The sequence below is a fragment of the Nodosilinea sp. FACHB-131 genome, from assembly GCF_014695395.1.
Classification (GTDB): domain Bacteria; phylum Cyanobacteriota; class Cyanobacteriia; order Phormidesmidales; family Phormidesmidaceae; genus Nodosilinea.
The window spans coordinates 1-43,985 of record NZ_JACJOF010000020.1; the positions used below are offsets into that span (position 1 = coordinate 1).

39 protein-coding genes and 3 pseudogenes are annotated in these 43,985 nt (G+C 58.1%); 27 read left to right on the forward strand and 15 right to left on the reverse strand.

What is annotated here, in order from left to right; all coding sequences use genetic code 11:
- Nucleotides 1-221 precede the first annotated feature (221 nt).
- The 3 genes and pseudogenes from H6F75_RS12460 to H6F75_RS28785 form a co-directional block, all read right to left on the reverse strand.
- Nucleotides 222-851 carry a hypothetical protein gene (locus tag H6F75_RS12460; protein ID WP_190752693.1) on the reverse strand — a complete coding sequence of 210 codons (630 nt, stop codon included), beginning with the start codon at nt 849-851 and terminating at the stop codon, nt 222-224.
- A 27-nt stretch (nt 852-878) separates the two neighbouring features.
- Nucleotides 879-1,588 (reverse strand): annotated as a pseudogene (locus H6F75_RS12465) (IS1 family transposase).
- A 51-nt stretch (nt 1,589-1,639) separates the two neighbouring features.
- Nucleotides 1,640-2,280, reverse strand: a pseudogene (locus H6F75_RS28785) (serine/threonine-protein kinase); the annotation flags it as partial.
- A gap of 546 nt (nt 2,281-2,826) precedes the next feature.
- Between H6F75_RS28785 and H6F75_RS12480 the strand changes: the two are divergent.
- The 3 genes from H6F75_RS12480 (at nt 2,827) to rpmB (ending at nt 5,912) form a co-directional block, all read left to right on the forward strand.
- Entirely contained in the window at nt 2,827-3,417 is a 591-nt protein-coding gene (locus tag H6F75_RS12480) for a LemA family protein (RefSeq protein WP_190752698.1), read from the forward strand.
- Nucleotides 3,418-3,419: 2 nt separating this feature from the next.
- The gene (locus H6F75_RS12485; protein ID WP_190752699.1) at nt 3,420-5,360 is read left to right on the forward strand and encodes a M48 family metallopeptidase; all 1,941 of its coding nucleotides are present in this window, start codon (nt 3,420-3,422) and stop codon (nt 5,358-5,360) included.
- A gap of 315 nt (nt 5,361-5,675) precedes the next feature.
- Nucleotides 5,676-5,912 (forward strand): 50S ribosomal protein L28, encoded by a 237-nt coding sequence (gene rpmB, locus H6F75_RS12490; RefSeq protein WP_190752701.1) that lies wholly within the window; start codon nt 5,676-5,678, stop codon nt 5,910-5,912.
- Nucleotides 5,913-5,928: 16 nt separating this feature from the next.
- Here the strand turns inward: rpmB and H6F75_RS12495 are convergent, their stop codons facing one another.
- Nucleotides 5,929-6,780: a PEP-CTERM sorting domain-containing protein gene (locus H6F75_RS12495; RefSeq protein ID WP_190752704.1), complete on the reverse strand. Its 852-nt coding sequence runs from the start codon at nt 6,778-6,780 to the stop codon at nt 5,929-5,931.
- Between the two features lie 516 nt (nt 6,781-7,296).
- Between H6F75_RS12495 and H6F75_RS28115 the strand changes: the two are divergent.
- A pseudogene (locus H6F75_RS28115) lies at nt 7,297-7,392 on the forward strand (cation-efflux pump); the annotation flags it as partial.
- A 231-nt stretch (nt 7,393-7,623) separates the two neighbouring features.
- Nucleotides 7,624-8,478, forward strand: a complete 855-nt coding sequence (gene map / locus H6F75_RS12500) for a type I methionyl aminopeptidase (RefSeq protein ID WP_190752706.1) — start codon at nt 7,624-7,626, stop codon at nt 8,476-8,478.
- Here map and H6F75_RS12505 read toward each other — a convergent pair.
- The 4 genes from H6F75_RS12505 to H6F75_RS12520 form a co-directional block, all read right to left on the reverse strand.
- Nucleotides 8,475-9,458, reverse strand: a complete 984-nt coding sequence (locus H6F75_RS12505) for an energy transducer TonB (RefSeq protein ID WP_190752708.1) — start codon at nt 9,456-9,458, stop codon at nt 8,475-8,477. The genes map and H6F75_RS12505 overlap by 4 nt on opposite strands.
- Before the next feature lie 108 nt (nt 9,459-9,566).
- Nucleotides 9,567-10,433, reverse strand: coding sequence for a hypothetical protein (locus H6F75_RS12510; RefSeq protein ID WP_190752709.1), 867 nt, complete (start codon nt 10,431-10,433; stop codon nt 9,567-9,569).
- Between the two features lie 170 nt (nt 10,434-10,603).
- Entirely contained in the window at nt 10,604-11,521 is a 918-nt protein-coding gene (locus tag H6F75_RS12515; RefSeq protein WP_190752712.1) for a PstS family phosphate ABC transporter substrate-binding protein, read from the reverse strand.
- Nucleotides 11,522-11,877: 356 nt separating this feature from the next.
- On the reverse strand, nt 11,878-12,273 hold the full coding sequence (locus H6F75_RS12520; protein WP_190752714.1) for a tetratricopeptide repeat protein: 396 nt from the start codon (nt 12,271-12,273) through the stop codon (nt 11,878-11,880).
- Nucleotides 12,274-12,408: 135 nt separating this feature from the next.
- Here H6F75_RS12520 and H6F75_RS12525 point away from each other — a divergent pair, with 135 nt between their 5' ends.
- From H6F75_RS12525 to H6F75_RS12555, 7 genes are all read left to right on the forward strand, one after another.
- Complete coding sequence (locus H6F75_RS12525) at nt 12,409-13,050, forward strand: L-threonylcarbamoyladenylate synthase (protein ID WP_190752716.1); 642 nt, start codon at nt 12,409-12,411, stop codon at nt 13,048-13,050.
- Between the two features lie 85 nt (nt 13,051-13,135).
- Nucleotides 13,136-13,855 carry a HAMP domain-containing histidine kinase gene (locus tag H6F75_RS12530; protein ID WP_190752718.1) on the forward strand — a complete coding sequence of 240 codons (720 nt, stop codon included), beginning with the start codon at nt 13,136-13,138 and terminating at the stop codon, nt 13,853-13,855.
- Between the two features lie 186 nt (nt 13,856-14,041).
- On the forward strand, nt 14,042-14,230 hold the full coding sequence (locus H6F75_RS12535; RefSeq protein ID WP_190752720.1) for a hypothetical protein: 189 nt from the start codon (nt 14,042-14,044) through the stop codon (nt 14,228-14,230).
- 33 nt (nt 14,231-14,263) lie between these two features.
- Nucleotides 14,264-14,449 carry a chlorophyll a/b-binding protein gene (locus H6F75_RS12540; protein WP_190752722.1) on the forward strand — a complete coding sequence of 62 codons (186 nt, stop codon included), beginning with the start codon at nt 14,264-14,266 and terminating at the stop codon, nt 14,447-14,449.
- 82 nt (nt 14,450-14,531) lie between these two features.
- Complete coding sequence (locus tag H6F75_RS12545) at nt 14,532-15,140, forward strand: DUF3318 domain-containing protein (RefSeq protein ID WP_347710645.1); 609 nt, start codon at nt 14,532-14,534, stop codon at nt 15,138-15,140.
- An 18-nt stretch (nt 15,141-15,158) separates the two neighbouring features.
- Complete coding sequence (locus H6F75_RS12550; protein WP_242019949.1) at nt 15,159-16,007, forward strand: urease accessory protein UreD; 849 nt, start codon at nt 15,159-15,161, stop codon at nt 16,005-16,007.
- A 278-nt stretch (nt 16,008-16,285) separates the two neighbouring features.
- On the forward strand, nt 16,286-16,930 hold the full coding sequence (locus H6F75_RS12555; protein ID WP_190752728.1) for a helix-turn-helix domain-containing protein: 645 nt from the start codon (nt 16,286-16,288) through the stop codon (nt 16,928-16,930).
- Nucleotides 16,931-16,942: 12 nt separating this feature from the next.
- On the opposite strand, the gene arsS is transcribed toward H6F75_RS12555, so the two are convergent.
- Both arsS and H6F75_RS12565 read right to left on the reverse strand, forming a co-directional pair.
- Complete coding sequence (gene arsS, locus H6F75_RS12560; protein WP_190752730.1) at nt 16,943-17,947, reverse strand: arsenosugar biosynthesis radical SAM (seleno)protein ArsS; 1,005 nt, start codon at nt 17,945-17,947, stop codon at nt 16,943-16,945.
- A gap of 284 nt (nt 17,948-18,231) precedes the next feature.
- Nucleotides 18,232-20,142 (reverse strand): diguanylate cyclase, encoded by a 1,911-nt coding sequence (locus H6F75_RS12565; protein ID WP_190752732.1) that lies wholly within the window; start codon nt 20,140-20,142, stop codon nt 18,232-18,234.
- Nucleotides 20,143-20,594: 452 nt separating this feature from the next.
- Between H6F75_RS12565 and H6F75_RS12570 the strand changes: the two genes are divergently transcribed.
- The 3 genes from H6F75_RS12570 to H6F75_RS12580 all read left to right on the forward strand — a co-directional run bounded on the left by H6F75_RS12570 (nt 20,595) and on the right by H6F75_RS12580 (nt 25,151).
- Nucleotides 20,595-23,171: an endonuclease MutS2 gene (locus H6F75_RS12570; RefSeq protein WP_190752734.1), complete on the forward strand. Its 2,577-nt coding sequence runs from the start codon at nt 20,595-20,597 to the stop codon at nt 23,169-23,171.
- Nucleotides 23,172-23,632: 461 nt separating this feature from the next.
- Complete coding sequence (locus H6F75_RS12575; RefSeq protein ID WP_190752763.1) at nt 23,633-24,328, forward strand: SIMPL domain-containing protein; 696 nt, start codon at nt 23,633-23,635, stop codon at nt 24,326-24,328.
- A 160-nt stretch (nt 24,329-24,488) separates the two neighbouring features.
- Nucleotides 24,489-25,151, forward strand: coding sequence for an MOSC domain-containing protein (locus H6F75_RS12580; RefSeq protein WP_190752736.1), 663 nt, complete (start codon nt 24,489-24,491; stop codon nt 25,149-25,151).
- Here H6F75_RS12580 and H6F75_RS12585 read toward each other — a convergent pair.
- From H6F75_RS12585 to H6F75_RS12595, 3 genes are all read right to left on the reverse strand, one after another.
- The gene (locus H6F75_RS12585) at nt 25,129-25,389 is read right to left on the reverse strand and encodes a hypothetical protein (RefSeq protein ID WP_190752738.1); all 261 of its coding nucleotides are present in this window, start codon (nt 25,387-25,389) and stop codon (nt 25,129-25,131) included. The genes H6F75_RS12580 and H6F75_RS12585 overlap by 23 nt on opposite strands.
- Complete coding sequence (locus tag H6F75_RS12590; RefSeq protein WP_190752740.1) at nt 25,389-25,616, reverse strand: hypothetical protein; 228 nt, start codon at nt 25,614-25,616, stop codon at nt 25,389-25,391. The genes H6F75_RS12585 and H6F75_RS12590 overlap by 1 nt, the downstream gene beginning before the upstream one ends.
- A gap of 301 nt (nt 25,617-25,917) precedes the next feature.
- Nucleotides 25,918-27,099, reverse strand: coding sequence for a helix-turn-helix domain-containing protein (locus H6F75_RS12595; RefSeq protein WP_347710646.1), 1,182 nt, complete (start codon nt 27,097-27,099; stop codon nt 25,918-25,920).
- Nucleotides 27,100-27,649: 550 nt separating this feature from the next.
- Here H6F75_RS12595 and H6F75_RS12600 point away from each other — a divergent pair.
- From H6F75_RS12600 to waaF, 8 genes are all read left to right on the forward strand, one after another.
- Nucleotides 27,650-28,717, forward strand: coding sequence for a glycosyltransferase family 9 protein (locus H6F75_RS12600; protein ID WP_190752741.1), 1,068 nt, complete (start codon nt 27,650-27,652; stop codon nt 28,715-28,717).
- Nucleotides 28,707-29,123 carry a hypothetical protein gene (locus H6F75_RS12605; protein WP_190752771.1) on the forward strand — a complete coding sequence of 139 codons (417 nt, stop codon included), beginning with the start codon at nt 28,707-28,709 and terminating at the stop codon, nt 29,121-29,123. Before H6F75_RS12600 ends, H6F75_RS12605 begins: the two co-directional genes overlap by 11 nt.
- Nucleotides 29,124-29,149: 26 nt before the next feature.
- Nucleotides 29,150-30,136 (forward strand): glycosyltransferase, encoded by a 987-nt coding sequence (locus H6F75_RS12610; protein ID WP_190752743.1) that lies wholly within the window; start codon nt 29,150-29,152, stop codon nt 30,134-30,136.
- Nucleotides 30,137-30,275: 139 nt separating this feature from the next.
- Entirely contained in the window at nt 30,276-32,222 is a 1,947-nt protein-coding gene (locus H6F75_RS12615; protein WP_190752745.1) for a glycosyltransferase, read from the forward strand.
- A 50-nt stretch (nt 32,223-32,272) separates the two neighbouring features.
- Nucleotides 32,273-33,028 carry an SDR family oxidoreductase gene (locus H6F75_RS12620; protein WP_190752747.1) on the forward strand — a complete coding sequence of 252 codons (756 nt, stop codon included), beginning with the start codon at nt 32,273-32,275 and terminating at the stop codon, nt 33,026-33,028.
- A gap of 175 nt (nt 33,029-33,203) precedes the next feature.
- On the forward strand, nt 33,204-33,788 hold the full coding sequence (locus H6F75_RS12625) for an HAD family hydrolase (protein WP_190752749.1): 585 nt from the start codon (nt 33,204-33,206) through the stop codon (nt 33,786-33,788).
- A complete protein-coding gene (rfaE2, locus tag H6F75_RS12630; RefSeq protein ID WP_190752751.1) occupies nt 33,751-35,253 on the forward strand; it encodes a D-glycero-beta-D-manno-heptose 1-phosphate adenylyltransferase in 1,503 nt (500 codons plus the stop codon). The genes H6F75_RS12625 and rfaE2 overlap by 38 nt, the downstream gene beginning before the upstream one ends.
- Nucleotides 35,253-36,371 (forward strand): lipopolysaccharide heptosyltransferase II, encoded by a 1,119-nt coding sequence (gene waaF, locus H6F75_RS12635; RefSeq protein WP_190752753.1) that lies wholly within the window; start codon nt 35,253-35,255, stop codon nt 36,369-36,371. The genes rfaE2 and waaF overlap by 1 nt, the downstream gene beginning before the upstream one ends.
- Here the strand turns inward: waaF and H6F75_RS12640 are convergent.
- Nucleotides 36,359-36,733: a sensory rhodopsin transducer gene (locus tag H6F75_RS12640; RefSeq protein WP_190752755.1), complete on the reverse strand. Its 375-nt coding sequence runs from the start codon at nt 36,731-36,733 to the stop codon at nt 36,359-36,361. The genes waaF and H6F75_RS12640 overlap by 13 nt on opposite strands.
- Nucleotides 36,734-36,985: 252 nt before the next feature.
- Here H6F75_RS12640 and H6F75_RS12645 point away from each other — a divergent pair, with 252 nt between their 5' ends.
- Together H6F75_RS12645 and H6F75_RS12650 are read left to right on the forward strand one after the other, a co-directional pair.
- Nucleotides 36,986-37,864, forward strand: coding sequence for an SDR family oxidoreductase (locus tag H6F75_RS12645; protein ID WP_190752757.1), 879 nt, complete (start codon nt 36,986-36,988; stop codon nt 37,862-37,864).
- A 168-nt stretch (nt 37,865-38,032) separates the two neighbouring features.
- Nucleotides 38,033-38,839 (forward strand): glycosyltransferase family A protein, encoded by an 807-nt coding sequence (locus H6F75_RS12650; protein WP_190752759.1) that lies wholly within the window; start codon nt 38,033-38,035, stop codon nt 38,837-38,839.
- 107 nt (nt 38,840-38,946) lie between these two features.
- On the opposite strand, the gene H6F75_RS12655 is transcribed toward H6F75_RS12650, so the two are convergent.
- Nucleotides 38,947-39,969 carry a spore photoproduct lyase family protein gene (locus H6F75_RS12655; protein WP_190752767.1) on the reverse strand — a complete coding sequence of 341 codons (1,023 nt, stop codon included), beginning with the start codon at nt 39,967-39,969 and terminating at the stop codon, nt 38,947-38,949.
- A 362-nt stretch (nt 39,970-40,331) separates the two neighbouring features.
- On the opposite strand from H6F75_RS12655, the gene H6F75_RS27765 reads away from it, so the two are divergent.
- The gene (locus tag H6F75_RS27765; protein ID WP_199303915.1) at nt 40,332-42,632 is read left to right on the forward strand and encodes a glycosyltransferase family 9 protein; all 2,301 of its coding nucleotides are present in this window, start codon (nt 40,332-40,334) and stop codon (nt 42,630-42,632) included.
- 10 nt (nt 42,633-42,642) lie between these two features.
- Nucleotides 42,643-43,863: a glycosyltransferase family 4 protein gene (locus H6F75_RS12670; RefSeq protein ID WP_190752761.1), complete on the forward strand. Its 1,221-nt coding sequence runs from the start codon at nt 42,643-42,645 to the stop codon at nt 43,861-43,863.
- Nucleotides 43,864-43,985 lie beyond the last annotated feature (122 nt).

Consider the following 43,985-nt stretch of genomic DNA (forward strand, 5'->3'; position numbering starts at 1 on the left):
GGTTGGTTAAAAAGCCGAATTCGAAAGCTCCTTCCCCATGACGATGGCTTGCGCGCTGCCATGGAGTCAATCCTTAAGCAAGCCGTGTCCTAACCTAACCGGCTTTAGCTATAGATGGGAATTTCAAGCTGAGCCGATAGCGGGTCAAGGTCTCCGCGCCAACAGAAATGCCCATTAGTCTTTCTTGAAAAATTACAGTCGACTCCCCACCTTTTAGCAGGTTAAGAATAACAATAACTACCCTCGTTTTTTTTGGAGTGTAATCCTAGCATTAGTATTGGAGAAATCACTTGAAAAGCACTTACCCAGTGCTTCGCCTTGACCTGGAACTCGAAGTCTAGGCTGTAGCGTAAAAAAAAAGTCACCCTAGAACCTACTAGTAAACCCAAAACCAGAAACAACAATGTAATCCAAAACTTGTTGAGAGGTATTGCAAAAAACGGCATTGAAACTAGCTCTAGGTAAGCTAATAACATCACTAAAGCTAGTGCTAGATAAGTCCATAACGCCATGTCACTATCTATATATTGAATTTGCTTTAATGGTACTTTTAGTTGAAGAGTAGTTTGAGTTTTTTTCAGGAAAATAGAGGAGGAGTCGGGACGTGTTGTTGTCCCTAAGTAGTTCTCTTGTATGGTCAATGTTGCTTTTGGCTCTGGGCGAGGATTGAGAAAGCGTAGCCTTGCGTCCTGTGCTGTTGCCGGTCTTCTAGTTAGGCTTGGGTCTGTTAACCATTCGATCCAACTGGTGAAAGATCCGCTGAGAGAGGTCAAGTGCTTAAATTCGACGTGCAAATCGTTTTGAGGTAGATCGGCAGGATGTTGACCTGTCGCCAAATAAATCAAGGTCATACCGACGCCATACAAGTCGGGGTAGTACTAGAGAGGTAATGATGCGTTGTAGTGGTGAATAAAATTCCATAGCAGGCCAATGTGATTGCGGAGGCTTTTGGAGAAGGCCAGACTGCGTCTGACAAAGCGTGACACCCGCTGCCTGAGGGTATTGTTAAACCGCTCAATGTAACTCGTCTTGCCGCTCGACTTACTGACCACTCGATGTCGTTGGTGGGGTAGCACCTGCTGGTACGCCTCCCAGGCGTCGGTATAGATGACCGCACACTGTCGATAAATCTTGGGCAAGGACTCCCAGAGTCGTTGTGCACTCTGGGCAGAGCGGTCACCGACATGAGCCCCGATAATCTCACGGGTATCGGCATCAAGCGCTAACCAAACCCAGTGTTTGTTGCCCTTGTGGTTCACAAACGACCAGAGTTCATCGCATTGCACCGTCAACGGCCCCTTTTTTTGGGCCGAACCGTGGCTTGGGTCGGCGTTTGGGCTGCTTTGCAGGTGACATAGTCTTGCAGCCATTGCTCGGAAACTTGAGCTGCCCGAGCGATTCCAGCCATTGAGAGGCGCTCTAACAAGAGCCGGTCGATCAGTTCCCGCGTCGGGGTGTCGATGACCTTGTTAGTCGGGTTTTCGACGAATTAACGGCCACAGCCGCGGCACAGGTACCGTTGCTTGCCCGTATGAATATGGCCGTTTTTGACCGTTCGTTCAGAGGTGCAATTAGGGCAGGGAGGCATAGGCATCGTTGCGTAGCTTCACTATCACCCTAACAAATCCATCATTACCTCTAGAGTTCTACCCAAGTCGGATGCGGGTAACGAGCGTCCACCAAATTGTTCGGGTGGCATATAACCATAGGTGCCAACCACAGTTACCGTGCCACCATGAGCGGCTGTTTGCACTGAGCCAAAATCAATCAGATAAACCTCACCAGGGCTATTGCCGCTGCGGTTTTTGAGCAACACATTGCTCGGTTTAATGTCGCGATGAATGACAGGCGGTTGAAGTCGATAAAGATACTCTAAAATATCTAATAAGGCTTTGGCAATTGCCATTAATTCTGCTTCGCTAAATCTGTATCCATCCTGTGTAATTGTTGAAGTGAGCGAGCCTCGATATAGCTTTGCACCAGCGCAAAACCCTTACCAAACTCAATTTCTACCTCAAAAAAATCGAGGTATTGGGGTATTGCTGGATGATCAAGAGCCTTGAGGGCTTCTGCCTCGCGCTCGAATAACTTTAAATCCTCCCAAGTAAAATCTGGGCTAAACAGTAAGAGTTTAATGACAACAGGCAATTGGTTTTGCAAATCGAGCGCCAAAAACGTTTGCCGTCCGGGTTTGCGACCTAGCAGTGCTTGAATTTGATAGCGATCATGCAAGATTTGGTTTACAAGCGGGCTGTCAGCACTACCATCGAAATCGGCCATTGGTAAACCTTTTTGAGCTGAACGCTACGGATGCCTTTGGCATCTTTGCCTCAAAGGTACCCAACTTTATAGGGGCTCACCCCCAAGGCCAGCAATCAATGTGCACGGTTATCGGAAATGCTGTCAGCTACTACAACTTCGCCATTCTGTCGCGTCTACTTATTAAATACGAGGTCAGTGAGAAGGCGGAAACCCTATCCATCATCACGCAGACTCACCAGCGGCTTAGCGATACATCCATTTGAATGGTCAATACACCCCATCGCCGGGCAGGTGATCGACCTGGATCGAGCGTGGCAGGGCTGGACTTGGGCCGACGGAAATTTTTGGGTTTTGTGCTTACACCCCCTAAAAGAGTTACCCCTGTGCATAGGATGGGCACGTAGGCTTTGCTGTGAGGGTGTGTTCTTGATCCGAAAATCCCCTTCACCTTGTGGCTTGAAACTTTCAACCCATTTCTCTTCGACTCAATTTTTCTTAACCCTGCGACGCGTCTTTAGAGCTTGGGCAAGCTAACGGTACGATACCGTTTTTGAGGATTTGCCCGTGGGGGTACTGATACTGCTGGTGGCCGTACTGCTGATTGCAGCGGTCTTTTTTGTCAATCTCTACAACCGGTTGGTCACCGGGCGCAATCGCTACCAAAATGCCTACGCCCAGATCGATGTGCAGCTGCGTCGCCGCTACGACCTGATTCCTAACCTGGTAGAGAGCGTCAAGGGCTATATGGCCCACGAAAAAGAAACTCTGACGGCAGTAATCAACGCGCGCAACAGTGCCATGAGTGCCAGCCGTCAGGCGGCTCAGGCTCCCGGCGATCCGCAGGCGATGACGCAGCTGGCTGCCGCCGAGGGCATGCTCGACAGCACCCTGGGTCGATTTTTTGCGCTATCGGAAGCCTACCCTGACCTCAAGGCCAACCAAAACATGGCCCAGCTAATTGAAGAACTGCGCTCCACCGAAAACCGTATTGCTTTTGCTCGCCAAGCGTTTAATGACGCTGTCACCCTCTATAACACCCAGCGGGAGATGTTCCCCGGCAACCTGATCGCGGGCAGCTTTAATTTCAACTCGGCTCAGCTGCTTGAGGAAAGCGCCCCCGAGGTCAAAGCAGTCCCCCGCGTATCCTTTAGCTAGCCATGAATTTCTTTGAGCATCAAGACCAGGCTCGCCGCAACACTACCAAGCTACTGCTGCTGTTTGGGCTGTCGATCGCGGTGATGATCGCGGCATTCTATGGGGTGGCGATCGCAATTCTATTTACCCAGAGCGCTCCAAAGCTAGGCGGGCAGGGAGTGCTCTGGCGGCCGGGAGTCCTATTTTGGGTGACCAGCGGTACCTTGGCCTTTATGGTGGTGGGCAGCTCGACCAAAATGGCTCAGCTTAGCCAGGGGGGCCACAGCCTAGCCAAAGGGCTGGGCGGTCGAGAGCTGAACCCCCTCACCGACGACCCCGATGAGCAGCGGTTGATCAACGTGGTCAGCGAGATGGCCCTAGCCTCAGGAACCCCCATCCCCGCCATGTATCTGCTGGATGACGAGCCGGGCATCAACGCCTTTGCAGCGGGCCATACCGCTGACAAAGCCGTGATTGGCGTGACCCGTGGCTGTCTCGAGCAGCTTAACCGCGACGAGCTGCAAGGGGTAATTGGCCATGAGTTCAGCCACATTCTCAACGGCGACATGGGCCTCAACCTCAAGCTGATTGGGGTAATTCACGGTCTGCTGCTGATCTACATTGCCGGGCGGATGGTGCTGCGCTTGAGCTGCTACTCTGACGGATCGTCGCGCCGATCGAAGGACGACAAGGGGGCTGGGGCAGTTTTGGCAGCGGCTCTGGCCATGGTAGTAATTGGCTACTTGGGGGTGCTATGCGGACGGCTGATCAAAAGCGCCGTGTCGCGGGAGCGAGAGTTTTTAGCCGATGCCTCGGCGGTGCAATTTACTCGCAACCCCGAGGGCCTGACCGGAGCGCTGCGTAAAATTGGTCAGATCTCGGCGGGGTCAACAATGGTTTCTCCCATGGCCGAAACGGCCAGCCATCTATTGTTTGGTGAGGCCAACGGCTACCTGTCATTTTTTGGGGATTGGTTTGCCACCCATCCGCCCGTGGGCGAGCGACTACGACGCCTGGGCCAGGTACCGATCCCTCAAGGATCGTCCTCCACAATGGCTAAGGCATCGACCTTAAATTCTCCAGAAGAATCGCTGGTGATGGGGCTGCATGGGGGCACAAGCACCGCCGTGCAAAAGGAAACTGCTGCGATCGCCTCCCCCGACCCAAGCCAGTTTGTAACCGCCATTGGCACCACCGATGCCCGGCGACTGGAGCAGGTGCGATCGCTGCTCAACCAGCTGCCCGCTGAGATTAAGTTGGCCCTACAAGACCCTACTGCGGCTGCCGAGGTAGTTTATGCTCTGCTGGTGCGAACCAAGCCCGCCCTACAAACCCAGCAAATCGAGTACCTGTCCAACACCTATGGCCCAGATTGTAGAAAGCGAGTAGGACAGATTTACAATCAGGTTCGCGCCCTCAAGCCAGGGCAAGATCTGCTGTTGTTAGAGGCGCTAGTTCCCGCCCTCCAGCAGCTCGACCCCGATGCGGGGCGAAAGTTTATCCAAACGGCTCAGGCCTTGAGCCAGCCAGGGGGGCGCCTGCTACCCTCGAACTATCCACTGCAGCTAATTCTGCGCAAACGGCTGTCGAGTAATTCAGGTCAACCTTCAACCATCAGTGACATAAACGATCTCTGGAGCGACGCCCTTGTGGTGCTAGCCCTGCTGGCGCGGGTTGGCCACCCTCGCCCAGAGGATGCTCTCTACGCCTTCAAGCTTGGCCTTTCGCAACTGCCAGGGGCCAAAATGCAAACCTCCCCCAACCAGCTGCCTCCCGTCAACAGCGCTGACATCAACACCAGCCTCAGTCGCTTAGAGCAGGCCGCTCCTAAACTTAAACAGACCATTGTCGACGCCTGTGCCCACACGGTGCTGGCCGACAACGATGTTACCTCCGCCGAAATGGGGCTGTTGCGGGCGGTAGTGATCACCCTTGACTGCCCAGCCCCACCTTTTCTTACCTAGTAATTGACTAGGCTATTGGTGACAGGCTTGAACAGCTAGGGTTCAGGGTCTACGGTATAGGGTTCAAGGCCGGTTGTGAATCTGAAACCTTGAATCCTGACCTCTCTCTAATCCGTCATCACTGGCTTAGCAGTCTGCTAAGCCAGTGATGACGGGTTGCAGGGTTGGCACTCTGTTGATCCACTGCGCTCAAAAACCTATCCGGTCGGCGGTTTCGGCAAAATTCGCTGCATTTTGCAGGTTGATTGCCCTAAGATCTCTGCTACAATTCGAAGTTGCGCTATTGTGCCGTTTGATTACCGTTGGAGAATATTCATGGCTCGTCATTGTCAACTCACCGGGAAGAAGGCCAACAACGCCTTTTCGATCTCTCACTCTCACCGTCGCACCAAGCGCCTGCAAGAGGCCAACCTGCAAGAAAAGCGCGTGTGGTGGCCCCAGGGCAAGCGCTGGGTCAAGCTGCGCCTGTCGACTAAAGCAATCAAAACCCTGCAAACCAAGGGGCTTGAAGCCATGGCTAAGGAAGCAGGTCTCAACCTGAACAAGTGCTAGTTTGGCTTCTAGCCAGCTAATTTCGGCGGCGCAGTAGCGCCAGCCCCGCCGCTACAATACCGATCGCAAAGGCCGTTCCTGGCTCAGGGACGGCCTTTGACGTTGTCTGGCGCTGCACTTCCATTACAAACTTAAACACCACTGACTCGCCAGGAGCCAGAGAGCGGTCAAACTGAACGGCGGCAGTGGTATCGGCATCGACCAAGGGGCCGGGAGTATTTTGCAACCCTGTAGCCGGGACGTTGTAAAGCTGAGCCAGTAGTGGACCGTAGGGACTAATTTGCACCGCTGTCGGTGTTTGGTCGACGGTGAGAGTAGCCCGGGCACCGCTGGGGTCAGTCTGGGTAAGGGTGTTGTTTGCGAAGAAGGCGGTGTTGGTGGTGAATGCGCCGTCAAACTGAAGATCGTAGTCGATGTACTTAAACAGACTGACATCGAGCCAGTCGCTGCCCATGTTGGTCAGGGTTACGGTTTCGTGACGAGCGGCGCGGTAGCTGCCGGGGGCACCTCCCAACAGCACAGAGTCGAGGGAAAAGGCCAGGTTGGCCCCAAAGAAACTGGCGCTGAGGCGATCGGGGCTAGGTTGGCTAAAAGCGGTAGGCCGGAAATTTTCGAGCCGCAGCTCCCGGGGGGCAGCGAGATTGCTGAGGTTGAGAAAGTATAGATCTGTAAACAGCGTCTCGACGCCGTCCACAAGCCAAGACTGATCTTCGCTAAAGCGCAGCAGATCGGTTTGGTAGGTTGAGTTGCCCTGGGTGAGTTTTAATAGCCCAGGAGGTAAAGGGTCTGCGGCTGCAGCCAAACTATGGCTGGCCAGCGCCAGGGCTAAACCCAGGGACGGAATGGTAACGGCAGACCAATGTTTCATGAACCGCAAAAATGGGGCAATCGGAGCCAGAGAATTGACTTTAGTTAGCAGAAACGAAAAAGCCGCTGGTGCAATCGCACCATCAGCCCATTCCCACCCAGGTTAGCCGGGCAACCCCGTTGCTGGAACCAGTTCTCTAAGGGGATTTACGGAATCCTTAAGCGAACTTTACGGACTTCGTGGAACCGCCGCTGCTCTCAAAGAACCGAATACCCACTTGCTAGGTCAGAACCGGTCCCGACGCCGGCAAAAGCACCGCCGACCAACCCTAGAGCAGTAGCGTAGACCAAGGAACGCTCTGTCGTGTTCCTTGCTGTGTTTTGTATTCCGCCTGCTCAGCGGGTTAGCTATGAGCGATCGCCCTCTTCCCCATGTAGTTGATGTCCGCCAGGCGGTACAGCGGGTGCTGCTGCTCATCCTGGCTTAAATCTGGCTGTGGTAGCCCTCAAGGCCACAATGGCTGCATGACCGGGTTGCTGAGCCTGTGGCCGATGCCCTACACAGCGTTAACAATGGCTAGGGCTCGCCGCTAACCGGTTGGCCAATCCCCAGCCCGATCGCAACCATCCCTACGGCCACCAGAGGTTTGAAGCTATTAGTGCCTTGGGCTTGCCTGTTTTGAAATTTTCAAGAGTGCCGCCCACAGCGCGACCGAGGCGGTTGAAGCTCGGCTGGAGGAGCTGTATTGCCCAATCCGCACCACTGTTCACTTAGAACCGAGACGTATACCGAGGAGGCGATTACCTATTGAGGTCAGTGGGCAGTTGGGGTCGCCAAAAGCGCTAACTTCACCATTACACTGAGTAAGGGGCTAAAGCCTTTAAAATCCGTCACTCATCACCTATGAATTTTTTGGCGAATCTGATTCCCGGTCGAGCTGATCAGGCTACCCTGCCCAAGCGCAGCCGTCGGGTGCGGGGGGTAGAGCTGAAGACCGAGGCCGAGTTAGAGACAATGCGCGGGGCTGCCCGCATTGTGGCCACGGTGCTCAAAGAAATTGAGGCCTTGGTGCAGCCGGGAATGACCACCGCCGATTTAGACGCCCATGCCGAAAAGCGGATTCGTGAGCTGGGCGCAACGCCCAGTTTTAAGGGTTACCACGGCTTTCCGGCCTCGATCTGTGCCTGTGTGAATGACCAGGTGGTGCACGGCATTCCCCACAAGCGTCAGGTGATTCGCAGGGGCGACCTGCTTAAGGTCGATACGGGGGCTTACTACAACGGCTTCCATGGCGATTCCTGTATCACCATTGCGGTGGGCGAGGTATCGACCCAAGCCCAGCAGCTGATGACGGCAGCGGAAGCGGCTCTCTATGCCGGCATTGCCCAAGTGAAGCCGGGGAACACGCTGCTAGACATCGCGGGAGCGATCGAAGACTGTGTCACCAGCTCTGGCTTTACGGTGGTTGAAGATTTTACCGGCCACGGGGTGGGGCGCAACCTGCACGAGGCTCCGTCTGTGTTTAACTTTCGCACTCGCCAGCTGCCCAATATGAAACTGCTGCCGGGGATGACGCTGGCGATCGAGCCGATTTTGAATGCTGGGTCTAAGCAAACCCGCACCTTAAAGGATCAGTGGACGGTAGTGACGGTGGATCGATCGCTGTCGGCCCAGTTTGAGCACACGGTGCTGGTGAGCGAGACCGGCTACGAGATTTTGACCGATCGCAGCTCTATCCCTGTGGCTCTGGCCTCCTAGGGGGCTGAATTGGGGTCTAGGCAGGGGCGATCGCCATAGTCAACGCTGGTGTCGATGGTAAGCACGTAGGCTTTGATGCCCTCGGTCGGAGCAAAGCGGTGTTGCCGAACTTCTTCCAGGGCCTTGCGATCGAGGATGCCGTAGCCCGAGCTGCGCAATAAAGCGGGCTCGCTCTGCCAAGACCCATCGGGCTTCACCAAGGCTCCAACATTAATTTCGCCCGGTGAGTCTGCCAGGCACACTCGCTGGGGATATACCGTGGCAAACTCGGAACTATCTATTTCTGGGGATAGCTCGGCCAGACCGGTTTCCTGTCGCAGGGTGCTAACCCACCGACTCTGGTTGGCGTTAAAGGTGTCGTTGGTGACAGCAGCGGCATTAAAGCTAAACCGGTTTTGAATAGACTCTGCCGCCCGGTCAACTTTGGCCTGGGGCAGGTTGAGGGCGGTCACGTAGGCCAACAGTTGCGGACCTAGCTCGGCGTCAAACAGGGGTTGCGTGGATGACGGAGCGGAAGGGGATGGGGGCGTAGGGGTGACAACACCCGCAGCCGGTGGATTGGCAGGTGCGGGTGGGGGTTGAGTCGGCTGGGTCCTGGTGGGTGAGGCCGCTTGGGAGCGAGGTTGCGACGGTGGGGTGCTCGCTCTAGACGGAGCCTGGGGCCGGGTCGATCGAACAGCAGGAGCATTCGCTCGAGCTACAGGTGCCGCTGGGGCCGTTGAAGGGCGCTGCAGCGGCGTGGAGGGGGAGGCGGTTGCCCCTGCGATCGCGCCTACGTCTGGCTGGCCTGCGGGGGGCACGCGGGTGATGGCCACGCTGTCTTGTTCCGGGTCCGGGGGAGGCACTGGGACATCATCGGTGGTGCCCGTTGGCAGCAGCAGCAACAGCCCGTGCAGGCCTAGGGAGGCCAACAGCATGGGTGCCAACAGCTTCTGCCACAGGGGCCGAGAACGCTCAGGGGGAGCAAAACGAGTCGTCATACCAAATCTACGAGGGGAACAGTGCCAGCGGCTTACGCTACCTATACTAGCTACCTACTATTCAGCCATAGAACTGGTCCATGACGGTCCAGTTCTCTAACCGGGTTGCTAGATCGAGCGAGGGTCATCCGCCCAAATAATTACTAGCCCCGAGGCTTGCTGCCCAGGGGCTCCCACGCCAATGCCTACCAGGGAGATAAACAGGTAGGGCTGCCCCTCCTGAAATACCTGAAACAACGGGTGGTTGCAGTAGCCATCCGCCACGCTATTTACCGCATACTGCGGTGCTGGAAAGGTGCGAGGAATATCTTGCTCTTCGATAAGTTGAACGTTGCGGGTCAGGTAGCGCAGCGACACGACGCTGGGTTGATTGCTGTAGGTGTCGGCATTGATCTGCGTAAAGAAGCAGGCCTGTTCCTGGGGCGACCAGGTCGCAATGCCCTGGGGGATCAGGTAGGCGATTGCCGGAAATGAGGTCTCCGTAGAGTCAAAATCGCTATCCTCTGAGCCCCGGCTCAGGCGAGTAAAAATTTCGGCCACCGCCTCGTTGGCGACCACGGTTGCAGCCGGTGTCGGCTCAGCTACCGCAGGCTCTGGTGGGGCGGGGCTATTGGCCGGGACCGGGTCGGCGAGAGTAGGAGTGGGGGCGGGGGACGGCGTTATTGGCTGGGTAGATGGGGAGGCGGGGGCTAAGGGGGGCGGGGCAGATGTTGCCGGAGCTACGGCGACCTCGGGCTCGGGGCTGCTGAGGGTGCCAATGCTAAGCAGATCAACAAACTCGTCTTCGGCGATCGCATCTTCAGCCTCAGGATCCGGTTGCGGCGAGGGAGCGGGGGCCAACAGCAATAGCCCGTGGAGCACCAGCGATAGGCCGAGCAGCGGCGCTAGCAGCAGCTTGGCTCGATGCCGCCGTGGCGTTGGTGGTCTTGGCGGCGATACTGGCCGAGGCGATGTTACAGATTCCCCAAGGGTCATAGGTGCTAAGGATAGTGGCAGCGTTAAAACGCTGATACAGAGTGAGCTAGCTTCAGTAGATAGTCGCAGCCAGCCCCTGGGACTGAGCGGTCTTCCCGAGGGCCGGCTGATCTGGGAGTTAGGCTTTGCTAAGAGGGCAATCGCGCTAAGTTGAGCGCAACCTACAGACCCTACAGCTCAGACAAAATGCTGGCGTAGCGTTCCTCAGACAGCGGCACGTAGCCTACTTCAGGCACAAGTTCAGGCCCGTTTTCGAGCATGAACTCGACAAAAGCACGCACCTCAGGACGATCCTCTAAGCTGCTCTTTTTGACGTAGACGAAGATAGGCCGAGACAGCGGAGCATAAGTACCGTTCTCAACATTTTCGGGGGTAGGCTCAACGCCGTTGACAGCAACAGCTTTGAGGGTGTCTTGGTTTTCGAGGTAGTAGGCCAAACCAAAGTAGCCGATGGCATTGGGGTCGCGGCTGACACCGATCACCAGAATGTTGTCATCTTCACTGGCGGTGTAGTCGGCGCGGCTAGAGCCCGCCTCACCCACAATCGTTTCAGTGAAGTAGTCGAAGGTGCCTGAGTCGGTGCCAGGGCCAAACAGCTCAATGGGCTCATCAGGCCAGCTGGGGTCGATCTGATTCCAGTTGGTGATGGTGCCCTGGGCCTCGGGACTCCACAGCGTTTGCAGCTGCTCTACGGTCATTTCGTCGGCCCAGTCGTTCTCGGGATTGATGACCACCGTCAGTGCGTCGGTGGCAATGGGCACTTCAATGTATTCAATGCCAGCGGCGGCGCAGGCTTCAACCTCGGAGGCTTTGATGGGGCGAGAGGCCCCCGTAATATCGAGTTCGCCCGCGCAAAACTTGCTAAAACCGCCGCCCGTTCCCGACACCCCTACAGTTACTTGAGTGCCGCGGTTGGCGGCCATAAATTCTTCGGCCATGGCCTCAGATATGGGGTAGACGGTGCTGGACCCATCGATCTGAATAATGGAATTTTGAGAAACCGCACTGGGGACGCCAATTCCTAGCGCTACTGCGGTGGTTACCGCCCCAGCCAGAACATAGCGATTAAATTTCTGTCTGCTCGTCATACAACACTCTCTGTAGCGTCCTAAACATGGTCAAATCCGCCATGGTAAACGCTACAGGCTCAACCCTAAGAAAGCTTGATGGTAACAATAAGCTTGAGGGAACAGTGAATTAAAAACGCTTTAAGAAACTCACAAACCTGTTGTTTAAGGAATAGCCTAAGCACCTTAACCAGGAGATGAAATTTATTTTCTCTAGGGCTATCCTCGGTGCCAATGTCGGCGCCAGAAAACTTGTAGGTGGGGAATAAGAGAGTGAGGAAGTTGGCAAGTAAAACGCTATCTCGACCAGCCCTCAAAGGTTAGCTGGAAGAGTCATTCAGCACAAAACCCTCGGTTGGATGACGTTCTTGACCGAGCTAGACCGTGGCAATTAGCTGCTTTTTGACCCAAATGTCTTCTCTTGAGTGGATGTAGACAGGGTCGGCGTGGAGGGCGATCGCCCGGTTGTAGGACTCCACCGCATTGCCGTAGGCACCCATTTCAGCTAGCAGCTTGCCCCGGTTAAACCAGGCCTGGTGATACTGAGAATTGAGAGCTACGGCTTTGTCATAGGCAGCTAGGGCCTCGGCCTGGCGATGGAGGCCGCAGAGGGCGTTGGCGCGATTGTTCCAACCGGTGCAGTAGGTGCTGTCTAGGGCTAACGCCTGATCAAAGATTGCTAAGGCCTGGGCAAATTGGCTCTGTTCGCAGAGAGTGCAGCCTTGGGCGTTGAGGGCGGCGGCGCTGTGGTCGTGGGTGTGAATGGGGTTCATGGGCGATTTTTTGGGGCGACAGTCTTCACAGTCTTCATTGTGGGGTTGGCGAGGGTGGAGCGATCAGGGGGGGTGTCACCCGCAGGGGGTACGGGTTTACAGTCGTTAGAGAAGATTTGGTTTATAGTGCAGCCTATGCCACAGGTAGCGTTACAAGAACTGGTTGCAGCGGTGCAAAGGGGGGAGCTAATCAGCTTTCCCACCGATACGGTGCCAGCGCTGGCGGCGCGACCCGAGGCGGGCGATCGCATTTACACCGCCAAAGAGCGCAGCCCCGACAAGCCGCTGATTCTCATGGGAGCCAGCCTTGACGAGCTGCGCCCCTACATCAATGGCACTGAGGATGAGCTAGCCCAGTGGAGCGCGATCGCGGCTCAGTACTGGCCCGGCGCGCTGACCCTAGTGCTGCCCGCCAGCGATCGCTTGCCTCCAACCATGAACCCTCAGCAGACGGGCACCGTGGGGCTGAGAATTCCTAACCATCCCCTGGCGCGGCACCTGCTGGGCCACACCGGGCCTCTAGCCACCACTAGCGCCAACCGTTCGGGAGAGCCGCCTCTAGAGACCATGATGGCGATCGAGGCTAGCTTTCCCCAAGTCTTTACCTTGGACCAGGCAACCCAGGCTGAGATCTACGCCCTTCTCCAAGTTGAGGTTCCCCCCTATGATCAGACCCAGGGCTCAGGACTGCCCTCGACGGTGGTGCGCTGGCAGGGGGGCGGCTGGACAGTGCTGCGATCGGGCGCGGTAGCTCTGCCCAAGGTTGAAACCGTTTAGTTGAAACCGTTAAAAGCGGTTTTGCCCCGGCGCAGCGGTAGGCTAGCAGGGGCGAACTCATCTATCGCAATGGACGGCTGTCGCAATGGACTATCCTCAGGGTCAAGACTTTACCGATCTCGAAGCGCTACAGCTGGCCTACGATCGCCTGCGGCACCAGGCCCAGCATCAAGCCGCCTTCTTGGGTACGGCCTCCCATGAGCTCAGGTCGCCCATCAATCAAATCATCAGTCTGCACCAGCTGATTCTTGAAGATCTCTGCGAAAGCCCCGCCGAAGAGCGGGAGTTTATTGCCCAGGCCAACCAGGCCATTCAGACCGTGCTCAAGAACCTCGATCTGCTGATCACCCTCTCCAAATTTGATATTGGTGCGCTTCAACCCCGGCTCACCTCCACCCTGCTCCAGCCGTTAATCACCCGCGTGCAGCGCATGATTGAAATGCAGTGCGTCAACCGCCACTGCCGACTGATTGTGGGACCGGTGGAGGCTACTCTACAGGTCCAAACCGATCCGGCATGGCTAGAGCAAGCCCTAGTCATGCTGATTGAAGCCGCCCTAGCCCAAGGGAGCCCCCAGATTAGCCTGACCGTGTCCGAAGACTCCACCACCGGCAACATTGGCCTGCACTTGGGGGCAAATCCTGGCGAGGCTCCACCGTCCGCCATGGCCGCTCTATCGCCTGAGTTTCGCTACCAGCTAGCCGCCCGTCTAGCGCCCCACCTGGGGGCTACCCTAGAGTTTTTGGGCAACGCAGAAAATCCCAAAAGTCTTCTATGCCTGAAACTGCCGTCCCCTACCACCTAACTCCTAAATTACCGCCATTTCATTGAACATTTGAATTAACCGTTCCGTTTTAGGATCTTTCGATATAGTTTGGGCAAATTGCTTCCGGAATTCAGTGCTGCTTCCCTGTAGCTGATCTAAACCCCCACCCTGTATCTGTTAAAACGCAGCCTGCCGGATCCCTGAAACCAAGTCACCGAAACAATTATGGAATTTGCCATCGTGCTCATTCTGGTCTTCATTGTGTGGACCAATGAAGCCCTATTGGGGAAATCATTAGTCAAAGAGACTAAGCCCAAAACCGCAGAAGACAAGTTTACCGCTGCCCTAAAAGAGTATTTGGATAGCGGTATTCCCGTGCGCATTGTTGAGAAAAAAGAGGGAGGGAAAAAGTAAGATGCTCTTACATAGACGTTACCCGCCCCAACCATGACTCAAGACTTAAATCCTGCTGTCTCTAACTCTGAGGCCTCGGCTGAACCCGCTCCTGCCTTTGGGTGGAATCGCTACGCCGAGCGCATCAACGGCCGATTTGCCATGGTGGGCTTTGTAGCGCTGCTGCTGCTAGAGCTGGTCACTGGCCAGACGTTTTTTAGCTGGCTGGGTTGGCGCTAAACGCAGGCCCAGTCCAGGGGTGCTGTGCGGTCTAGCCCTTGGAAATGGTAGGCTTAGGGGTGATTTTTGGGATGGTGTGACTGTGGTTAACCCCAATGCAGAAATTGGTCGGCTGCGGGAGCTGATGCCCGCTACCGCCCGCATGAAAACTAAGTTGATGCTCAGCGATCGCCAGCTGAACGTCATTAAAGCTGAGTTTCCGCGCCCCTGGCAGTCGACTCACACCGTCTCAATCAACCTCGACCTGTGGCATCAGCTGGCCGTGGCCGAGCGTGATCTGCTGTTTTTGCGCACCGTAAGCTGGGTGACCCTGACCAATGTGCTCAAGCCAAACTGGTACCAGGCCATGGCTGGAGCTGGGCTGGCAGGCAGCGTGGTAGAGCTGCTCCAGGGCGACGCGGTGGGCGTGGTGGCCGCCGCTGGAGTCACGGCTCTAGCCAGCTGGCAAATTTGGCGCGGCGTCACCGGCCCCCAAATTGAGATGGCTGCCGATGACAAGGCAGTGCAGGTAGCGTTGCGGCGCGGTTACGACCAGGCTGACGCGGCGGCGGCCTTGATTCGTGCCATTGAGATGGTGCCCCCCCTAGAGGGTCGGCGAGTGCTCACCGTTACCGAGCTGCTGCGCTGCCAAAACCTGCGCAGGCAAACCGGGCATTCGGAATTTTCGGTGCCCGAAAGCTATTTGCGTTAACTACTTATGGTGCAGTCATTGGCTCGGTCCTCTGAGGCTAACCCAGGCTGGCAAGGGTTAGCGCGTCTCAGCTATGCCATGGAGTCGGGTCGGTGCGTGCCAGCCCAGACCTATACCCGTGCCCCCCTGCGAGTGCAGCGCCCCCTCTATCCCGAAGGAGAAGGGCTGTGCCATACCGTGCTGGTACATACCGCTGGAGGCCTGGTGGGAGGCGACAGCCTGGTAGTGGAGCTGGCAGCAGCTCCGCGTGCCCAGGCCCTCGTCACTACCGCTGCCGCCAGCAAGGTCTACGGCAGCGCAGACACCGACAGCAGCAGCCAGCAGGTAGACATCACCCTCGCCCCGGAGAGCTGTCTAGAATGGTTCCCCCAAGAAACCATTGTGTTTAACCAGGCTCACTATAGCCAGGCGCTGCGGGTTGACCTGGCTCCAGGAGCCATCTGGGCCGGTTGGGAGATCACCCGCTTTGGCCGCAGCGCCCGGGGAGAAACCTTTGAGCAGGGCCACTGGCGATCGCGCCTCGAAGTCTGGCAAGCCGATCAACCCCTATGGCTCGATCGTCAGCACTTGACCGGAAGCAGTGCGGCTCTCCACAGCCCCAACGGCCTGGCGGGACACCCCGTGGTGGGTAGCTTCGCCGTGCTAGGGCACCAGTTTGAACGTGACTCGGTGGCTGCTCTGCGCCAGCTGTGGCCCACAGACCAACCCGGCGACATCGGTGTTACCCGGCTGCAATCGGGCTTGTTGTGTCGGTATCGAGGCCCGTCCAGCCAGGCGGCGCGGCGGTGGTTTGTGGCCGCCTGGCAGCACCTGCGCCCTCTCTATCTAGGGCGATCGGCTGCTGTGTCGCGGCTGTGGCCTCGGTAGAGGCTGCTGTAGAGTGGGCGAATCCCCGCAGCAAAAGAACGAAGATAGAAGAACGAAAAATAAGAATGACTAACGAGCTTGAACTTTGACATTCTGGGCTGTCCTAACCCAAGCACCTGCTATACAAGGAGCTGGCCAAGACGAGGTTGATGGTACGCGGGCATTCTCTTTCTGTTGCTGTAGGTAATAGCGGCGATCGCAGGACTTTAGCGCTCCTTCCGGACGAGGGGTTGACGCTAGCGAAAGTATAAAAACCATGAGACTTCTCAAAAGGTGCTATGAAGACTCCTCACTTTTCTGGATCTAAGCTACCCCCCGCCTCAGAATACGCGCTGATTATTGGGGCTGGGGCAACGGCGGCCATGTCGATGGCGGCGCAACAGGTGGCGGTGGCAACTCTGCCCGTCACCACCCTGGTGGCCCTGGGCCTGCTCAATCGCTACCGGCTTGACCAGCGACTCCAAGACAGCGAAACCGGCGGTCCTACCCTAGAAGAAGCTACCCCTAAACAGGCCCCAGCCGTCCCCCAGAGAGTTACCGCTCAACCTCGGCCTGACGCGATTTCAGCCCGGCCCCAGGTGGCAACCACGCCAACCACCTCAGCCCGCTTTTCTGAACAGCGCGCCTACATTCACGACAGTTTGGCCAAAAAGATTCAGGCCAAGGCCGACTTTGCGGCGGTGCAGCAAGCCAGTTTAAAGAAGGTAGGGGCCTATCTTCAGCAGACTCGACAAGAGAAGTCGCTGTCGCTGGAGGATATGTACCAGCGGACGTTCATTCAAACCTATACCCTGAGGGCGCTCGAAACCGGCAACTTGAAGCAGCTGCCAGAACCGTTCTATATTCGCGCCTTCATTCAGAAATATGCCTCAGCTTTGGGGTTAGAGGGGGCTACTCTGGCGGCAGATTTCCCAATGCCCTAGTTCTGAGGGGGCCTAGGTTAGAGCACCGCCACAGCTAGACCCGCTGCCGGCGGTGCAGCCATAGCAGTAGGGGCGGGTTTGCACCGTATCGATCGCATCGAGGGAGTTGGCCGCTAGCAAGTCGGATACGGTCAGGGGTTGGCCGCTGCGCCCCAGGCTGGGCACGGCCTCCATTTGATTGAAGTCGCAGTCATAAATGTGGCCTTCGTAGTCAACGGAAAGCTCCTGGCGACACATCAAGTGGGGTACGGTGGCTGGGTTGTGGTGATCGGACAAAAACTGTAGGTAGGGCGCGTGGAGATGTTTGCCCTCCAGGTATTGCTTAACCCGGCCAATGGGCAGGTTAGTGATGGTGTAGAGCTGGTTAAAGGCGATGTTGAAGTGCGATCGCAGATAGACTTCGTAGTCACTCTGCAGCGCCGTCTGGCTGGGGGTGAGCGAAAACTCGGCGCTGCGGGGCACCGGCGGATTGTAGACGAGATCTAGGCGCAGGGCGGGGTCATGGCCATAGCCCAGCTGGTTGAGCCGCTGTAGCGCCTGAATAGACTCGGTGTAGACCCCTGCTCCCCGCTGTTTGTCGACGTTGTCTTCGAGGTAGCAAGGCAGCGAGGCCACCACATGCAGCTGGTGGCGAGCAAAATATTCCGGCAGATCTTCAAACCCGGGCACAAAGAAAATCGTCAGGTTCGATCGCACCATCACCGTTTTGCCCAGCTGCCGCGCCGCCTCCACCAGGGGGCGAAAGCCGTAGTTCATCTCGGGAGCACCGCCGGTCAGATCAACGGTGGCAATCTGCGGAAACCGGCGGAGCAGCTCGATCAGCTGATCGCAGACCTCGACCGACAGTTCTTCGGTACGCTTAGGCCCAGCCTCCACATGGCAGTGGGTGCAGGCCAGGTTGCACTTGCGGCCTAGGTTGACCTGCAACACGGTAATCGGCAGTTTGGTGAGGGGCTGCCCCAGCCGCTGATCAAAGGGGGTAACTGCGATCGCTGGAGAGGGAGGAGATTGAACCATGAACCCTAGGTAGGTGAAACAGCATTCATCATTACGGTTGCCAAAGCGATTTAGTTGTACCAGCTAATGCTTAACAACGCTTTGCCATTACACCCTACAACCCTGAAAAACTCGTGAGAATAGGGGTTATTCTCACCTAAATAGTAGTTGACTATTGCAACCTGAACAGGCCAGAGCAGCTTGGGGTGCAAGGTTTGGGCTATAAGGCAAATCATGCCCCTTATACCCTAAACCTTATGTTTAAACCCTTTTCCGTAGTCTGGCATCTTTCGTTGGCCAGAGCATTATCGCGATCGCTTAGGAGAAGCTACCCTCACCTGGTCGCGTCCCTCATTTTTGGCCGTGTAGAGGGCTTCGTCAGCCTGCTTGATTAGGTCGGCAGAGCTGCCGCCGCTGGCAGGCTGGGCGCTCGCCACCCCTAAACTCAGAGTGACCACCTTGGCCACGACCGACTCCTCATGGGGAATGCGGTGGCTCCGAATCATCAAGCGAATGTCTTCAGCGACGGATTCGGCTCCCTCAAGGTAAGTGTTGGGCAGCACAATCACAAACTCTTCGCCCCCATAGCGGGCTACTAGGTCGCCGGGGCGCTTGGCGGCGCGGGTGAGGATGCGGGCTACCAGCCGCAAGCAGATATCTCCAGCCTGGTGCCCGTAGCGATCGTTGTACCCTTTGAAGCAGTCAATATCGGCCATAATCAGCGCTATAGACCCATCTTCTCGGCTCATGCGCCGCCATTCTTGGTCTAAGTATTGCTCTAGGCGACGGCGATTAGCTACCTGGGTCAGCCCGTCGAGGTAGGCCATACGCCGCAGCTGCTGGTTGGCCAGGGTGAGTTCCCGGTGCATTTTGGCCTGCTGAATGGCGATCCCTACCTGAGTTGCCAGGCTTTGCAACAGCCGGACATCGGCCATTCGCCAGGCCCGAGGTGCCTGGCAATGGTGGGCAATCAGCAATCCCCACAGGGTTTGATCTTGCAGCAGGGGCACCACAATTTCGGCTTGAATCTGAAAGTATTCTAAAAACCCAAGCTGAGAGGCAGGCAAATTTTGGGTGTAGATATCCTCTACGGCTAGCCCTCGCCCGGCTCTGTAGTGAGCCAAGAACTTTTCGCCCACCGACCAGGGATCGCGCATAACCCAACCCAGCATCGGCGGATAGGATGGCGAGCAAGCTTCTTGAATCACTTGACCGCTCAGATCGGCCTCACACTGCACAACGATGACGCGATCGGCCTCAATAAACTCCCGCACTGAGGTAACGGTTTGCTCCAAAATGCTGTCTAGATCGAGCAGACGGCGAATGCGCTGGGCGATTTCGGCCACGAGCCGCTCTCGCTGCGACTGAAGTTTGATTTTGGCCTCAACCCGCTTTTGCTCAGAAATATCGAGGGTGACCCCAGCCAGTCGGGGCGCATGCTCGCCATCCTTAAAGACTTGACCCCGAGACGATAGCCAGCGCAGTTGCCCGTCACTGTGGAGCACTCGAAACTCAATTTCATAGTGCTGTCCTAACTGAATTGCCTGCTGTAGAGCCTGCTGCACCGTGGTCTGATCGTCTTCGTGCACGTGGGTAAATAGGGTGTCGTAGGTGCCACCAAACTCGTCGGGAGTCAGCCCTAGCAGGCGTTCTTGCTCTTCAGAAATCGTTATGGTCCCCTGGGCTAGATCCCAGTCCCAGGTGCCCATTTGAGCACCCTTGAGAGCCAGGGCCAAGCGCTCTTGCTGCTGCTGAAACAGGGCAACGGAGTAGTGACAGGCGGTAAGTTCAGCTTGGTCGGTAGCAGCAGCAGCGGTAAAGCGGGGCAGTGTGTAGAACCCGTCGGGGGCCAGCAGTCCTAACCAGTGGCGAGCCTGGTCCACAACTGACAGATAAAGCTGACCGGGATACAGAGCACTCATGGTCAGCGGCCAGGCCAAGGCTGGGCCTGAGGGTTGCAGCTGACTGAGGGGAGTCATCCATTGCTCAACTAAAACCTGGCTTAAGTCGGCTAACTCGGCTGTGGCCTGGGCAACATTAGCGTAGCCAAAGACTCCTTCTAAAATTTCGCCGCTATATACCAGAGCGTAGGTTTTGACGGCCATGGCCATGGCCTCAACAGTCTGCTGCACTGTGTCGCTTGTGTTTGCCCGCAGAGGAGACGGATCGATGCTGGCTGTGGGAGCAGTAGCGTTAACCAGGTCGTTTTCAAGCACAGATCAAACACAGATTCAGGGGCGGTGAATAGATGGGACCGGATTACACGGGCAAAGGACGAAGGCAAACCCCCGTCGTCCTGGTAGCCAATGATCTGCTCTGTAGAGGCTACTGCAACCACCTCGCCTACAGCACGCCCACAGTGCCGCAACAGTATGGCAGTGGCAGCCAGTTGCATAGGATCTAGCATGCCCGGTGGTGTCAGTGGGTGGTCATATGTTGAGGGGGGCTTAACAACGGTCAGGGCGGATGGGTCGTGTAGGCTCTCGCCAATGCGGCATCTGGATCGCTTTGAGGTGACGGCTTGAAATTGAGGGTTGAACTATATCAGACCGAGGCTAGGTTGGAGCTATTGTGGGGCTGAGTCGCCTGTTCAAGCCAGGTTGCGGCGGGAGTTCTCTATACTAAAAGAATGTCTTGAGCGAGCGTAATTCCCCTGTCTGAGCTGCCGTTGATTCACCACGAAACCCTGGAGTTGCTGGAGTGGCCTCGGCTGTGCCAGCACTTGTCTACCTTTGCCGCCACAAAGCGCGGCACCCTAGCGGCCCAGGCGTTAGTCACGCCTGAAACCCAGGCAGCTAGCGTTAATCTGCTGACTCAAACCCAGGAGGCCGACTGGCTGGAGCAACACAACAGCGGCCTTAACTTTGGTGGCATTCGCGATATTGGGACGGCGGTGGAGCGGGCCTATCGCCAAGGGTTGCTCAGCGGCGAGGAGTTGCTGGCCATTGCCACCACCCTGCACGGCGCTCGCCAGCTGCGGCGCACCATTGATGCCCAGCCACCGGAAGATATACCGATTTTGCAGGGTTTGGTGGCCGATCTGAGCACCCATCCCGATCTGGAACAGCAAATTTATCACTGCATTGACGATCGCGGCGATGTCACTGACCGAGCCAGCCCGAAGCTGGGGGAAGTTCGCGATCGCCTCAAATCAACTCGCCAAGATATTCAGCAGCGGCTTCAGCGAATTTTGCAGCGCCAGTCAGGGGCCATGCAGGAGCTGTTGATTACCCAGCGGGGCGATCGCTTCGTGCTGCCCGTCAAAGCGCCCCAAAAAGATGCAGTGCCCGGCATTGTGCACGATGCGTCGGCCAGCGGCGCGACCCTTTACATTGAGCCCCAGTCGGTGGTTGAGCTGGGCAATCGCCTGCGCCAGCTGCTGCGCCAGGAAAAAACCGAGGAAGACATTGTTTTACGGCAGCTCAGCGATGCGGTGGCGGAAGTCTATGACGACCTCACCCATTTGCTGGCGGTGGTCACCGAACTGGATCTGGCCCACGCTCGTGCCCGCTACTCGCTGTGGCTAGAGGCCAACCCGCCCCGGTTTATTGAACCTCAGGAGCAAACCACCCTGCGCCAGCTGCGTCACCCCTTGTTGGTGTGGCAGCAGCGCCACGAGCAGGGGCCTGAAGTGGTGCCGATCAACCTGCTGATTCGCCCCGAGCTGCGGGTAGTGGCCATTACCGGCCCTAATACCGGCGGCAAAACCGTCACGCTCAAAACCCTGGGCTTGGCAGCGCTGATGGCCCGCGCAGGCCTCTATGTACCGGCGCGTGAACCGGTGGAGATTCCCTGGTTTGGGCAGGTGCTAGCCGATATTGGCGATGAGCAGTCGATTGAGCAAAGTTTATCGACGTTTTCGGGTCATATTCGGCGGATTGGGCGGATTCTAGCAGCGCTGAGCGGTGAGGTAGGTGAGGAAGGTGGGGCAGAAGGAGAGCAGAATACCCTTGCAGTAGGCTCTGCCAACGACTTGGTTGAGCTCTCAGGAACAGGCGAACCGGAAGCAGAGGATTTACCAGAGTCTTCGGATTCTCCCATTGCTTCATCCACCCATCCACCCATCTACTCTCCCACCCTCCCACTCCCCCACTCCCCCACCTCCGCTAACGCCCTCGTCCTGCTCGACGAAGTCGGCGCGGGTACTGACCCGACGGAAGGGACGGCTCTAGCCATTGCCCTGCTCAAGCACCTGGCCGAGCGGGCGCGGCTGACGATGGCCACGACCCACTACGGCGAGCTGAAGGCGCTGAAGTACCAGGATGGACGGTTTGAAAATGCTTCGGTGGAGTTTGATGAGGCGTCATTGTCGCCGACCTACCGGCTGCTGTGGGGCATTCCGGGGCGATCGAACGCGCTGGCCATTGCTCGCCGACTGGGGCTGAATGCTGGGGTGATCGATGCGGCGGCGACCCTGATGGCGACGGGGTCGCAGGACGATGTCAATCAGGTGATTGCCGGGTTAGAGGCTCAACGACGCCAGCAGGAGGAGCGATCGCAGGAGGCCGCCGAGCTACTGGCCGCCACCGAAAAGCTTCACCGTGAGGTGCAACACAAGGCTAATATGCTGCGCGATCGCGAGCAGGAACTCAAGCTCCAGCAGCAGGCGGCGGTGCAGCAGGCGATCGCCGACGCCAAGCGCGACATTGCCAAGGTGATTCGCCGGTTGCAGCAGGGTGATGCCACCGCTCAAGATGCCCAGCGAGCAACTGAGGCAGTCGATGCGATCGCTCAATCCCTTCTGCCTGCAGCTGCGCCGGCTCCAGCGAAACCGGGTTACCGGCCAGTGGTAGGCGATCGCGTGCGCATTCCTAGCCTAGGGCAGACTGCCGAGGTGCTGACCGCCCCAGACGATGACCACCGCATCACCGTGCGCTTTGGGCTGATGAAAACCACCGTCAGCTTGGCCGACATCGAGTCGCTGCGGGGTGAAAAGGCCGAGGTGCCAGTTAAGACCAAACCCGTCGACACCATGCCCGCCGCCCAGGCTGCTCCCCCCGCTCCTGCCATTCGCACCAGCCGCAACACGATCGATCTGCGCGGCATGCGGGTAGCCGAGTCAGAGGCGGTGCTGGAGGAGGCAATCGCTAAGGGCAGTGGTGCTCTGTGGATTATCCACGGTCACGGCACTGGCAAGCTAAAGGCGGGGGTACACGAGTACCTCAAGCGACACCCGCAGATTCAGCGGTTTGAGCCTGCAGCCCAGGCTGACGGCGGCACCGGAGTAACGGTGGCTTATTTGTAAAATTCAGGGTTCGATCGCCTCTATTCAGCACATTTGGTCAGCGTGGTGGCTGCTGTGAGGGCGTTGAAGAACGTGAGGTCGGCTGGCATTAAATTGCGATCGCCAAGGCTTAGATGTAGACAGATTTTCCGTCGCAGCGGCTTGATTGAGCGGGCGGGGCTCGTGCTGGATGGGCTGAGCCGCCATCTTTGTCCCGCTTTGTGAAAAAAGCGAACGGCTAAGAGCATCTGGTTATGCTGTCAATCTTCTTGAATGAGTCCTTGAGACGTTATAGCCAGTCACCGCGACTATAGCCTTAGATTGCCAAACCCATTGGCCTTGACAATCTGTATCGAAATCGGTAACAACGCCGCTGGGCTGAGAGCGCCGTGGCACAGTGAATGGACAAACTTCTATTGATGAGTGTGAGGCCCATGAGAATTAAGTCTTTTACCCCCAGACGGATGGCGGCGGCAGCAGTGATGTCGGCAACCCTGATATCGGGTCTCGGTTTTGTGCCCGTATTTACCCCTACAGCGATCGCTCAGGAGGCGGCCATGCGAACTCTAACAGTGACCGGTCAGGGTGAAGAGTCGGTGCCCACGACCAAGACCCAGGTTGACCTGGGGGTTGATGTGCAGGGCACCGATGCCGAAGCCGTGCAGCGCGAGGTGGCTCAGCGCACGACGGCAGTAGTCGAACTGCTGCGATCGCGAGGGGTCGAAAAGCTCGAAACCACTGGCATTCAGCTCAGCCCTCGCTACAACTACGAGAATGGCCGCAACGATGTGATCGGCTACACCGGCAGCAACACTGTCAGCTTTCGTGTGCCCACCGAGAGCGCTGGCTCTTTGCTCGACGATGCGGTGAATGCCGGAGCTAACCAGATTCGCAGCGTCAGCTTTGTGGCCGAAGACGCGGCCCTAGAGGCGGCTCGTCAGCAGGCGCTGCGCGATGCCGTAGCAGATGCCCAGTCCCAGGCGGGGGTGGTGCTGGGAAGTTTGAATCTGCGATCGCAGGAGATCGTCAGCGTTCAAATCAATGGGGCAGCTCCGCCAGTGCCAGTGCCAATGATGCGGCAGGCCGAGTATGCTGGCATGTCGGCCGATGCCTCTACCCCAGTGGTGGGGGGAGAGCAAACGGTACAGGCCCAGGTGACCCTACAGATCCGCTATTAGGCAAACCGCTCACAAGGAGATGGGCGTTTTGGTGGAGCCGCAATTGGAGACTGCCACGTCACAGCCCAAGCGGGATGTTCTGAATCAGTGAGCGTATCCTAAAGAAAGCGTGTCCTAGGACACGCTTTCTTTTCACCGCTTTTGATCCAAGCTTTTGACAATGCCTAAGATTATTTCAATTCAGGTAGGTCTGCCCCAAACCCTGGGCACCGAAGCCGCCCCTAACCCGATGGATCAGCGCTGGACTACCGGTTTTTTTAAGCAACCTATTGATGGTGAGGTGTGGTTGGGCCACACCAATCTGGCGGGGGATGGTCAGGCAGATCTGAAAAACCACGGCGGCATCGATAAGGCAGTGCTGGCCTACAGCGCCGAGCATTATCCTGACTGGCGCTCGCACTTACACAACCCCGACTTGCCCTACGGTGGCTTTGGCGAAAATTTCACCGTGGCGGGGCAGACCGAGGCCGAAGTCTGCATTGGCGACACCTATGCGATCGGCAGCGCCAGGGTGCAGGTGTCGCAGCCCCGGCAGCCCTGCTGGAAACTGTCTCGCCGCTGGCGAGTAGAAGATCTGGCGCTACAGGTGAAGGCCAACGGCCGCAGCGGCTGGTATTTTCGAGTGCTAGACGAGGGTGCGGTAAAGCCAGGACTGACGATGGTGCTGTGCGATCGCCCCTACCCCGAATGGACTGTAGCCCACGCCAACCGCATCATGCACCACAACCTGGGCGATCGCGCGGCGGCGATCGCGCTAGCTAGTTGCCCCCTACTGTCGCGCAACTGGCAAGAAAAATTGCTCAAACGGGGTGCGCGGTCTTAGCCGCAGCTGACTCCAGAGTACAAACTCGAGCGGGCTGCCGCGACACAATGCGCAGCTCGTGGGGATAGCGTGGGCGCGGATCGTTTACCAGCCAGATTGGCGGCACCATAGTGGCTTCGTAGCCCTCAATTTCGTAGACAATACCGGGCTCATCTACCTGCTCGACGAGGGTGCCGGGCAGGTAGTCAAACAGCTCATCCCAGTCGATGGCTGACTCGGGCAGAGATTGGGGATGCATTAGGCGTAAAAGTGGCTTTTGTGCAGCACGGTTTCGCCGTGGTCGGGCACCCAGGCAACCCAGGTATCGGGCGACTCCTGGCATAGCAGCTTGGCCTCGTCAGCGGCATAGGCACTGAGCGGCTCGGCCAGCTTGACCCAGGTGTCGCGGGTGTATGTAATATGACAAACAGGCTGCCAGCCAGCAGCGGGCTTGCGGTCAGTTTGAGAATGTACTTGCGGGATCATGAGGTCGCCTCTGAGGGGTTGATGCGGCGACAGACCGATCTTGGTACAAAGGAAGTTTGTGCGAACAAGAAGTAGGTCAGTCATGCATTTCTGTATTCATTTTTACAAAACGCCAGAGAAAATGGAACGACCATGCGAGATAAATTCACAAACCCTGACTTAACGACCTCCGGTTTGCTTATCTGTAAAGAGTTGGATCAACGGCGCTGAGCGATCGGCTCACCACGAGTAACTGGGAAGAGCGTGGCAGTATTTCTACCGAACGGCCACAATTAGCGCCTAGGCCTGACCAATACCTTATTCAAATCCCCTGAAATTCCTGGAGCAGTAGCGCTAGACGAATCTGCACAGCCTCGTCAAACCGACGCGGATCAAGCCCGGTGAGGGAGGTGATCTTTTCCAGTCGGTAGGTGAGAGTATTGCGGTGAATGCAAAGCCGCTTTGCCGTTGTGATTGGGGCGCAGTTTTCTGAGAAAAAAACTTTCAGAGTATTGATTAACTCGGGTTCATTGTCTAAAGGACTGAGCAAGTGGAGGGCCAGGTCTACCTTAGTGCGTTCGTCGGCAACACAGGCAAAGGCAGCAATACCTAAATCATCCAGACAGTAAACCCGGTTTTGGCCATCAAACTGCCGTCCTAGCCGCAGGGCAACTTGCGCATCTTGGTAGGAGCGCGCCAGGCCTAGCAAACCGGGATGATAGCGACCAATACCAACGCTGAGGGTGGTGCCCGTTTCTTCTCGCAGCCGCATCAGCAGGGCATCGCCAGCCCGTTTTAGCGCCTCTAAGTTAGTCCAAGAACAACCTAAGCTGTCGCCATGAGTGGTGTCGTGACCAGCCCAGGGGCTCAGATTTTTGCTGTCGCTAGCTTTAAGCACAGCAAATTGGCCACCCCCTAAATCGGCACAAATGGTTTCATCGGGCAGATTGAAGAACGTGACGATGCTATTGATGATGGCCTGGGAGCAACGCTGCTGGTTAGGATTAGCTTCATCGATAGCTCGGCTCATCGACAACATGACATCGGTGGCATCTACTAGAATCACGGCTCTGGGGGGAGTCAAATCAATACCCAACAGATTGGCCTGCTGGAGAGCTATGCCTTCTTCCGTGATGCGGCCCTTGAGCAAGTTCGAAATGACTTGATTTTTATAAACTTGCTGTTGGGGAAAAGTAGCATCAGCTAGTTGGCTCACCAGCAGATCTAGAAAAGCACGGGCGTGCTTAGGGGAGAGCATTTCACCATCCCCCCCCTGCTCAATTCTGACTTCCCCTACCTGGTCGTGCACATAGAGTGGCAGACTCAAGTAGCGATCAGACAAGGTTTGATCGCAGTAGCTTTTGCCATCAAAGCGATGGTGCTGATGAAACTGTCGACTGGCCACCACGTTTTGGTTTGAGTCGCTAATAAAGACAGCTGTTTGCAGCAGTGACGACAGCTGTTTAGCAACTACATGGGCAACATGTTCGAATGTTTTTGACACAGCTAACGCGATGCGTAGGGTTCCTTAGCGCTCTATCAATCGTATGAAAATTGTTGCTGCGAAAAGGCTTGAGTGCTCAGGCAGTCAAAAATTCAGTTATTTCTGAAGTGAGAATCTAAACTATAGAACTGGCAATTGCAAGCTCTATTTAGCCAACATTTTTCATCCAACGCTCGATGTTTCTCGCTTCGCAAAGCTGTTTAGCGATCGCTTCTTTAAAGCTGCTTGCATCTTTAAAGATAGTTAAATAGTTAGTCGTGAACATCGATCAACAGTGTTAGCTTGAACTTGAACCTGATTATAAGTAACCATTACAATCGTTTCAAAAGCTTGCTTCAGCATCTATCCAGGGAGGGATTTGAGGAGATTGATAAACGTATATACGCCCTAACGCATAGGGAATTGAAGATAGCTAAAACTGCTTTGCCGATCGACTGTGCAAGTGCACAAAATGCTTAGCCTAAATATCAGAATTGTTTTGTCAAATGTCCAATGCGGTGATATTTGAACATCTTTAACATAACTTCCATAGTTGTTAAGAGATCGGCGCATGACCTGTCGCCTCCCCATACCGCTGACTGCTCACATTTTAGTTGTGCGTTCTCTACCCGGCCTGGGAGATCTACTTTGTGCTGTGCCGGCACTGCGATCGCTGCGGGCGGCCTGTCCGTTTGCCAAAATCACCTGGCTGGGGTTACCCGGCACGGAGTGGTTCAGCCAGCGCTTTGACCATTTGATCGATCAGTGGCTGCCGTTTCCAGGTTTTCCTGGCATTCCTGAGGGCTGGCAGAGCCCCCAAAAGACAATCGAATTTTTGGAGCAGATCCAGCGCCAACGCTACGATTTGGTGCTGCAACTCCACGGCGATGGCAGCTCGATTAATCCTTTTCTCGTACTGCTGGGGGGAAGACAACAGGCAGGATTTTATTTACCAGGTCAATTTTGTCCTGATCCCCGCTACTTTTTGCCCTATCCCCAGCGGGGATCAGAGGTCGAACGGCTGCTGCGGCTGACGGAGTTTTTGGGCCTGCCGAAGCAGCAGCCGGAACTGGAATTTCCGCTGACAGCGGATGAGTATGAGGCGGGTCTACAGCTACTAAGCTCCCACGACCTGTCCCCCGGCCAATACATCTGCCTGCATCCGGGGGCAAACAGCGCGGATCGCCGCTGGTCAATTGACGGGTTCACTCAGGTTGCTCAATCGCTCGCCAACCAGGGTTACCACGTTGTGCTGACGGGCACTGACGCAGAGCGGGAGTTAACTACCCAGATCTGTGCCGCTGTGGGGGCTGGGTCGCTTAATTTGGCTGGCTGTACAGCCCTTGGGGAGCTGGCGGTGCTGTTGCAGCAAGCGGCGCTACTGATTTGCAACGACACCGGCATTTCACACCTGGGAGCCGCGCTCAAGGTGCCGAGTGTGGTGGTGTTTAGCAACTCAGAGGTAGAGCGCTGGGCTCCCGGCGATCGCGTTTCGGCTCAGGCTTCTGACCAGGGCCGCCACCGCATCGTTGACAGTCGCCAAACCGGAGCAGCTACCGCTTGGGCGGTGCTGGCTCAGGCGCGATCGCTCCTAAATGCTCAGCCTCAACCCCTACCACAGGTGTGCTATGCCCGCTAAAACAACCGCTAAACAGTCAAAAGTACTGATTTTTAACCTACGCGGGGGCAGTCCGCCACCGGAGCTGAAGCTCGCGTTTCCAGAGGCCAAGCTGACGGTGGTTGACTCTGGCCAAATCGTGAGCTGGTTGAGTGCCGATGAGGCGACGTTAGTGGACTGGCAACAGGCCATTGGCTGGCTGCGCCAGGGTGGGTTTGACGCAGCTGTCATTCTTACGGCACCAGGGAAGTCTCCTTACACCCTCGGCTACCTCTGCTACCTGGCAGGCATTCCCATTCGCATCGGCCAGTCTAGCGAGTTTGGTGGGCAGGTGCTGAGCCTCTGCGCGCCGCCAGACCAAGACGGCGATGCTCTGGCAGCACTGCTGAGGGGAAGCGGGCGATCGCTCGCTTCGGCCCCTCGCTAATCTCCATAGCAAAAAAGTTTCCCTCCATGCGACGACTTCGAATTCTCACCTGGCACGTGCACGGCAGCTATCTTTACTACCTGACCCAGGCTCCCCACGATTTTTACTTGCCCACCAAACCGGGCTTTCCGGAGGGCTATGGCGGACGGCTGCCAGGGTTTGACTGGGGCAGCAACGTCCACGACATTGCGGCGGAAGCGGTGCGGCATCAAGAGTTTGACTGCATTTTGTTTCAGTCGACCCGCAACTACCAAGAGGACCAGTACGAGTTGCTGAGCCCAGAGCAACGGCAGCTGCCGCAGCTGTTTTTGGAGCATGACCCGCCCCGGCAGCAGCCTACGGACACTCGCCATGTGGTGGACGACGCCCATCTGCTGCTGGTGCATGTGACGGCCTTCAACCAGCTGATGTGGGACTGTGGCTCTACCCCAACCCGAGTAATTGAACATGGCGTGATGGTGCCTGAGGGTGTGCGCTATTCGGGCGAGATTCCGAAGGGCATTGTGGTAGTGAACGGGCTGCGATCGCGCGGTCGCCGGTTGGGGGCCGATGTGTTTGAGCAGGTGCGCCAGCAGGTGCCCCTCGACCTAGTCGGTATGGATGCTGAGAGCCTGGGCGGCCTGGGCGAAGTTGACCATACCGCACTGCCGGAGCTGGTGGCTCGCTATCGATTTTTCTTTCATCCAATTCGCTACACCAGTTTAGGGCTGGCGGTATGCGAGGCCATGTGCCTGGGAGTTCCCGTGGTAGGGCTAGCCACCACGGAGCTGGCCACGGTGGTTGAGAACGACGTTTCGGGCTACATCGACACCAACCCGGCAGCCCTGGTGCCCCGGATGCAGCAGCTGATCGATGACCCAGCCCTGGCCCAGCGCTTGAGCCAGGGAGCCCAGCGGGCAGGCATGGCTCGGTTCAATATGCCGCGATTTGTGCAGGACTGGAATGCTGCTTTTGCTGAAGCGCTAGAGCTGGGCCGCGATCGCCAAAATCGCCGCGCCCCAGCTCTAATCTAGCCCCCACAGGCTGGATAAACGACGTGGAACCCAATAACAGAAACCGCTCTACCTCTGTATGGCGACAGGTGGGCATTGCCCACCCTACGTCTTGCTTAAACCCAAACCCTAAACCCTTCACCCCCCATCCTCAAACCCCATGACCAAGCGGATTGCCATCATCAGTGAACATGCCTCGCCCCTGGGCAGCTTTGGCGGCACCGACAGCGGCGGGCAGAATGTCTACGTGGGCCAGACGGCAAAACAGCTAGCGGCCCTAGGCTATCAGGTGGATGTCTTTACCCGCCGCGATGCCAAGGCCCTGCCGGAGCTGATGCTGTGGCACAACGGCATTCGCATTGTCCATGTGCCAGCGGGGCCGCCGGAGCCGGTGCCCAAGGAGGACCTGCTGCCCCACATGGGGAGTTTTACCCGCTACGTGCTAGCCTTTGCCCGGCGACAGCAGCGGCAGAACGAGGGCTACCACCTGATCCACGCCAATTTTTGGATGTCGGCCCTGGTGGCCAGCCAGGTGAAGCAGCACCTGGGGATTCCTTTTGTGGTTACTTTTCACGCCCTGGGTAAGGTGCGACGGCAGCACCAGGGTCAGGCTGATCGGTTTCCCGACGAGCGCTTTGCCGTTGAGGATCAGGTGGTGGAAACAGCAGACGGCATTATTGCCGAATGCCCCCAGGATCGGGACGACCTGATTCAGCTCTACGGAGCTAAGGCCGACAAGATTCATATCGTGCCCTGCGGCGTAGATTTACGTGAGTTCTGGCCGATCCCCAAAGCTCAGGCGCGGGCGACGCTGGGGTTACCGATGCAGGAGCGGGTGGTGCTCCAGCTGGGCCGCATGGTGCCGCGCAAGGGGGTCGATACGGTGATTCGGGCGATCGCCATGCTGGCCCAGCAAGATCTACCCACGCGGCTGGTGGTGGTAGGCGGCGAGTCGCCGCTGCCCGACCCCGAAAAAACGCCGGAGATCGGGCGGCTACAGGCGCTGACGGCAAAGCTGGGTTTACAGGATCGCGTCACCTTTGTGGGCCAGCGGGAGCGGGAGGTGCTGAAGTATTTCTACAGCGCCGCCGATCTGTTTGTGACGACTCCCTGGTACGAGCCCTTTGGCATCACCCCCCTGGAGGCGATGGCCTGCGGCACGCCGGTGATTGGCTCCAACGTGGGGGGGATTAAGTTCACCGTGCGGGATGGGGAGACGGGGTATTTGGTGTCGCCCAAGGCGGCGGGGGAGCTGTGCGATCGCATGGCCTTTCTCTACCGGCATCCCGACATTCTCAACCTGTTTGGGCGTCAGGCCCTGCGTCATGTCACCCGCCAGTTTACCTGGCCCAAGGTGGCCAGCGCCCTGGCCTCGATCTACGAGTCGGTCTTAGCTCAAACCGCTGCCTCAGACTTAGTAGACACCACCGAGGCCGACCTGGCCCAAATGGAAGCCCGCTTTGACGCCGCTATTTTGGCCCTACGCCAGTCGCGCCGCTTGCTCAGCGGCGACATTCTGGCGGTGTCGCGCCGGCTGAGCCAGTGCTTTAGCCGCGGGGGTAAAGTGCTGGTGTGCGGCAACGGGGGCAGCGCCGCCGACGCCCAGCACTTTGCCGCCGAGTTGGTAGGCCGCTTTCAGTGTCAGCAGCGGGCTGGGCTACCGGTCATGGCTCTGACTGCTGATACCGCTCTGCTCACTGCCTGGGCCAACGACGTCGGCTATAACGACATCTTTGCCCGCCAGGTGTCCACCTTTGCCCAGCCCGAAGACGTGCTGGTGGTAATCAGCACCAGCGGCCGATCCCGCAACCTGATCGAGGCGGTGGCGGCGGCTAAAACCCGCAACGTCCACTGTATTGGGCTGCTGGGCGGCAGCGGCGGCGACCTGCTGCCCCTGGTGGATGAGGCGATCTGCGTCCCCAGCCCCGACCCCCAGCGCATTCAGGAGGTGCAAATTTTAACCCTGCACCTGATCTGCGAGTGGATCGAGGACGATTTACAGCGATCGGACCGTCCTGTGCAGCGATCGCTGGCGACTGTCACGCCGGCCAAGGCGCTCGAGACCCCTCGACCCACCGCTTCGGTATCGGCTAGCCAGAGTGGTTGAAACTGTCAACCCACTCTTTTCCAAAAACCATTTTCTAATTAGGAACCAGCATGCAAACCCTAACCAAAACAGCTAATTCCACTCCCTCTCTAGACGGCAAAGTCGCCATTGTCACTGGCGGGGCTCGGGGCTTGGGGGCAGCCACCTGTCACTGCCTGGCCGCTGCCGGACTGAACGTAGTCGTCGCTGACCTGCGCCACGAACTGGCCACCGAACTTGTCCAGGAGATTGAATCGGCCAGCGGTAGCGCCATGGCCCTCAACCTGGATGTCACCAGCCCCGCTAGCGCCGCTGCCCTGCTCGATCAGGTGCTCGATCGCTACGGCCGCATCGATGTGCTGATTAACAACGCTGGCATTGACGTCACTGAATCAGTTGAAGACCTGACCCACGACCAGTGGCAGCAGGTGATCAACGTCAACCTCAACGGCCCGTTTTATATGTCTAAAGCCGTCTTCCCTGAGATGCGCCAGAATGGCGGCGGTCACATCATTAACATTGTCTCCACCGCCGCCAAACGGGCCTGGGCCAACGCCTCCGCCTACCACGCCAGCAAGTGGGGCCTGCTGGGTTTCTCCCAAGCCCTGCACGTGGAAGGGCGACCCCACAATATCAAAGTCACCTCCCTGATTGCGGGCGGCATGCGCACCCCGTTCTTGCTCGATCGCTTCCCCGACATTGACCAAACCACCCTGCAAGACCCCGCCAACGTAGCTGAGACCATTCGCTACCTGCTGACGCAGCCCCCCGGCACGGTGATCTCAGAGATGATGGTGCTGCCGATGAAGGAGACGTCTTGGCCGTAGGGGATTAGGAGAGTGGATGGGTAGGAGGGTAGGAGGGTGGATGGGTGAGTGCTGTTTAGATGCCATCTATCTCCTGCTCACTTACTCCCCCACTCCCTACTCATCCACTCATCCACTCATCCACCCGCCTACCCTCCCACTCATCCACCCTCCCACCTATCCACTCCCCCACTCCATGCTCCCCGCAATCTTTCTCGACAAGGACGGCACCCTGATCGAAGACGTGCCCTATAACGTGGACCCGGCGCAGATGCGGCTGTGCGCTGGGGTGGTGACTGGGGTGCAGCGGCTGCACGAGGCGGGGTTTGCCCTGGTGGTGGTGACCAATCAGTCGGGGGTGGCGCGGGGGTATTTTGCGGAGGCGGCGATCGCCCCCATGGAGCAACGCTTGCGCCAGCTGCTGGGGGTGCCGATCGCGGGGTTTTACTACTGCCCCCACCATCCCCAGGGCAGTGTGGCGGGCTATGGGGTGAGCTGTCGCTGTCGCAAGCCCGAGCCGGGCATGCTGTTGCAGGCCCAGGCCGACCTGGGGCTTGATCTGGGCCGCTCCTGGATGGTGGGCGACATTCTCAACGATGTGGAAGCGGGGCATCGGGCCGGGTGCCGCACCGTTTTAATTGTCAACGGCAACGAGACCGAGTGGATATTGACGCCGGGGCGAGTGCCCCACCAAACGGCCCTGACGTTTGATCAAGCTGCCGACCTCATTCTTCAGCAGAGCTATGCCTACTCCAGATACCCAGACCCAGTGTTTTCTTAGTTGGATCGATCGCTTTCCCCGCCTGCGGGTGCTGGTGATTGGCGACGCCATTCTCGACAGCTATCTGCAAGGGGGGGCCACTCGCCTCTGCCGCGAAGGGCCGGTACCGATTGTCGATGTGATGGAGGCTGAGCATGTGCCCGGTGGGGCGGCCAACGCGGCAGCCAATGTGGCCAGCCTGGGTGGCACCACTCACTTTCTGACGGTGATTGGGGATGATGCGCCGGGTGGTCAGCTCTGTGCCGAGCTGGAGCGCGTCGGGGTCCAGCTTGAGGGTGTGGTGCGATCGCGCGATCGCCAGACTCTGGTCAAACAGCGCCTGCTGGCCGACAACCAGCTGCTGGTGCGCTTTGACCAAGGCAGCACGGCAGCCATTTCCCCGACCGAGGAAGACCGGCTGATTGAGCAGCTCAACCAGCAGTTTCCGCTCTGCGATGCGGTGGTGATCTCGGACTACGCCTACGGGGTGCTCACTCCCCGGGTCATTCTTCATCTACAGCGGCTGCAAGAGCGCTACTCTCGCCTGCTGGTGGCCGACTCAAAGCGGCTGAGAACCTATGCGCCCCTAGGGGTGACGGCGGTTAAACCCAACTATGACGAGGCGATCGCCCTGCTGAACCTGCCCCGGCTATCTGGGGCGCAGCGGGTTGAGCAAATCACCCGCCACGGTCAGGGGGTGCTGGCGGCTACCGGGGCTCGAATGGCGGCAATTACGCTCGATCGCGATGGGGCCCTAATTTTCTTGCAGGACGACACAGGGACGGTGGCTGACCCCGCTCGCACCTTTGCCGACCCGGCCCCTAGCGCCAATGCCACCGGGGCGGGAGATACCTACATCGCTACTCTGGCTCTGGCCCTGGCCGCCGGAGCTGACCCCCACGGGGCAGCATCGCTGGCGGCGACCGCCACGGGGATCATCGTCACTCAGCCGGGGACGACACGCTGTGACCCCCTTACCCTGCGGCGCTCCCTGGCGGAGGGCAATAAACGCATTGCCGACCCGGCCGAGCTGACCTCGGTGGTGGCCCAGCAGCGTGCCCTGGGCCAGCGGATTGTGTTCACCAACGGCTGCTTTGACATTCTGCACTCGGGCCATGTCACCTGCCTGGAGCAGGCCAAGGCTCTGGGGGATGTGCTGATCGTGGGGGTGAATACCGACGAGAGCATTCGCCAGCTCAAAGGGCCCTCTCGCCCGGTGAATGGGCTAGCTGATCGGCTGACCGTGCTGGCTGCTCTAGGCTGCGTCGACTACGTTGTCCCCTTTGCTGACCTGGCACCCCGCGAACTGATTCGCCTGATTGGCCCCGATGTCTATGCCAAGGGCGGCGACTACACCCGCCACTCGCTGCCCGAAACTCCGCTGATTGAGGAACTGGGCGGCGAGGTGGTGATTCTGCCCTACCTGGGCGATCGCTCTACCACCAACTTAATTCAGCAGATTCGCACCGCACCGAGGGAGGCCTGATGGACTGGAGTACGGCCCAAAACATTCTCTGCGTTCGCCTCGACAGCCTGGGGGATGTGCTGATGACTACCCCGGCTCTAGCGGCGATCAAGGCCAGTCGGCCCGACAGCCGCCTGACGCTGATGACCTCGGCGGCTGGGGCGGCCCTGGCTCCCCAGCTAGCGATGGCCGACGATGTTTGGGTCTACGATGCCCCCTGGCTTAAGGCCACTGCCCCCCGCCAGAACAGCCAGCCCGAGCAGGCGGTGATTGAAGCGCTGCGATCGCGCCAGTTCGACGCCGCCATCATCTTCACCGTCTATAGCCAGAACCCTCTGCCCACGGCTTTTATGGCCTACATGGCCGACATTCCCTTGCGGTTGGCCCACTGCCGCGAAAACCCCTACCAGCTGCTCACCGATACGATTCGTGACCCCGAGCCGGAGCTGACTCGCCATGAGGTGCAGCGCCAGCTCGATCTCGTCGCCAGCGTCGGCTACCGCACCGCTGATGAACGGTTACAGATAACGGTACCTAAGGCCGCCCACCAGAACGTCTCCAGCATTTTGAAGGATCTGGGGATCAGCCCTGCCCGGCCCTGGATTGTGGTGCATCCCGGTGCCTCGGCCCCTTCCCGGCGCTACCCACCGGAGCTGTTTGCCGAGGTGGGGCGATCGCTCGTCAACCAGGGCATTGCCGTGCTCTTTACCGGCACCGCTGGCGAATGCGAACTGGTAGAAAGCATTCGCAGTCAAATGGTTGCCCCGTCCCACTCCTTGGTAGGTCGACTTACCCTGGAGGAACTGTCGGCCCTGCTCGCTGCCGCGCCCCTGCTGCTGTCGAACAACACCGGCCCCGTCCACATTGCCGCCGCCGTGGGTACCCCCGTGGTCGATCTTTATGCTCTAACCAACCTCCAGCACACCCCCTGGCAAGTGCCCCACCGGGTGCTGTTTCACGATGTGCCCTGCCGCCTCTGCTACCGCAGCATTTGCCCCGAAGGGCACCACAACTGCCTGCGTCTGGTGGAACCGGAGACGGTGGTGACAGCGGTGCTAGACCTGCTGCCGCAAGGGTCTTTGCCTAATGAACCATTCCTCGGAGCCAGCCCAGCCCTAGCCGAGGTTCAACCGGCATAGGCTATGGTGCTGAGCAGCGCAATGTCGGTCCGGCGAGAATCGAGCCGGCTATGCTGCACCACAATCGGCACATCCGAGGTGATTGTGCTGGCGTATTCGGTGCCTCGGGGCACGGGTTCAGGATCACGCAGGTCATTGAATCGCACATGCTTAGTGCGCCGGGCCGGCACGATGATGTGATAGGGACCAACGGGTTCGCGATCGCTAAAGTACAGCGTGATTTGCACCTGGGCCTTTTGGTCCGAGGTGTTGAGCAGGCAGGCGGTCTCATGGCTGACGAATTCCGGCGGTCGGTCGGTGTCGTCGGGGGGAATGTAGCCCTCTGCGATCGCCCAGTAGGTTTTGCCGATGGGATGCGCCATAGAAATTCTCCTGCATTTACTTAGGAGACTAACGATTTTGCTCAGCGCCTACGTCTATCAGGGGAGCCAGTTCGACGAACTCATCAACTGGTTCGGAAGGGATGGTGCTATCAAAATTGACCCCCTGAGGAGCAGTCTCAGTCTGTAAGACGAACGAGCGGCGGTTGAATCTCACCTCTAACAGAGGGCAACTCCAGCTAGTTCTTCTAATCCTAAAGGAGCGCCTACTAGAAGTGTTTTAAGGATTAACTCATGACTGGACGTTTAGACGGCAAGGTGGCTGTAATTACCGGAGCCGCTACCGGAATTGGCGAGGCGATCGCCCATAAATTTGCCCTGGAAGGGGCCAAGGTTGTGATCAACGGCCTGCCCGACGACCCAATTGAAGAGGTCGCTCAAACCATTCAGCAGCACGGCGGCGAGGTCGTAACCTACAAAGGCGATGTCTCTCAGACCGAAGAGGCCGAGGCCTGTGTGCAGGCGGCGATCGACGCCTTTGGCCAGATCGACATTCTGGTCAACAATGCTGGGGTGTTTCTAGTCACCGCTGAGACCCAGGATTACCCAGTCGATCTGTTCGATCGCACCATTCAGATGAACCTGCGATCGGTGTTTTTGATGACCAAATACGCCCTGCCCTACCTGCAAGAAAGCCGGGGCAACATTGTGTCGGCGGGTTCAGAGGCCGGGTTTAACGGACTAGCCCAAAACGCCGTCTACGGCGGCACCAAAGGCTGGGTGCATTCCTTTATGAAGGGCGTAGCGGTGGAGCAGGCCAAGCACGGCGTGCGCGCTAACTGCGTCTGCCCCGGTGCGATCGACACCGCCTGGACCCACAAAGAAACCGGCCCTATGGATGAGCAGATGGAGGAAACGCTAATCCAGGCAACCCCCATGGGGCGGCGGGGTACGGCGGAGGAAATGGCTAACGTCTACGCCTTTCTAGCCTCCGATGAGGCCAGCTACGTCACCGGCGCGCTGTGGCTGGCCGACGGTGGTGTGACCGTCGGCAAAGGGCCAATGGGCGACCAGGTTCCCGACGAGTTCAAACGTGAGCCCACCGGGCAGCTGTCTGACCTGCGCCACAGCCGCGAAGGCCTGAAGAACAAAACCCTTAAGTCGATTAAGTAAGGCTTTGGGCGTACAGCACTGAGGCCCTAACTTTATTGGCCTCGCCCATTCCGAGTTCTGGGTGGGCATTGCCTACCCTACGGCTGCAAAGCCTAAGCCTGTACAAGGTTCTACTTGGGGGATTTTGATCGCTAAAATCCCCCTCACCCTTCACCCCCTACCCCTGCCATGCCTACCATTGACGTTCTGATCCCCACCTACAACCGGCCCGATGCCCTGGCCGTCACCCTGACCAGTCTGTGCGCCCAGACCTACAAAGACTTCCGGGTCATTGTGTCTGACCAGAGCGAAGACCAAGATGTGGCTGACGTCGGCACGGTGCAGGCGGTGGCGCGGGTGCTGGCGGCCCACCACACCCCAGCCCAGATTCTCAAACACTTGCCTCGGCGAGGCATTGCCGAACAGCGGCACTTCTTGCTGAATCAGGCAACGGCCCCCTACGTGCTGTTTCTCGACGACGATGTGCTGCTGGAGCCCTGGGTGCTCAAGCTGCTGCTCAACACCATTGAGCGAGAAAGCTGCGGCTTTGTGGGCAACCCTCCAATCGGCCTCAGCTACATCGATGATGTGCGCCCCAACGAGCACCAGCCGCTAACCTTTTGGGAAGGCCCTGTGCAGCCCGAAACCCTACGCCAGGACACCCCCGAATGGGAGCGCTGGCGGCTCCACAACGCTGCCAACCCCTACCACCTTCAGCAGCGGTTTGGTCTGACTCCCCACCGCCCTAGCCCTTACCATGTGGCTTGGATAGCGGGCTGCATACTATTTAACCGGGCCAAACTGCTGGCGGCCGGGGGCTTTAGCTTTTGGCAAGACCTGCCCTCTGAGGCCTGTGGTGAAGATGTCTTGGTTCAGCAGCGGGTGATGCAGCGCTACGGCGGCTGTGGGGTGCTGCCCTCAGGGGCCTACCACCAGGAGTTGCCCACCACCCTACACGATCGCAGCCAGAACGCCCCCAACTTGCTGCCGCTCTGACGGTGTAGGGTTCAGGGTATAAGGTTTAGGGCAAATCATGGACCTTATACCCTACACCCTGAACCTTGAACCCTTACGAACCTGTCACCTTTGACTTAACAGACCACCTAAGTCCAGTAGAGAATCTTGCTCTGAGGAAACCACCGCGCGATCGCCCCTTCAAAAAAGGTGCGTAGCTCGGTCATAGTGTCGCGATCGTAGACGTACTTGGTGCCGCCAAACTTGTTGCGCTTGGTAGTGCGGGTCGACTCATCTAGATCCAGCTTGCTATTGGGATACCACTGCTCCAGCACCCCCTTAGACCCAGGGGTAAACCGGTGGGAAATCAGCTCGAAGGTGAGGTCGCAGTCAAAGTCGAGGGCGTTGGCGGCCGCCTCTAGCAGCTGGCTGTACTCGTCTTGCCAGTGCTCAATGGGCATGATGGGGGCGATCACTAGCCCCACAGGGTAGCCACCGCCGCCCTGCTCTACCGGCAGGGCGAGCTTGCGAATGGCCTGCAACCGCTCAGCCACCGAGGCCGTGCCCCCCTCTAATAGTCGGGAGACCGAAGCGGCATTGATGCTGAAGCGGCAGCGGGTGTTGCCGTGGTGGGGCAGGGTCAGCAGGTCGTCTACCTGGTCAAACTTGGAGACCCAGCGTAGCTGAGCGCGATCGCGCGTGCCAAAGTAGCGAATGCACTCCGCCAGACTGCCAGTGAGGTGCTCAATACCCAGGGGGTCGGTGTAGCAGCTGACTTCGTAGGTGGTGAGGCGATCGGGGTGCTCGTAATGCTTGAGGTTGTCTAGGATCTGCGGCAGGTTAGCATAGGCACGAATCACGGGCGGCCCCTGGAGACTGCCTGCCAGGTAGCAGTACTGGCAGTGGGCCGGGCAGCCCTGGGCCAGGTGAAATTGCCAGTCGGCCGAGGGCGGAATTGGCGTTAGCTTGAGCTGGCTAGCCGGGGCGGTGACGACGGCCAGGGTACGCTTGGCGATCGCATAGGTCTCCCGCTCATCGTCTCCTCGCAGGCCGGTCAGGCGATTTTGCTTGAGATATTCCACCGGCAGATCGAGCGCTTGGACTCGTTCTAAAATTTGCTGGCCCCAAGGCTCATCCAGGGCGGCAGGGGTAAACAGGACCTGCTCTGGCATCCAGCGACGGCGGCGATAGGCGGTGTTGAGGGTAGCCGGTTGGGTGCTATCAACGGTGGGTGCGGTGATAATTGATTGGGTCAAAACACTTCAGTAAGAACAACAGAGAATCAGTAATCTTTCTTGATCGTAAAGACCCGGCCGAGGCAAAGCATCATTCAGATTACAGGTTCCGGGTCGGATCCCCTGCCCCCTCTGCTCGGATACCCGTATGCCTATGCCCTCCCCTAAGAAAGATGCAGATTTTGGCCCTCGCTATTACTTTGTTGAAGGAATATTTCGGCGCAATTGGTTCTGCGTTTAGCTAAGTACCAGTTAGTGTCGCAACCCCAAGCCTTGCCCTAACCCCGCACCTCTTCTCCATGACCCAGATCCTCTTCATTGAGCTGCTTGGGGGCCTTGGCGATGTTTTAATTGCTCTGCCCGCTATTCAATCGCTGACGGCGTCTCATCCCCAGGCCCACATGACGGTGCTGACCTTTGCACCGGGGGACAGTTTGCTGCACCATCACCCCCAGGTGCACCGGGTCTTGCGGGCTCCGGCCGACCAAGCACGGCAGGCGGCGATAGAAGCGCTGCGATCGCCCTACGACCTAGTAGTGACCGACACCACCTACGACGGCATCGCCGACCTGGTGCGCCAGAGTGGAGCCCCGCGAACGGTGACGAACCTGTGGCGCAGCCCACCATCTGATCAGGGGGTGAGCGATCGCATGCTCCAAATTCTTCTACACGAAGGCTTAATTACGGAGGCCGCCGCCAGGGAACACCGCCATCCCCGGCTGCACCCTACCGCTGAGGAATGCGATCGGGTGCAGGCCTGGTTAACCCCCCTTGGACATCCCCGAATTGCGCTTTACCCCGATGCGGGCATGGCCATCAAGCAGTGGTCACCCGATCGATTCGTCGCCCTGGGTCGGTTGCTGCACCAGCGCTACGGGGCCAGCCTGATCGTCCCAGCGGGCGCTGACCCCAAGCAAGCCCAGGCGATCGTCGATCAGCTTGAGGACGCGACCCTCTGGCCCAGGGGCTCGCTGCGCGACCTAGCGGCTCTCTTTGCTCAGCTCGACGGGGTCGTGGCCGTTGATACTGGCCCGGCACGCATTGCTGCCGCCGTGGGCACTCCCACTGTCACTCTGTTTGGTCCGGCTTGGCAGGGTCGCTACGGCCAGCCCGCCCCCCACATCAATTTGCAGGGTTATTCTCCTTGTCCAGAACGCAACATCGCCAACTTTACCGAGCAGGCCTGCTGGTACAGCGGCACCTGCCCCTTTGCCTGGGATACCTGCGTCAATTTAATTACTCCAGAGCAGGTTGCAGCGGCGATCGATGAAATTTTGGAGCGTAAGCGTGAGGAGGCGCAGAGTACCAAGTTTGGCGTGGCTGCATGGGGGAACGAATCGGTAGCTTCAAACCTGGTAGGCCCTACAAATTCCCCTATGCTGGAGAACTTTGAAAACTCTAGATCCCCGCAGACTGTACCCAAGATGGGGCGTGAGGTAGGAACTGGAGGGGGCAACCTCCCTCGGATTAAGCAATATCCAGAACTTAAAACTTCTACTCGGAATGGGCTGCGCATCAGCGAATCCAGTTGGCAGAATTCGCCACAAGCTACACTGGCTCGCCCCTACCCCCTACCCCTCTCGCCCTGGCTCAGTGCCCGTAACCTGCTCGTCCTCCGGCTCGACAACATTGGCGACGTGCTGATGACCGCTCCGGCGCTGCAAGCTATTAAAGAAACCAATCCTCAGGCTCGACTGACCCTAATGGCCAGTCCGGCTGGGGCACTAGCGGGGCCGCTGCTGCCTTGGGTTGATGAGGTGCTGCCCTGGCGTGTTCTGTGGCAGGCGCTAGGGCGACCCCCTGGGGATGTGGAGCAAGACTGGGCGCTGATCGACGCCCTGAAATCGCATCAGTTCGATGGGGCAATTATTTTCACTAGTTTTAAGCAAAGCCCTCACCCAGCTGCCCTAATTTGTCAGATGGCGGGTATTCCTCTGCGGCTGGGCGCTTCGCAGGAAACGGGGGAATGTCTCACTCAGAGAATTGCCGATCTCCCTAGCGACCTGCACCAGGTGGAGCGCAATCTGCGGCTGGTGGAGACCGCCGGATTTCAGGTGCAGAATCGCCACCTCTCTCTCGCCATTCCTCCCTCCAGCCATGTCCCCGCCGAGCCTTACCTACTGCTCAACCCGTGGGCCAGCTGCCCATCGCGCATGTATGACCTGGAACGGTTTGCGATCGCTGCCCGCACCCTATCCGATAAAACTGGCTGGCCCGTGGTGGTCACCGGCACTGCCAAAGACCGCGCCGCCGCTGCACCTCTGCTAGACATCCTTGACCCCCAGGTCATCGACCTGATCGGTCAGACCTCTCTGGGGGATTTGGTGGCGCTGGTGGCCCAGGCCCGGCTGCTGCTCTCAAACAACACCTCGACCATGCACATCGCCGACGCCACCCAAACCCCCAGCGTGATTCTGTTTGCGGGCACCGAACTCGAACGGCAGTGGCAACCGCGCCAGACCCGCGCCCGCCTGCTACGACGCCCCACCCCCTGTAGCCCCTGCTATGCCTTTACCTGCCCCTACGAACTGGAATGCCTAGATATTCCGCCAGAGGATGTGGCAGCAGCGGGGCTGGCTTTATTGAATTTTGAATTTTGAATTTTGCACTATGCACATTACCTTCGTTTCTGGCAGCTATCGCCCCGACCAGGATGGGGTGGCCGACTATTTAGCTAACCTGCGATCGCACCTCGATCAGCGCCATACAGCCAGCACCGTGCTCACAACCCACGAATCGGCGCGGGCCGTGGTCGACCCCACCGTGCAGGGGGCGCTCGCCCACTGGGCTCTGCCCCAGATTTTACCTCTGGTGCAAAGGATTCTGGCTACCCCCACCGACATTTTGCACATTCAGCATGCGGCGGGCAGCTACCGGTTTGAGCGACCGGTCTTTCTGCTGCCGCTGCTGTTGCGGCGGGCGGGCTACAGTCGCCCCATTGTCACTACCGCCCACGAGTACGGCTGGTGGGAATGGCAGCCCAGATGGTTTCCGGCGGGTTGGCTAGAGCGATTGAAGGAGTGGGGGCAAAAACGCACCTGGTGGGATCGCGAGGACGGCTTTTTGCTCACCGGCAGCGACGCCATTATTACCACCAACCAGAACATCACCGGCATTATGCAGGAGCGCTTGCCGACGCTGCGCGATCGCATGGTCACAGTTCCCATCGCCGCCAACCTAACGGTGACCCCAGTAGATCGGGCGATGGCGCGATCGCAGCTCCGGCAGGAACGCGGCTGGCCCCAAGATGCTCAGGTGATTGCCTTCTTTGGCTTTTTGCACCCGGTCAAAGGCCTGACCTACCTGCTCCAGGGCTTTCGGCAGGTGCGCGATCGCCATCCCCAGGCCCGGCTGCTGCTGATCGGCGGGGTAGAAACCCTCTCGCTGAACGGTTTAGACGCTGAAAATTTCTGGCAACAGGTGCAGACCCAAATTCGCGACTTGCACCTCACCGATGCCGTGCACTGTACCGGCTATGTGGAGGCCGAAACCGCCTCTCGCTATCTCTCCGGATCAGATCTGGGAGTGTTGCCCTTCAACCCTGGTATTTCGCTCAAAAGTGGCTCGCTGCTGGCGATGCTGGCCCACCAACTGCCCACCATCGCCACCTGCACTGCCGAAACCGACGCTGTGCTAAGCGATCGGCGGGTGATTGCCCCTGTCGCTCCCCGCAGTGGCGATGCCCTGGCCGAGGCCATCATGGCCTTGTTGGAGAACCCCGGTGAGCAAGAGCGGTTGGCGGCTGCGGGTCACGATTTTGTTCAGGCGTTTACCTGGGAAGGCATTACCGATCGCCACTGCGATATTTACCAACAGCTATTGGAGCGTTAGAAATTACTTAGAGGATGTTTGAAAAGTTAAGGCTTGAGTAAAAAAGCTCACTCCGTATAGGTTGCAGATAGAAGTCAGCAACGCCGGAGTGAGGCTATGAGTAAAGACTACCCCAGCAACTT

Coding starts and splice junctions, on each gene's coding strand:
- H6F75_RS12555 (WP_190752728.1), top strand. CDS start 16,286: ATGAAGACTCCTCACTTTTCTGGATCTAAGCTACCCCCCGCCTCAGAA.
- H6F75_RS12575 (WP_190752763.1), top strand. CDS start 23,633: ATGTCGGCAACCCTGATATCGGGTCTCGGTTTTGTGCCCGTATTTACC.
- H6F75_RS12535 (WP_190752720.1), top strand. CDS start 14,042: ATGGAATTTGCCATCGTGCTCATTCTGGTCTTCATTGTGTGGACCAAT.
- H6F75_RS12640 (WP_190752755.1), bottom strand. CDS start 36,733: ATGGCGCATCCCATCGGCAAAACCTACTGGGCGATCGCAGAGGGCTAC.
- H6F75_RS12615 (WP_190752745.1), top strand. CDS start 30,276: ATGACCAAGCGGATTGCCATCATCAGTGAACATGCCTCGCCCCTGGGC.
- H6F75_RS12495 (WP_190752704.1), bottom strand. CDS start 6,780: ATGAAACATTGGTCTGCCGTTACCATTCCGTCCCTGGGTTTAGCCCTG.
- H6F75_RS12670 (WP_190752761.1), top strand. CDS start 42,643: ATGCACATTACCTTCGTTTCTGGCAGCTATCGCCCCGACCAGGATGGG.
- rfaE2 (WP_190752751.1), top strand. CDS start 33,751: ATGCCTACTCCAGATACCCAGACCCAGTGTTTTCTTAGTTGGATCGAT.
- rpmB (WP_190752701.1), top strand. CDS start 5,676: ATGGCTCGTCATTGTCAACTCACCGGGAAGAAGGCCAACAACGCCTTT.
- H6F75_RS12590 (WP_190752740.1), bottom strand. CDS start 25,616: ATGATCCCGCAAGTACATTCTCAAACTGACCGCAAGCCCGCTGCTGGC.
- H6F75_RS12525 (WP_190752716.1), top strand. CDS start 12,409: ATGCCACAGGTAGCGTTACAAGAACTGGTTGCAGCGGTGCAAAGGGGG.
- H6F75_RS12530 (WP_190752718.1), top strand. CDS start 13,136: ATGGACTATCCTCAGGGTCAAGACTTTACCGATCTCGAAGCGCTACAG.
- H6F75_RS12625 (WP_190752749.1), top strand. CDS start 33,204: ATGCTCCCCGCAATCTTTCTCGACAAGGACGGCACCCTGATCGAAGAC.
- map (WP_190752706.1), top strand. CDS start 7,624: ATGAATTTTTTGGCGAATCTGATTCCCGGTCGAGCTGATCAGGCTACC.
- H6F75_RS12515 (WP_190752712.1), bottom strand. CDS start 11,521: ATGACGAGCAGACAGAAATTTAATCGCTATGTTCTGGCTGGGGCGGTA.
- H6F75_RS12520 (WP_190752714.1), bottom strand. CDS start 12,273: ATGAACCCCATTCACACCCACGACCACAGCGCCGCCGCCCTCAACGCC.
- H6F75_RS12505 (WP_190752708.1), bottom strand. CDS start 9,458: ATGACGACTCGTTTTGCTCCCCCTGAGCGTTCTCGGCCCCTGTGGCAG.
- H6F75_RS12610 (WP_190752743.1), top strand. CDS start 29,150: ATGCGACGACTTCGAATTCTCACCTGGCACGTGCACGGCAGCTATCTT.
- H6F75_RS12645 (WP_190752757.1), top strand. CDS start 36,986: ATGACTGGACGTTTAGACGGCAAGGTGGCTGTAATTACCGGAGCCGCT.
- H6F75_RS12585 (WP_190752738.1), bottom strand. CDS start 25,389: ATGCATCCCCAATCTCTGCCCGAGTCAGCCATCGACTGGGATGAGCTG.
- H6F75_RS12485 (WP_190752699.1), top strand. CDS start 3,420: ATGAATTTCTTTGAGCATCAAGACCAGGCTCGCCGCAACACTACCAAG.
- H6F75_RS12540 (WP_190752722.1), top strand. CDS start 14,264: ATGACTCAAGACTTAAATCCTGCTGTCTCTAACTCTGAGGCCTCGGCT.
- H6F75_RS12620 (WP_190752747.1), top strand. CDS start 32,273: ATGCAAACCCTAACCAAAACAGCTAATTCCACTCCCTCTCTAGACGGC.
- H6F75_RS12605 (WP_190752771.1), top strand. CDS start 28,707: ATGCCCGCTAAAACAACCGCTAAACAGTCAAAAGTACTGATTTTTAAC.
- H6F75_RS12510 (WP_190752709.1), bottom strand. CDS start 10,433: ATGACCCTTGGGGAATCTGTAACATCGCCTCGGCCAGTATCGCCGCCA.
- H6F75_RS12655 (WP_190752767.1), bottom strand. CDS start 39,969: ATGCCAGAGCAGGTCCTGTTTACCCCTGCCGCCCTGGATGAGCCTTGG.
- waaF (WP_190752753.1), top strand. CDS start 35,253: ATGGACTGGAGTACGGCCCAAAACATTCTCTGCGTTCGCCTCGACAGC.
- H6F75_RS27765 (WP_199303915.1), top strand. CDS start 40,332: ATGACCCAGATCCTCTTCATTGAGCTGCTTGGGGGCCTTGGCGATGTT.
- arsS (WP_190752730.1), bottom strand. CDS start 17,947: ATGGTTCAATCTCCTCCCTCTCCAGCGATCGCAGTTACCCCCTTTGAT.
- H6F75_RS12650 (WP_190752759.1), top strand. CDS start 38,033: ATGCCTACCATTGACGTTCTGATCCCCACCTACAACCGGCCCGATGCC.
- H6F75_RS12460 (WP_190752693.1), bottom strand. CDS start 851: ATGACCTTGATTTATTTGGCGACAGGTCAACATCCTGCCGATCTACCT.
- H6F75_RS12600 (WP_190752741.1), top strand. CDS start 27,650: ATGACCTGTCGCCTCCCCATACCGCTGACTGCTCACATTTTAGTTGTG.
- H6F75_RS12580 (WP_190752736.1), top strand. CDS start 24,489: ATGCCTAAGATTATTTCAATTCAGGTAGGTCTGCCCCAAACCCTGGGC.